Consider the following 57,671-nt stretch of genomic DNA (forward strand, 5'->3'; position numbering starts at 1 on the left):
GTTTTAAAGCGTTCAGTAAACTCTAAGAGGCTTTGTCCCTTAAATAATTCCATAATACATTAATTTTCAGAATACAAATATATGAAAATATTTTGACACCTCAATAAAATATTTTTGGAAATAGATGTTATTTACTTCAATTATTTTGAAAGGGCAGGTTCAACTACCAACTTATAAATTGAATAATAAAATTAGTAGTTCTGGTGTATAAATTAATAATACTACAAAAGCTAAACATATAAGAATACTTTTCAACAAATATTTTTTCTCTTTTGTAATGCTTGATAAATATATTGATAAAGATAGAAATGTTATCAATGTAATTATGCAAGGAACTATTACAGCAAAAATAAGCAAAAAGGGGATTGTAGTTTCATTCTCAGTATTACATTCTATATAATACGTTTCAGCTATTGATATTACACAAACTATTAATGTAAATATATTCATAAACATAAATGTCTTCTTAGGGATTTTTGTGTCGAATGTTATCGCATACCCTGCAAGGCAACTTATCAGTACAGTATATTGTAAAACAATCATATTCTATTCAATTTTATATGAATACTCATCTATTTCAAAATTCCCCTCTTCACAAGATTTCATAATTTGATCCCATAATTTTTTATTAGCAGGTACGAATTTCTTTGTATATGCCCATTGAGAAGATTTAAAGCTATCATACCAAGCATAAGGATTTATAAGATCTCCCAAATAGGCACCCTTAAGGAGTATAGAACAACTTGCTTTTTGAGGTATTTTATTAGGTATTACTTTGTTTAAAACTTGCTTGGCAATTGATGTACAAGTTGTATTGATAAAAAGATTGTAATTTGTATCCTTTATTGCCCAAGCAGCTATAATACTTTCTCGCATTTTCTCTGTCTCCCCCTGCTGGCGCGAGCTTGTAGCTCGTGCCTACTACAATAAGAGCGTGTCGCTCATTCCTTATCAATTACTTCCCCCCTTACTTGCGTAAATAATGTTTTTGAGGTGTCTATTTAGCTACATACTAATTGACTTTGGGAAACGGGAGAACGTTCTACAATATCTCCACAGATATTACAAGTACGTGAAAGATCTTTGCAAACTTGGTATTTTTTATGTCCACATTTGCGACAGCAATATCCATCTTCCCACTTTTAAAGAAGCTAGATATTCTTCGCAATCTAAGTCTGTTTTAAAGCGTTCAGTAAACTCTAAGAGGCTTTGTCCTTTGAATAATTCCATAATACATTAATTTTCAGAGTGCAAATATATGAAATTATTTTTACATCTCAAAAAGAAAGTAAGGTAATACAAAATACGGTAGGAAATATCTTTAGCGGACAAGTAGTAGGAGAAACAGCAAAAACACTCTCTGAGCGATTTGGAAAAGTACTGCAAAAGGGGCAGTCAATGACCATCAACCGCAATGACACTTCTACTTCTATATCCACTCAGTTGGATAGTCTTATCCCTGCCAGTAAGATTGCTAACCTCACCCAAGGGATATTCGTTGGGGCAGTCTCTGACAACTTTGATTAGCGCATAGACCAGAAGATATTCCACGCGCAGATAGTCGTAGACAACGCCAAAGTAGCCGCAGAAACCAAAGCCTACCAGAAAATACCTGAAGTCCTCTCCTTTACCGATGCCAATGGCAATGACACCACCAAAGAACAGGTAGAAGACAATTACCGCCAGATAAAGTTAGATATCATTGAAATTATTGAACGCGAAAAAGAACGCATCACCAACGACCCTGAGCTAAGGCATTTGGTGGAGAAGGAGGAGGAAAAATAACCTATATAAATTCTATTATTTTTCTGCTCTTTGAAACTCACCAATCATAATACGTGGACCTTTACCTGAGAAAATACCTTCTGCAACAATATATTTGTCCTTATAAAAACCTATACGTTTATTGAGAATACGAAACCCTGGGGTGCTATGGGTCTGCCAAGTTTTTCCTCTATCAAAAGAGAACTTAATCCCTCCTAAACTGCGATAATTACAAATAAAATCACCATAGTGATACATTCGTCTGTACTCATCTTCTGTATTATGTGCCACTTCAAATAGTTTATTTTCTTCCAAATCATAATACTCTGCAATATATTCTTTTTTTGCCTTATTAGTATAACGAAAACTAACAATAAAAGAACTTTCATTGAAAAACTGATAATTAGGCTCTATCCAAGAGTATGAATCATTAAATTTTTTATAAACACTCTTTTTTTGAGTTTTAAGATCTAAAAGCATCAAGGTATTTCCTTTCCCTATTTCCTTATCACGATCTAAATAAATTACATTTCCATTCCCTCTAAAGGGATAATACGCTTGATCTTCTGGAGTTTTATACACTTCTTTTTCATCAAACAAGTTTATTACTAGACGTCCCATAGCTTTATCTTTCAACTTAGCATAATGTATGTATTTTCCATCAAAACAATCCATAAAAATATCACCTATTTTATCTATAAAGTCTCTTTGGTAATCTATTTTTAGACTCCTATTATTTAATAAGTACAGATGTGCAATCCTGACTTCTTCTATGTAACCTTTAGTATAAATTAATGTATAATCATTTTTAGGAAAAATTGCCTTTATAGCATAGGCATCATCTAATAATATTTCTTTATAACTTTTTCCTAAGTCCTTAGAGATAAAAACAACAGCCCTTTCAGCAGAAGGGTCTTGAGGGTCAAAGCCTTTCATTTTCTTTAGCCCTGCTAAGATTACAGTATTATCATTTGCAAATCCAGCTCTTTCTAACTCAATGGAGGAGCCAGGATTAAAACCATCTATTTTCTTTTTGTAGATATCTGTAAAATCAAATTCAGCAATCCACTTGATGTTATCATTTCCCATATTACAGCTTGTTAATATTAATAAAATTAAAAAATATTTCATTTGAGTGTGTTTTTTGTAATAAATTCCTTACTTTCCTTTGACTTAATACCATTAAAATACTCTCTAGCAAATTTTATTCCTGCCCGAATTACTATTTTAGCAAGTATCATCTTAGTTCTAATAATGTTAAATTTTGTGAAAGTCATTAAATCAACATTGGCTACAATTACTTTGTCAGGAGCCATATTTCCAACAACAATTGCTGCTTGCCATAATGTTGCTTTATAATTCTCTCCTACATATTCCTCATAATCAGGAGTTAAAAGAATATCAAATAGCTCAGAAATAGGTAGTTCTGACATTTTTTTGGGATTATAAGCATCTGGATGCGTAGCAAAAGCAAATTCCTGAAACTTTTTGTTATTTAGTTCAATATTGGTGTAAAAAGAACTCATGTTTTCTTCCTTAATTTCTTCATATGTTTTCTTCCCTTCATTTTCTTCAAGTTGTGTTTTCGTAGGTTCAAAATGGTTATTATAAGCATATTCAAATCCATTAATTAATTTACTACTGTGTTTACTTAGTTTTGACAATTTTTCTCCTATACTATCTATTCCTCCATTTATACTCTCTCCTATTTGATTAAATTCTTCCTCAAAATAGTTAAAAACTTTCTTAGATTTTTTGATAATTTCATTGAAATCTTCTTTTAAAGAGGTAAAATTTTCAAATAACTCATCATATTTAGCTTCATAGTTACAATCAACGACACCTTTATCCATAAGGCATTGTAGAGAATCTAATGCTGTATCTAACCATTTTTTCCCATTTTTACTTAATTTAGGTAACAGTTCCTATACCTTCTGCATAAACTGCATAGCCTTTTTTTGAATTATTATTACTACACATATACAATTGGTATAATCATTTTTATAACTAGTATCTTCATCTTTTTCATCTTTCTTCCCGTATGTAATATATGGCTCTATTTCTTGTTCTTCTTGGTATGTAGGAGTACGTTTTTCTTTTTCTATCTCTTCTGATTTTTTTTCGTATTTTAGTGTTTTTTAGATTGTTATTTGTTCCATCAAAAAACACTCCAAGTTCTAATTTTAGTGTTGTAGGAACTTTAGACTGCTCCCCTGAGTTATATACTAAATTTCCCATAACTAATTCACTTTATTAATTACTATTTTATTATTGGTGAGCCATACTTCTTTCTTTCCATTTGTTAGCTTTACCGAAGCCATACTTCTTCCTTTATTTATATAAATGGAAAGTTTTAAATCTTCCTCTTGAGAAAACTCACCAAAAGCATTGAATATTTCTTCTTCATTAAAATCTATTCCTCCCCAATACTCATTGTTGCCATCATAAAACTTAAAATTAACCCTCCAGCAAATCCCTCTATCAGTTAAGTAGTCCCAATGTAGTTTTTTATCCGCCTTATAATTCTTGGTAATATACTCACCGAACAATTCTTCTTCTTCTCCATTATAACAATTAATTAAGATTTCTTTTTTTTCAGGAATAGTATTACTCAATTTAGAAAATTCAAAATCTAACTGCCAGCGATACCGCTTGCGGTAGCTATCCCATAGCCCATAAGGAATAGGTTTATTTAGGTTCTCTTTTACAAAATCCTTTTGTGTATCCCATCCAGCCATCTTACTTCTGTAATCAGGATTTAATAAAACCCTTTGTTCGTGCATTAAGTTGGGGGTGTCTTCAGGCTGAGATATCCTTTTTCCTTGATAGCGTCCCACCTCTATTTGCCTACCTAAACCACTTACCCAAACTACAACCACACCACCAGGCGCAAACCCTACATTGATTAAGTCAAAATTCTCTTTTCTTGGCTCTGGATCTTCATTTGTAGAAGGAATATAATAGCCCTCTTCAAATAAACTGAGCATTTTATCATAATCAAGTGGGGTGTCTAATTCATAAAAAGCATCTTCCACTATAGAAAGCCATATCACATTTAATCGATTAGGAATTTCCTGAACGCCTCCCGACATTCCACCAGACCCACTATCTCCCCATCGTTCAGAAGATGCCGTTCCTGTACATAAGCTCACAAAATTATGTTCACTTTCTAATCCTCCTGTAAAAACCTCTATCGGATATCCTAAAGGAGACCCAGAACTTTCTGTCCAATTAAATTCTTTTTTCATATTTTGACAACTTATAAATTGTAATGTTAGTATAAAAAACAAAAATATTCTTGTTATCATAGTTATAAAATATTTTAATAAGACAAAGGTGCTATAAACAAGTGTGTTCTATATTCATAGGGATTGTTTGTCTCTTTTATAAAACCCTTGATATAGACCATTACTTTCTTCTTTGTACGGGTCTTTGCTAAAGTACTAAAGTCTTGATTGGTTACCTCTACTTCAACCTCTTGCCCCTGCTGGCGCGAGCTTGTAGCTCGTGCCTACTACAATAAGAGCGTGTCGCTCATTCCTTATCAATTACTTCCCCCCTTACTTGCGTAAATAATGTTTTTGAGGTGTCTATTTAGCTACATACTAATTGACTTTGGGAAACGGAAGAACGTTCTACAATTCTTTTCATTAATTTGTTAAAGATAGTCTCTTTGCTTTGTGAGCGATTAATTCTAAAACTGTATTCTGCTAAATATCGGTCTATATTAAATTCTGATACCCAAGAATATATACCTCGTATCCAAGACTTTACCTGATGTATTACCTTATGTAATGTAGGAAAATTCTTCCCATCATTACTAGGAATTTGAGTTATATTAAAGTCTTTTATTTGTCCCTTAAATAATTCCATAATGCATTAATTTTCAGAGTGTAAATATATGAAATTATTTTGACGCCTCAATTGTATTTTTTATAGTTAATCTTTTCCCCAAATTGATTTTAAACTGCACTTCTTTAAAGGGAAGTCTTCGCCTTTGCAGCGTACAAAAACGTCATACGTTCTATACATAAACTTAGGTTTAAATACTATTTCAAACGGCTCCTCAGGATACTTCTTGCTTATTTTTTCAAACAATGCCATCATTTCTGTATCATCAAATTCAAATTCAGCTCCATATTGTAAGGTCATAATATCCAATAGGTAAGGAATAGCCATTTCTCGATATTCTTTACAGAGTTCAGGATTATAGTCTATCCAAAATGCTTCTCCATTATAGTGACGTGATACCATTCCTTTTAGATAATCACCTTCTTCTTTATAGGAATCCAATACATAACGATATTTGTATCTTTTACGATATTTATCCCATAATCCATAAGGAGGGGGTAGCTTTGGTTTGCCATTGAATATCATATAATCGTAATTGTAATCAAAAAAGGCTTCTTGCGTTTCCTTTGGGTCATAATTATATCCCAACCTTTCTGAAAACTTATTCTTATCCACAAACACTTCTTCAGCTTGTAACCTGCAAATCTCTACTCTGTTAAATTTTCCAGATAACCACACTACAATAACTCCACCAGGTGCTGCCCCTACGGTAATCTTGTTATAAGTACTATGTGCATAGTTACCTTGCTCATCTCGTTCTCGTTCCTCCCATAATGTATAACCCTCTTGGAAATATTTCAACATCTTATCTCTCGGTAGGTCAGCGTCTACTTTATAAAACTTCTTTTCTATCAATGAAAGATAAACATATTCGATATGTGAGGGAACAATATGCCCTCCTTGTGCTCCTTCGCTGCCATCATATTGCCAAGAGTTATACTCAACCCCAGAGCGTGGTATTGCTGCAATTATTTCACCATTTTCATCCATAAAAAGTCCATAGTAAACCTCTATACCATAACCTTTTGGGGCACTTGCCGTTGTGGCATACGAAAACTCTTTTTTATTTGTTATATTGTTATCATAATATTGACAAGAACTCAATGTTACTGTGCTAAAAACAGTTATTGTGATTATTTTTTTAAGAAACTTCATAACATTCAAATTTTATAATGTATCTCCACAGATATTACAAGTACGTGAAAAATCTTTTCTGACTTGGTATTTTGTATGTCCACATTTGCGACAGCAATATCCATCTTCCCATTTTATGGAAGCTAAGTATTCTTCGCAATCTAAGTCTGTTTTAAAGCGTTCAGTAAACTCTAAGAGACTTTGTCCCTTAAATAATTCCATAATACATTTTCCATTTCCTCTCTATTAAATCTTTCCATCGTTGTCTTACGGCTTCCGAGGCAAAACTTCGTGTGCAGCGATTTGCTCATCAGCATTAGAAGCTAACAACTCAAAAAATTATATCAAGGTTCTGTAAAGATATAATCAAGTTTTTCATCCTCTTCACCAAACGCTGCTCTATATCTTTTTGCGTACTCTTGTTTTGAAATCTGTTTTCCAGAAATTGCATCTATAAAATAATGTAGATCACAATTTCTATATGAACAAACTATCAGATGATCCTCTTCTCTTTTTTGTTTTTCTTTTTTTGCTAATTCTATATATTTCTCTTTTTTTGCTAATTCTATATATTTCTCTAAACATTTATCTTCTGGGTAACCATCTTTTATGATAGCCTCCCACATATTCATTTCTTCTACATAATTTAATTGAAATCCAAAATAATTTGTTCCTCTAATATCAACAATTCTACCTTTTCCCGTTTTAAGGTTGATATGTCCTTTCTTTTCCAAGAATTGTAAAATATAAGGATATTTAATTTTCTTGAATTTCTTATCTTCATCTACAATTCTTTTAACGCCTTTTTTATTGTAATAAACAGATTTTCCGATAAGTACATTTTCTCCTATAAAATGCTTGATGCTTTTAATTTTTCCATTCGGATAATAATCTTTACGGCGTGTTATAAAAGAAGGGGAGGGCAAACTTTCCTCTATATATCCCCCTTCTTCTTTGTCAAAATCTATATCATAAACTCTGCACCCTTCTTTCATATATATATCTTTCAATAATACCCCTCTTTTATGTTCAAGCTCTTTAGCGAGCTTAAAATCAAACGTTTCATTTTTAGGTTGTGCTATTACATAGGAAGCATACAAATATAGTAATACTAAAAATACTCTCATAATTGCTCATTAATTATTCTATTTAATATTTCTTTTATTGCGGAGTTTATTAATTTCCATTGCCATTGATAGAGAGCAACTCCTTTGTCCTTCTTGTGCGGCACTGATTTGTATGCGTATTCCATTAGGAGTAACGGCGTGGCACTCTTCAAGGGTTAGTTGCAGGCAGTTGTAGTGATCCATCAGCACGTGCATCTTTACCGAATCACCAGCCATAGGCTGTAAGCCATAGTTAAGGTCTGTGGTTTGCAAGGCTATGGCATCTCTAACGCTATCGGTAACAAAGTCCTGCACAGCGATAAAATGGCTGCTGCTTAGCTTCATTCCGTCTATCCAATTCACAGGATAATGGGTGAGTAGGTTGTTCATTGTTCTATCTTGTTTTATTTGTTTGCAAAGGTAAGAAAATGTATTATTCTTTCCTATGATAAATTAATTTCATTGTTTCACTATCTTTCCTGTTTCAGTGATTTTAAATATGTCAGTACTATGATAAGAAAAATCTTCTCCTTCATCTAATTCTCCTGAACAAAAAAAATCTGTTTGAATTTTTATTTTAAATTTTTTATCTATACAAAAATATCTATTCGCTGAACATTCACTGACGAGATGATAATAAAGAATTATACTATCTATATAATTTCCTTGTTTATCAAATGTTTGCAACTCTATACGCGGTAGTGAATATTCATTTACTTGTATATATCCATATAGAACGGCAGTTATAGAATCATTTATTTGTATTTTCTTTACAGCAAAAGGAGGAGAGTCCTCACTTTCTTGATAATAGGGGTAAGCTATCAAAACTTCTTCATTAGTTATAAAATCAATCGTACCTTTATGAAAAAGGGCATTTACTTCCTTGTTTAACGATTTTTTTAACTTATAATATGATAAAAAGAAGTCTATATCATCATAATAATGATAACTTACATCTTTTTCTACTTTTTTTAAGCAAAAAGGCAACGAAACTTCTTCTAAATCATCAAAAGATATTTCTTTTTTAGAATTAGTTACGGTAAATTCTTCTTTTTCAGAATTAGTTACAATAAATTCTTCTTTTTCTGTTTTTTTATCTATGGAATTTGTATTTTGCTTACAAGCTATAAAATTAGCAGCAAGTAATAAAAATAAAATTATTTCCTTCATTCTTCTATAATTTTAATTAACGTATGATCGAAACCTGTTAAATGTAAATGGTGATAATGCTCATATTCCCCCCCGCTGGCGCGAGCTTGTAGCTCGTGCCCAATTCATAATTCACAATTTCCCCCGTCTTACCTGTCCCATTTGTCCCACTTTTCCCCCGCTGAGCCTGTCCGAAAAGTTTTAAAAGGCTGATTATCAGTAATGAATAAAAAAGAGGCTATCTTTTATCGGATAGCCTCTTATTATTTGGTGTTTTACCACAAATTTTGTATCTTTGTGGCTCCTAAAAAAACACTATGACAAAAATATCATTTAAATCTGAACCTGACAAATTTTTAACACTTTTTCCCGAAAATATTTTTGATAAAATAGATAAGAACCATCCTGCTAAACTAGTTGAAATGGTTGTTAATCAATTAGATATAAAAGATATACTTCAAAAATATAAGGGGGGAGGATGTTCTGCGTATCATCCTCGTACGATGATAAAAATAATCTTTTATAGCTACCTTTCTAATATTTATTCTTGCCGTAAAATGGCTCTCGCAGTTAAAGAGAATCTTCCTCTTATGTATTTGGCAGGTGGTACAACTCCTGATTTTAGAACTATTAATGATTTTAGAGGCAAAACTCTGAAAGATTCTCTGCAAAAACTTTTTGCTGAAATTGTAAAACTCTTAGTAAAAGAAGGTTATCTTAGCCTTGATATTCAGTATATTGATGGTACAAAAATAGAGTCAGCTGCCAATAAATATACTTTTGTGTGGAGAGGTTCTGTAGAGAAGTACAAGGAAAGGTTAGAAGCAAAAATTAATAAAGTACTTTCTGATATAGAAGATAGTATACAATCTGATAATCAAGAAATTAACAAAAAGGAACTTCCTAAAGAAATTAATGCAGAAGCACTTAAAGAGCAATTATCCCAAATCAATAAAAGGCTAAAAGAACCTACTAAAAAACAAGAAAGAGAGTTACAAAAGCTTCAAAATGAATATCTTCCAAAGTTAGAACAATACGAAAAAAGTTTAGAGATAATGGGAGATAGGAACTCTTATAGTAAAACAGATACTGATGCTACTTTTATGCGAATGAAAGATGATCATATGAAAAATGGTCAGTTAAAGCCAGCTTATAATGCTCAAATATCTACTGAAAATCAGTTCATTACTCACGTTAGCATCCATCAAACGCCAAGTGATACTACTACATTAGAAAGTCATCTAAATGGGTTTGAAAAGAATTATCAGAAACAAAGCAAAGAAGTTTGTGCTGATGCAGGGTATGGCAGTGAAGAAAACTACGAAATACTTGAAAGAAAAGGTGTTAAGGGATATATAAAGTTCAGTTTTTTTCATATAGAACAGAAAAAGAAGCAAAAAGAAGACCCATTTTTAGTTCAAAATATGTACTATAACCTAAAAGAGGATTATTATGTATGTCCAATGGGGCAAAAACTACGAAATGTAGGGAAGGGGAAGCGAATATCGAGTAATGGATATAAATCAGAAATTGCTTATTACCAGGCACAAAGATGTGAGGGGTGTCCGCTTAGAGGTTTATGTCATAAATCAAAAGGCAACCGAAGAATAGAGGTTAATTATCGATTAAATCAGTTAAAATCACGAGCGAGAGCATTATTAACCAGTGAAAGAGGTCAGTATCATCGTAGAAAGCGTCCGATAGAAGTTGAAGCAGTATTTGGACAGCTAAAAAGTGATAATAAGTTTAATCGGTTCACACATAGAGGTAAGGAAAAAGTAGAAATGGAATTTTTACTAATGTCAATTGGTCATAATTTTAGAAAATTATTGTCTAATAGGAAGAAGACCGCCCAATTGGAAGCAAAAACTAATAAAAACACACTAAAATCTTCTCAAAATACAACTTTTTTATTTTCTTACCTTTTACAAGCTGCTTAAGAATCCAAAATCTTGAATATTTTAGAAAATATAAAATAAAATCTTAAAAAAGAAGGCTGTCTTTAAAAGTTTAAACAAAACTTTTCGGACAGCCTCCAATTCATAATTCACAATTCCCCCCCGTCTTACCTGTCCCATTTGTCCCACTTTTCGCCTCACCATTATAATGTGCCCCCAGCACAAAAGGACGTTCCGCATTACCTCCTTCAAAATCCACCAATACCTCTTCACCTATTTCAGGGATAAGGAAGAATCTTATTTAAAGTGTCTTTTATTCTATCATTTAAATAAAGTAATTCCAATTTATAAGTGGTATCCTTATCTCTTTCTATCCATATACCCTCTTTTTTGTTATTTATATAGATACCTTCTGTGTAAATATTGAAAAAGGGAATATCTTCTTTCCATAATTTTTCTTTTTGGTTATTTACATACATTCCTTTTTTTAAAATATAGCCTTCAATATCCCATTCTTCCCAATATCCTTCTTTTTTACCACTTATATATGACCCTCTTCCTAATGGTTCTATCCAATAGCCTTCCTTTTTTTCTTCTGAACTTACATAGCCTTTACCATAGAATTTAATAAATTTATTATACTTTGTAGTGAAAATAAAGTCATAAGGATACATTATTTTTTTTCTATAATCTATAAATTGATAATATCCATTAATTTTATCATTTACAAAATTAATGTACAAAATGGTATCATTATTTTGTGTGATAATTTTAAAAGGACCATTAAATTTTCCTTTCTTTAAAGAAAAAGAGAAGCCAAATTTTGGATAAGAAAAAATACCTGTTTCCTTCTTTTTAATTTTATTGTCTACATTTTCTTGTATTTTTAATACATTTAAATGTTTATCATAAATTATTTTTTCTCCACAAGACAATAATGTTACACATACAAAAAAAATAAATAAAAATTTACATCTATATATGTTTGAATTCATTATATAATTTTTTATTGAGGTATCTATTTAGCTACATACTAATTGACTTTGGGAAACGGGAGAACGTTCTACAATTCTTTTCATTAATTTGTTAAAGATAGTATCTTTGCTCTGTGAGCGATTAATTCTAAAATTGTATTCCGCTAAATAGCGGTCTATATTAAACTCTGATACCCAAGAATATATACCTCGTATCCAATACTTTACCTGATGTATTACCTTATGTAATATAGGAAAATTCTTCCCATCATTACTCGGTTTTTGAGTTATATCAAAGTCTTTTATTTGTCCCTTAAATAATTCCATAATACATTAATTTTCAGAGTGTAAATGTATGAAATTATTTTGACACCTTAATTATTGTTTAACGGTGCAAAGATATAGCGTTTCCTTAAAATATTGTTACACAAAAGTCGGTAGTTTCCACAATTTTTCTCTTTAATCTGTTATAAAACAATCTCTTTGACAACTCTATTATTGGGTCTATCAAGCACTGTAACTATTATCTTACTACCTAAAAGGGTAGGGTTCAGGGCGGTAGTAGCGTATTGCCAAATGTCAGCGATAAGTATAGCATTGCCTTCTTCAACGGTTCTCTCACCGTGCAATATCGTTACTTTCACCTGAACAACCTTAAAATTATCACTTACTTCAATGGTTATAAGCTCTCCTTTTTGGGTACCTGTATAGGCTTCAGCGTTGATGTGGCTGATTTCAGGAGCTTTGAGATAGTCGGACACTGCCATATTATAAGCATTGATAACCCCGCGTCGTTTAGCTTCCGCACTGTAGAGAGCCTTTAGTTCAGGATTTTGCATAACACTTTTAGCATAAGCAGTCGCTAATTTAAATCCTTGAGCGCACATCTGCTGCTTGGCACTGCGGGCAGCAGGTTTTTTCGGCATTTTCGATAATACCGTCTTTCCGTGCACCCGCTTTAGCACCACTTGTTTTCCTATATTCCCAGAGACTTTTTGTAGTATAATATTATCATTCGTCCGCGCCATAATCCATCGTTTTATCAAAGCACAAAAATACAAAATAATCCCTAAACTACCAAACTTTTTTATAGGAAAATCAGCGAACTGTCGCAGCTTAGTATATGATGTAGGTTCAGTGTAAGATCAGTGTAAGATCAGTGTAAGATCAGTGTAAGATCAGTGTAAGATCAGTGTAAGATCAGTGTAGGATTAGTGTAGGATTAGTGTAGGATCAAAGTATCAGCAAGCAGCTAAAATTATTTATTTGCTAAATTTCAATCTTGCTCATTTTAAAAATTAGCACTACTTTTGCATCATTAAAGTTTAATAACAAACACAATGAAAAAGAAAATATTTACATCTGCCAAACTATTGCTAATAGGAGTTGTCCTATCGAGTTACCTTGTCCTTACTGCCTGCTCAGCACTCTCCCTTGAGTTTGAAGAGAGAGACTTGAGCATCACAAATCTTGACGGCAAGACCATTCCTATAAAAGTTGAGCTTGCTCGCTCCATACGAGAGATGTCAAAAGGCTATATGGGGCGTGAAAATATTCCCGAAGGAACCGGTATGTTTTTTATTTTTAAAAGAGACGAAAAGTTAAGCTTTTGGATGAAAAATACGCCTACCCCTCTTTCAATTGCGTTCATTAACTCGAGTGGTGAAATCCGCGAAACACGCAATATGACACCGTTCAGCCATCAGAGTGTGGACTCATCGGAACCCGTGCGTTATGCTCTTGAAGTGCCTCAAGGATGGTTCGAAAAGAACAATATAGGAAAGGGCTGTACAATCAAACTGCCATAGCCAATAAAGTTAAATTAAATAATAAGCACAATGAAAAAAATAGTATTTATCATTTTAGATAAGTTTGCTAATTAGGAACTGGCTTATCTTTCTGCCAATGAAGCCGTGAGCGACCATAAAGTAGTAACTGCTTTTCTATACTCTACACACCGAAGGCTTTCTTAAAGCAATACAAATGAGCTAATTGATAAATCTACTTTTAGAATAGAATTAGCCTTTAGTAATAAAAACTCCCCGTGAGGTACGCATACCACACGGGGAGTTTTATTGTTTGTCGTACTACGACTTAATTATTACTAACTTCAAAGGTTACTTCTATATTTCCACGAGTAGAGTTAGAATACGGGCATACTTGGTCGGCTTTTGCTGCAAGTTCCTTAGCTTCTTCAAGCGATACGTTGGGTATATTTACTTGTAAGGTTACTGCAAAAATAAACCCGCCATTATCCAGCTTTCCTATAGATACGTGTGCTGTTACAGAGGTCTCACCAGTAGTTACTTTAGTTTGTTTAATAACCAAATTCAGGGCAGTATCAAAACAAGCTGCATAGCCCGCAGCAAAAATCTGCTCAGGATTGGTATAATCATCGTTAGCTCCCCCTAAGGCTTTAGGAGAGCGCAGTTCAAGGCTCAACACGCCATTATCGGAAGTTACTTTTCTATTGCGACCACCTGTTGCGGTGGCCACTGCTGTGTACATTGCTGTCATCTGTTTTTTTATTTATGATTTAATAATTTGCTAACATTCTAATTGACATATCATCTCTACAAAATCCTTGATACGAACCTGTACCTTCCGTTACTAATAGAATTTGCTCAGTGGTGTGCTTATGCCAATGGTTGATACAACTAGGCTCAAAAGTAACATTGGATACATTAATCTGTTATAAAACAATCTCTTTGACAACTCTATTATTGGGTCTATCAAGCACTGTAACTACTATCTTACTACCTAAAAGGGCAGGGTTCATGGCGGTAGTAGCGTATTGCCAAATGTGAGCGATAAGTATGGCATTGCCTTCTTCAACGGTTCTCTCACCGTGCAATATCGTTACTTTCACCTGAACAACTTTAAAATTATCACTTACTTCAATGGTTATAAGCTCTCCTTTTTGGGTACCTGTATGGGCTTCAGCGTTGATAACACCTCGTCGTTTAGCTTCTGCACTGTAGAGAGCCTTTAGTTCAGGATTTAGCATAACGCTTTTAGCATAAGCAGTCGCTAATTTAAATCCTTGAGCGCACATCTGCTGCTTGGCACTGCGGGCAGCAGGTTTTTTCGGCATTTTCGATAAGACCGTCTTTCCGTGCACCCGCTTTAGCACCACCTGTTTTCCTATATTTCCAGAGACTTTTTGTAGTATAATATTATCATTTGTCCGCGCCATAATCCATCGTTTTATCAAAGCACAAAAATACAAAATAATCTCTAAACTACCAAACTCTTCAATGTAGGCTCAATACAAGATTACCTTATAATGCAAAGAATATAAAACTTAAAAATAATTTGTATATACCTTTTTTTTATTATCTTTGCGCTTATTTTAGCCTATAAAAGAATGAAAGAACGTATTAACAAATTGTTGTGTCAACTCAATCAAAATTTGTTTGAAAGAGAAGAAGCTATCAAATTAGCTTTATTAGCTGCTCTATCAGGAGAAAGTATATTCTTTTTAGGGCCTCCTGGGGTTGCTAAAAGCCTTATTTCTCGTAGAATAAAAGATATATTTAAAGATGGTAAATCATTTGAATACCTAATGAATAGGTTTAGTACTCCTGATGAAATATTCGGACCTATTGCCATATCAAAACTTAAAAACGAAGATAAATATGAGCGTAAGGTAGAAAACTATCTCCCCTCTGCCGATATAGTTTTCTTAGATGAAATATGGAAAGCAGGCCCTTCTATCCAGAATGCATTACTAACAGTCATTAATGAAAAAAGATACCGTAATGGCGCACAAGAAATAGATATTCCTCTCAAAGGACTTATCTCTGCCTCTAATGAACTACCTGCAAAAGGAGAAGGGTTAGAAGCATTGTGGGATAGGTTTATCATCAGATGTATTGTTGAGAATATTACTGATGAAAATAATTTCAATGCTTTCCTTAAAAAAACTACTATTGATATTGCTACTACTATAGATGAAAATTTGAAGTTTAGTACAGAAGAATATAAGCAATGCCAACTTAAGATAAATACTATAGATATTCCCGATGAGGTTTTAAGAGTGATTAGTTTTATCAGATATAATATAACCGAGTATAATGAAAAAGAAGAAAATAAGGCTAAAATATATATTTCTGACCGCCGTTGGAAAAAAATAGTACAATTTCTAAAAACAGCAGCTTTTCTAAATGATAGAAAAGAAATCAATTTAGGAGATTGCTTCCTAATAGCTTATACCCTTTGGGATGAAGTAGAACAAATAGATTTTGTAAAAGAAGCTGTTACCGTTGCTATTAAGAATCACGGTTATTCCTATAAGTTTGATATAACAGCTTTTGAAGAGCAAATAGAAAAGCTCAAGTTAGATATCAAAAATAACTCTCAAATTACTAAAAAAGTAGAATATTTTGTACCTAAGGTTTATGATATAAATAGAGATAAGTATTATCAAATTAAAGGATTCAATTATCCTTTGATAGAAAAATCTGATTTTGATAATATAAACTCCGATGATCAGGTAATTACTTTATGTAAAAATTATTTTGGGTTTAAACAACAGTTTCGTGTTAAAAAGTCCGAAAATAAAATCTTTATAAAAGATCTATATGCTCATAATTATGAAAAATATACTGAGTATGATTTAGAAGTAGATACTAAGACAAAAGAGGTTGTAGAAACTTCTCGTCCTGATAAGAGAATTATAGCAGATTGGGATAAGACAGTACAAAACCTACTTACAGAGATAGATGAGGTGATAGATGAAATAGAAATCTATAAAAATAAGGATGAAAAAGGCTTAAAAGATAATCTTTTTGTACCCAAAGAACTTACTGCCTTAGCAGAAGAAAGTGTCAATAAAGCTCTTATAGAGTGTAAAAAAACAAAAGCTATAATCATTCAAATAAAAGAAGATTATGATAAACTCTAAATCAGAAGTATTAGATAAGTTTGTTCGTTTTGGAAAAATAGCAGATAAGAATGAACGCTCCCAAATAGCCGAATGTTTGAAAAATTGGCAAGTAGTTCCTATAGAAAAATCATTTATGGAAAGAAAATTCCAAGATTCTTTAAATAAAATTATAGCCGATGAAACTGTTAATACACTTTTAGAAAAACACCCTCACCTCAGAGATGAAATCTTTGAAAAAGCTATTGCCCTTCTCGAAAAAATAGCTACAGAAACAGAGAAAATAGAACTTCCTTCCCACAAGGAGCTGATAGAGAAAGTTAAGAAAAATGATTTTAGTGAATTGCCTAAAAATTTGATTGAAAAACAAAGAAACCTACTTGAGACTACATCAAAGGCTAGAGAAAATGCTAAAATTGAGCAATATAAATTCTTAAAAGAGGAGTTTCAAAACAAATGGGATTCTTCTATAAATTCTAATAAATTTAGAATTAGGGATAGAAAAAAAAATATTGAAAGTGCTAAAGAAGAAGACGAACTATTTGAAAGAGTTAAAAAGCTTTCTATAAAAGACTTTCTAAAAGAAAGGAAAGTAAATACCTTTACAAACTTTTTAAAAAATACTTATAGTAAAAAAGATTTTGATTTAACCTATTATAATAAAAAAATAAAAGAAATTGAAAATCAAGAAGTTGAAATAGATCAAACAACACAAAATATACTAAAAGAACAGCTTATTAAAGAAATAGAACAAGAAGCGGAAATAGAAAAAGCATTAGAAGAGATAAAAGTTATAGATAAACTGAGAAAAGATTTTCTGCAGACGCTTTATGAAGAAATTGAAAAACTTAAAGAACTTTTAGAATTATTAGCTCCTTTTGTCGAGGATACTACTGCTTTAGGGCGATTGTGGGATTTATCCAAAGGAAACTGGAAGCAAATAAACTTTAATCTTCTTCGAAAGTATGGAGAATTACTTACTCAAAAAAAAGAATTATTAGCTTTAGCAGAAGCTTTGGGCAGGTATCAGAAAGCAGAAATTGAATATAAAGAAGAAGCCTATACTAATTGGAAAATTATCCAACAATTTAAGTATAATCATTCAGGTAAATCTGAGCTCATAGGTATTACAGAAAGTGATGATCTGAATCATTTACTACCCACAGAGCTGTCATTGTTTAGCGATATAGAAACTGAAAATATCTTCTATAAAAAGTTTTCAGAAAAAAAACTACAAAGCTATCAGTTTACCAGCAGAGAGAGTTATAAACAAACAGAAGCATTTGAAGGCAAACATCAGAAAGAGGTAGAGAAAGATAAAGGGCCTTTTATATTAGCTATTGATACAAGTGGTTCTATGCATGGGAAACCTGAAGAGATTGCAAAATTAATAGCCTTTGCCATTGTCAAAATAGCTTATAGAGAAAAAAGAAAAGCCTTGTTAATTTCTTTTTCTACCTCCTATCAGTTATTCGAACTTACTGATTTTCAAAATTCACTACCCAAATTAGTGAATTTTTTACAGATGTCATTCTCTGGAGGAACTGATGTTTCTGAGGCTATAAAGGAAACTGTTCGTAGAATGGAGGAACAAGACTATAAGAATGCTGACCTTTTAGTAATTACTGATGGCATCTTTGGTAATATGAGCGCTCAATTAATTTCTCAAATACAGATGTTAAAACAGAAAGGAAATAAATTTAATACACTAATCATAGGAGCTTCTCAGAATACAAATGCATTAAGTTTTTTTGATAATATATGGCTCTGCGATTACTATTTAGAAAACATCAATAACTTAGTAAAACAAATTAACTCCTTGTTGAAATAATCCTATCAATATCAAACATTTGAGATGGTGTTTTGTTCCTTCCCTATTAAAAAAGATAGATGTTGTCTTTACTTTTGGATTTGCACATTTTAAAAAATAGTACTATTTTTGTGATATTAAAATAATAAGCACAATGAAAAAAATAGTATTTATCATTTTAGATAAGTTTGCTAATTAGGAACTGGCTTATCTTACTGCCAATGAAGCAGTGAGCGATCATAAAGTAGTAACTGCTTTTCTATACCCTACACACCGAAGGCTTTCTCAAAGCAATACAAATGAGCTAATTGATAAATCTACTTTTAGAATAGAATTAGCCTTTAGCAATAAAAACTCCCCGTGAGGTACGCATACCTCACGGGGAGTTTTATTGTTTGTTTTACTACGACTTAATTGTTACTAATTTCAAAGGTTACTTCTATATTCCCACGAGTAGAATTAGAATACGGACAAACTTGGTCGGCTTTAGCTACAAGTTCTCTGGCTTGTTCAAGGGACACGTCAGGGATATTTACTTGCAAGGTTACTGCAAAAATAAACCCGCCATTATCCAGCTTTCCTATAGATACGTGTGCCGTTACAGAAGTCTCGCCAGTAGTTATTTTAGTTTGCTTAATAACCAAATTCAGGGCAGTATCAAAACAAGCCGCATAGCCCGCAGCAAAAATCTGCTCAGGATTAGTATAATCGTCATTAGCCCCACCTAAGGCTTTAGGAGAGCGCAGTTCAAGGCTCAACACACCATTATCGGAAGTTACTTTTCTGTTGCGACCTCCAGTAGCTGTAGCCACAGCTGTGTACAATGCTTTCATAATAATTCTTTTTTACTTTGTTATTTATTGTTACTTAACATTCTAATTGACATATCATCTCCACAAAATTAGGGTCTCGGTGAGAAGAAAAGAGCGTTTGCTTGGTGTCAAGAGCCGCTATTTGGCTCATATCCTCCGCTGAGAGTTGAAAATCGAATACATTAAGGTTTTGTTCCATACGCTCTTTGCGTACCGACTTAGGAATGCAGATAATATCGCGTTGCAACAGATAGCGCAAAGCTACTTGAGCAGCACTTTTCTCATACTTTTTGCCAATAGCATTAAGAGTAGGATTGGCAAAGAAATCGTTTCTACCTTCAGCAAAAGGCCCCCACGACATCAGTTTAGTATCGTATTTTGTCATTAACTCTTGGAGGGCTTGTTGTTGGTGGAATACGTGTGTTTCCATTTGGTTTACAGCAGGTTTTATCTCGCAGTGGTATGCCAAATCAAGGTATCTATCAGCATAGAAGTTACTCACCCCAATAGCGCATACTTTGCCCTCTTTATAGGCTTCTTCCATAGCGCGATAAGAGCCGTAATAGTCGCCAAAAGGCTGGTGAACGAGTAGCAAATCGATATAATCAGTTTGTAGTTTGCTCAAAGAGGTTTCGATAGAGGCTTTTGCCTTTTCGTAGCCCGCATTGCTTACCCACACTTTGGTAACGATAAAGAACTCTTTGCGATTGATACCACTTTTCTTAATAGCGTTGCCTACGCCCTCTTCATTTTTGTAAATTTGGGCAGTGTCAATCATTCGGTAGCCTACCGAAATAGCATCGCTTACGCAACGCTCACATTCTTCGGGGTCTACTTGGAATACACCATAACCCAATAGAGGCATTTGTACTCCGTTGTTTAATTGAATATTTTTCATTTATAATTCTTATTTTTAGTTTATACCCTGCAAAGATAGAGAATTTTTATCAAATAATTATTACAGAGAAGAGTAGTTTTTCAAATTTTCTCCTATCTTTGTGCTTTCAAAACTTTTCTATTATGACGAAGAATAAAAAGATAAATGTACAAGGAGTAGCTATTACCTTTTATGAAAGAGAGAATAATGATTATATATCACTCACTGATATAGCACGTTATAAAGAAGTAGAGCATACAGATGCTATTATACAAAATTGGTTAAGAAACCGAAATACAGTTGAATTATTAGGTTTTTGGGAGATTCTTTACAATCCTAATTTTAAACCCCTCGAATTCGAGGGGGTTAGAAAACAAGCAGGACTTAATAGTTTCGTATTGACACCTAAACGCTGGATAGAAGCTACTAATGCTATAGGTATTGTCTCTAAGGCAGGGCGTTATGGAGGAACTTTTGCTCATAAAGATATAGCTATAGAGTTTGCCTCTTGGATTTCCATAGAATGGCGAGATACACACCCCAATAAAGAAGGAAATATCCGCGATGAGGCAAGATCTTTCACAAGCCGACCGTTTGCTCGAACTCAACAAAACCGCTATTACCCAAATGAAAACTTTAATAGCACACCAAGTAAAGCTTATTCGTTAGAGAATAAAACTCCCCGTGTTACTGCCTGTTCGGCTGGCAACACGGGGAGTTTTATCGTCTTATTAGCTAATCAGTTAATTAATAGGAATATAAATCCCTGTTTTTAGCTTTTCTTTAGGGGTACGGCGCGCATCGTTGAGGTATTTTTCAAAGAAAGGCTCTTCGCGTAGTGTGTACTGGTGGTCTATCACCCAGCGTACGGCTGTATCATACACCTGAGAAAGGTTTTCGTAACTGCCTTGATAGAAGAAAACAGCATATTTACCTCCTGCTAAGGTTTTGCAACTAACTTCTTCTTGTGGGGTGGCGGACTTGTGGATAGCCAAACATACATCAGAGCGTTGCAAAGAGCCTTCAATGATTTTCGGGTCGTCATACGATATGCATATAGATTCTATCCCTTTGGTGAAGAGTTTTTGAGCCTTAATAACAGCCCATAGTTGCTCATAAGCCTTTCCGTAGTCTAAACTTCCGTAAGCACCAGTAAGGGCTATATAAATAAGGTTTTTAGGCTCTAATATTACTGTTTTTGGGGCTTTTAGAGCCAAATCAGGATTGATGATTTCTTTTTTCATTATGTAGGTGTCTTTGTTTGTTCTATACTCAGTAGGGCTGATGCCGTATTGTTTCTTAAAGGCTTTAGAGAGCGAAGCAGGGGTTTCATAGCCTATATTAAAGGCTATTTCTTCTATTGTCAGAGCGGTGTACCGCAGCAAGCGGGCAGTAGCTTCTAACCTAAGACGAGTGATATACCCTCCAATAGCTTCACCTTTTAGGGCTTTGAAGATACGGTGAAAATGAAAGTCTGTAAAGCCGCCTCATTAGCGAGTTTTTTTAGGTCTAAAGTCTTATCTAAATGATTGTTGATGTAAGCAACTACCTTATTGATGCGTTGAACGTAATCGTTGTAAGTAATGTTTTTCATATTGAGTTACTGATTTACAAGGGCAAAGGTAAGGCAGTTTTGCTGAAAAGACTTTTCCTATCTTGCTTATTTTCAAAAATTAGCCAATAAAAAAAGCTCCCCGCGTGTATGTATCACATAGGGAGTTTATTTTTGTAGCTACAGGAGCTTACTATGGTAATTCTGGACCTTTCCAGCCTCTGGTTACTAAAACATATTGAAAATAATCAGTTGTATATTTACTCTCCTCAGGCGTTATCTTTCCCATAAGGAAACTAATAGGTGATTTGAAACCAATAACATCTTGACAGTGTGCATAAGGAGAATCTTTACTGTTGAGCTTGTAAAGCACTATTGAAGGATTTTCAGAGGCTTCTTTGAAATTTCCTGCATTTGGGAAATAGAAGATAGGCCCATCACAGTTTGCCCAAGAAATCATCTCGTTAGGGCTTGTTGGCATACCCAAACCTTTTGGGAGATACATTTCTGAATCCAAAGGACGATGCATTACAGAAATCACTGTATAATTTTTCTGTTTTAGAAGAGCAGCAAAACATTTTTTTCCATTGTATTTTTCCTGATAGATATGTCCACTACCCAAAGAGCAATAATAGTTTCTTTTTGTATGACTTATACTATCTAACTGCTTGATAGTTAAATCAAAATTACTCGTCATAACACTATCACGATTATGCTTAAAGGCTTCTTGTTTACCTAAAAGTCCATAAACTCGTATTTTTTGATCCTTTGGGAGTGTTTGGTTATAGTTGTAAAGTATCTTCCATTTCTCAAGGTACTCCTGCGTTTGGCGCTGCGGAATATTCTCTTTAAGATTGTTGAAGTGTTGTTTCAATAACGTTTCATCGGGAGTGTCAGCATTTAGGTATTGATTTAGAAGTTCAGCATCTTCGGTAAAAAATTCATTAAAATAATCAGTAACTCCAAACTTTTTGTTCAAGTACATCAAGAGTTGAGCGTCAAAAAGCTGTGTCTTGGTAAATCCGTGAATCTCACCAAACATAAATACGGTAGGCGTATTAACCTCTGCAAATAATGTTGTATCGGAGATAGTGCATTCTGGCGGTAATATTATGCTATTAGCTTTAAGGTAATTTACTTTTTCTTCACTAATATTACCACGTAGGAAGAACCCATAAATAAAGAAATACGCAATGGGCAATACGGTTAAGAGTAAGAAAATAACAAGGATAGTAAGTAGTACTTTTTTTATTACTTTTTTCATAACAAAACCATTTAGTTAATAAATATAGACACACAAGAATCTAAGTAAAGAGAATCTCATTTCCTTAAATTCACAACAAAAGTACAAAATTAATTTTAATCAATAGATAAAATGAGTGTTTTTTTTGTACAGCAAAATTTAGAGGTAAGTCCGAGTGAATTTTATTTATAGCTTGCCGTGCTACGACCTTATTGCTTCAATAATATTATCTACTTGTAGTTTTTCAAGGATATTCTGCCGATGGCGGTTTACGGTATGTATGCTGATGTTCAATTTCTCCGATATTTCTTTGCTGAACATTCCCTCTTTAGCAAGGGCGAGTATCTCTCTTTCGCGCGGAGTGAGCAGGGCATCGGTAGCACTTTCGATAGCAAAAGGTACAATCTCATCGGTAAGGCAGTTTTTTATCTGAAAGCGGACAGAAGTGCTTGCCGATTGTTCGGGGGCGAGGTCTATCATACCCATTCCAAGAAAATTATCGTCTTTGAATGCCAATATGCGCATTTGGTAAATCATTCGTACATACTTCCCTCTATCTAGCACTCTCATTTCATAGATGTATTTGTAAGCTAACTTTTCTTCTTCGGGCAGGGTATCCAAAAACTCCCATACTTTTTTATCAATTCGTCTTACCACCTCTAAATCATCGGGGTGTACTAACTTCTCAATATTGAGCTCTTGAGGTGCTTCAATATCTTCAGTTACATATTCGGTTACGTAATAGTAATGCCCAAATCTATCTGATAGAAACACCGCAAAACTCCCTGCTTTTTCTAAAAATTTTATCTGCGGAATGTATTCCTGTGCTACTTCCTCTATGCTTTTATCAGCTGTCATTTTCAAAATGGTTATAATTCAGTATTGTATAGTGATGCGCGCCGCCGTAATTTTGCGCCAAATTTAATCAAATATTTTTAAAAGATGAAGAATCAAGCACGAACCATTAGAAATTTATGTATTTTTATTCTTATAGCTCTCAGTTGTGGCTGGATAGGCGTATGGGTAGATGCTCTTACGGGCGAAACTACAGGTGATTTTAGCGATACTAGCAATGGTACTAGCGGAATGGGTATTTTTATCGTTGCTCCAATGCTTACTTGGCTCTTGTTGCGCGCCTTTATGGGTGATGGTTGGAGCGATGCAGGGTTGCGTCCGCTTATCAAAAAAAATCTACGTTGGTATGGGCTGGCAACCCTTATTTACCCTGCGGTGATTTCCGTTACCCTGCTTATAGGGGAGCTTTTGGGCTGGCTAAAAGTACAAATTCGTTGGACGGACTATCTTGCGGGCTTTGGTATTTTTGTGTTAGCCGAAATTATAAAGAATTTCTTTGAAGAATCGGCGTGGCGGGGCTATCTTACGGCTCGTTTGCTCAGTTTGAAGATTAAGGATGTGTGGCTCTATCTCATCGTAGGGGTAGTATGGTGCTCGTGGCATTGGCCTTACTTCTTTTATTTTCTAAAGCCAGAACAGCTATTTGCCGTATTCCCTTATGATAAGGTTACTTTTTGCGTAATGGCATTAGTGTGCTGCACCTCGTGGACGGTGATGTATACGGAACTTTTTCGCCTTACCAAGTCGATATGGGCTGGGGTGTGGATGCACGCTATTGAGGATACTGTCATTAACAGTTTGATATACGATAAGCATATTCTCATTGAAACAGGTAGAGAGATACTCATTTCGCCCGTTTCAGGTATTATTCCTTGTCTGCTGTATCTCGGTGTAGGTTTATGGTTGCGCAAAATCAGAATAGCCTGAGAGACTCAATAATAGTAAAAAAACTCCCCGTGATGCGAGCCGCATAGGCAGTTTGCACCACGGGGAGTTTTATTCTCTAATTTGCTAATTCTCTAATTTTCTCATTTGCTAATTGACGATTTTATCAGTTGTAGCATTGCTGCATCTATTTTCTCTGCTGTGCTGAAGTTTTGCTTTATATGGTATTTTTCGGCGATGGCAGCAATTTTCTCATAGCGTATATTTACTGTTTTTTCCTCCTCATAGATGAGGATTTTCAAAGGGAGTTCAATAGCCAACCGAGGGTTTTCCTGCATTAGGGCAGTTCCTACTTTGGGGTTGCCTACTATAAGCACGGTGGCGGGCTGCATACTTTCGCCTACTGCCTCAGCCGCTTTGTGGTGTTCAATAGTAGCAAAAATGGTAATGCCCCTACTATTTAGCTCTTTTTGAAGGGCTACCACAGTCTCTTCAAAAGCTAATGGACTCTCAAAGTCAGCATAAGGTTTTATTACATCTGTACAACTAATAATAGGTTGTGCCGCTGCTAAGAACGGGAATAATAACAAGATAATTAAGTGTTTCATATAGTTTATTATAAATGTTTTTCAAAGAAAGTAAGGGTAAGTTCATTCTGTTTGTAGTGAGTTTCCTTCTGCCATACTGAACGCTCTCTTGCTAATTATACTGAGGTAGTAGCAAAGATACGCAATGAGCCATCAGTTTCTTTGCGTTGTATATACCCTTTGAGGGTCATTTGCTGCAATTGTTTCTTTACTGCTGCGGTAGTTATACCTGCCTTTTGTGCTAATTGCTCAATAGTAATCATCGGGTTTTCTTCAATAGCTGTAAGCAGTATAGCAGTTGATGGACTGCGAAAGACAATGCGCTGTCCGTCATACCACCATACCTTAGCAGAGGTCTCTGTAGCAAAGTCTATAATATACTGCAATTCTGTAGCAACTAACTTTCTAAAAAAGACTGAGAAAGGAGCTATTTGCGCCAAAGTAGCTTGCGCACCTTCTGACGGACTTAGCCCTACTCTTACATCGGCTTGATGGAGTGCATCTAAATATTGCTGTTTGTAGCGATGCCTCACTACAAGCATTGGCAAACCGTGGCGAGCTAAAATATAATTGACCATCAGTCGTGCTATGCGTCCGTTACCATCTTCAAACGGATGTATGCGAATATAGCGATAATGAAATAAAGTAGCTAATTCTACTGCAGAGAGCTTTCCTGCTGTCTCAGCCTCGTTATACCAATCTACAAGGTCGGTCATCAGGGCAGGAGTTTCTTGAGGAGAAGCATACTCAAAGCGGTCGCCATAACGGGTAATCACACTATTAGGACGTGTTTTATAACTCCCAGCGTGGATTATATAGCTGCTAATAGTACCATCAGGCAAAGTTTGGTATACAGTATAGTCTTCTCTTAATAAGGTTTGGTGTAGCAAACGGATAAAATGTTGAGTAAGAGGTTTGCGTTCAGAAAGCTCTTCTTTAAGCATTTGTATACTTGCCTCACTGGCTTTCATATCCATAAAGTCCTTCATATTTCCTTCACCACTTACTTTTCCAAAGAGCAACAGCAATTCCGTTTGCCCATAAGTGAGTGTATTTCCCTCTATATGGTTACTGTTGTAGTTGTAATCTACAGTAAAACGCTGAGAGAGTAAATATTCCTTACGCTTACTAAGGGGCTGTAAAGCTTTCCACTGCTGATACAGATGAGTTATTTTATTCATAATGTATTCTTTTTTGCACTCAAAGGTAGCCTGTGGCTACCTTTAAACGGTATAATGTGCAAAAGTACATATTATTTTTTACTTAGCCTACTAAATTTGTAGCTTTTGAAAAAACTCCCCGTGAGGTACCATACCACATGGGGAGTATTATCAAGAGATTAGATTAGTCAATTTTGTAGACTACTTTTGCAAGTCCTAATTCTTTCCATTTGCCATTTTTAGCTTCAGGGCGTGAATAAACATTGCCTAACAAAGAAGATTTTTGTTTAAACCGTGATGCTTTCCAAGTTTTGTGTTCTACTTTTCCGTTGTTATAGTGCCACTCTACTTTTGCTACTTTTTTCTGTAAAAGTAATTTTTTAAAAGCTTCTAAATCATTAGGAACAAACTCAATAGGCAGTTTCTCAACAGAAGTATTGTCAAGGTTGTTTAAAGATACTTCTTCAACAGCAATGGGTGAGATAGCAATATCCAAATGCTCAAACACTTTTTTTACAAGTTTAGAATCATATTCCTCTTGTAGTTCTTTGTATAGTTTATCTTGCAAATGAGAAAGCTGTTCCTCCACATACTCTCGGATTTCATCCATAACTTCACTTTCTTGTATTTTCTCCAATTGTTTTTGGGCAAAGACAAGAAGTTTATCCTTTCCAAACTGCTCTTTAGTAAGTAGAGATAGTAGTTCTTCAGCTTCTGGATTATTCTCTGTGAATGCAGCCTCAAATACTTTTTGAGCTTCTGTGCCGTCTTCTGTAGTGTCGTCATAGTACAATTGGAATTTATCCCCCAAAAGCACCCCAAAGCGAAGTTTTAGCTGTCGCATATAAGAGATAAGTTGTTTCTTATGTTTTTCAACAGATTCATTAGGGTGTTTTAGCTCTACTACAAAAAGAACTTTGTTATTGCTCTCTATAGTAATATCAGGGATTAGTGTTTGATTACTCCCTACACTGATATGCTTTTGAGTAACGATTTCTCCTTGTCTTCTTGACCAGCCCAACTTCTCCAAGAAACTTTCAATCTCTATTTGAAGAATATTTTCTTTAGTATTCTTTTTTTGATGTGTGCTTACTATAAAGCACAAGTCATTCCATTTATTCATAGTTTTTTATTTAATTAAGGCAATGTTTTTAGTATAGTTCCTATTACTACTTCTTGATGAGTATTATGATCATATTTTGTTATATCAGTAAGTTTCTTCCATTGAACATTATTCTTATAAACGTTTAAACTACTTGCAGGAACATACACATTCTGTAAATTTATCTTTCCCAAATAAGGATTAGTGCTATATTTTCCATTGTAAAGTATAGGAGGAGTAGTAGCTTCTATGTAAATATTTTTAATATTTGTATCTTCAAAAACACTACGACCAATTGAAATAACATTTTTAGGGAAACGAATTTCTTCTATACTACTATTTTCAAATGCTGAATGCCCTATAGTAGTTATTTTTTCAGTAAGTTTAATTGAAGATAAATCTTCACAACCATAAAAAGCTCTGTTTCCTATTTTAGTAACATTAGCCAATTCAGGGATAGCTGTCATATCAATACTTGTAGAATTTTTATTTCTCCATTGCAAGAGTATTGTACTATCGTCACTTAGTAAAAAATCAGTTTTTTGTGTAGCACCACTTATCAAGCTAATTCCATTACCCCAACCACTTTCTGCTTTAGGTCCGTATAGACGTTTGTTTTGGGTGTCAATGTACCAATCACCTACTTTTCCTAGTGAAGTAGTAGGAGCTGTAGTACCTGATAAAATAGTTGCCCCATCTTTTCCGTTAGAACCGTTTGCTCCATTAGAACCATTACTTCCGTTGCTACCATTAGTACCATCTTTTCCTTTTTCACCCTGAGTTCCTTTTAATCCTATGGCATTTCCCCAGCCTTCACTTGTTTTAGGCCCGTAGAGTTCTATTGTAGTTTTGTTGAGATAATAGTCGCCTATACTTCCTAACGAAGTTGCTGGAATACCATTCCCTGAAAGAATTTGACTACCCTTCTGAACTTCTACACGTTCAATTACTTTTTCAGTTCCTTTCCCGCAATTGCTAACAGTCAGTGCAACCAGCACTGTTACTGCTATTAAAATTACTTTTTTCATTTGTTTGTTAAAAAAATTAGTTTGTCATTCCTACTCTTTTACAGGCTTTTCGGTTTCCGCCTTATCGTTCACATAAGTACATAAAAAAACGCGGGCACATTCCTTACTACTTTCCTTATAGAGCCCGACCAAAGGCTTTGTACTAAAGTAAAAAGGAATGCCCACGCTTATAACGTAGGCATTTCCACTTCACTTTTCCTAGTACTAAAAAATGGTCGTTTTCTATAAGGAGGAAAATTGTAAAGCGAAACGCTAATTTATGTCTTTATGTAGTTGTTTTTTCTGTTTCTTTTAAATAGTGTTTAAATGAGTTTTTAAATTCACTGCAAAGGTAATGATTTTTTTATAATATGCAAGGGGTGAGAAATAAAATTATTAAAAAAATACTACTCAACCTTTATGATTTGTCTGCAATCATTAATCCACATAACTATACCAAGATAATCATTCGTAAGACGTATTTTGCCGTCAGCAGCTTCTAATTTCAAACTGTTACAACTTGTAACGGTTCCGTTTTTCAAACTACGAAGATAGTAATAATTAGCAAAAAAACTCCCCGTGGTTACTGCCTGTGCGGCTCGCACCACGAGGAGTTTTGTTATTGCTTGTCGTGCTACGACCTAATTTGCTAATCGGCAAATCACTTTCTTCTCGCCAAATTTCTCAGCAAGCCATTGTTGCAATCGCGCGGCATCTATTTCTTTAGCTACTTCTTTGCCCTTTATAGTATCTTTTTTCAGGGTGTAGAGCAGTACAGTAGCCGTTTGTAGAGAATCTTTATTAGACAAGTGGTTCAGCTTGCCAAAATAAAAATCGTCTATGCTTGGGAATAATACCTGCATTTCTTTAGCAAAAGTAGCATCAGTAGGCTTGTATTTTTCCAGTTCGTCAGTTAGGTTCTTTATCATCACATCTTTACTAGAGAGCGACGACTTGTTTTTGTTGATTTCCGATAGTATTTCTTTGTCTATTTCCGATTCTTTTTGTCGTACAATAAGCTTTGTATTGAGTAGATTGAAGTTTTTAAGGTTGCTTTGCAGTGTTTTCAGCTCTTCATCGCTAAATTTCTTATCCAAAAACGCTAATTCAATGCTTTTAGGGTTCGTATTGTAGCGTATTTTCTTATAAATGATAGTATAACCGCTATTTTCAAACTCAGCAGTGATATAGTGTGCCACATTCTCGTGGAATTTCTTCTCTTCTAAAAGACTATAAGCTAAATAGAGGCTGGGAGTGACGATGAGGATTACTAGTGTAGTGATAACCACGCGCAAACGCTTGTTAAGTGCCTCATTACCTGTATTCTTAGGGGTGTATTTCAGGTATTTAATAATGAGAAAAGTAGCAATACCAATAAAGAAACAGTTAATACTATAGAGGTAAAAAGCACCTAAAAAATAACTAAAATTACCCGTTGCCAAGCCAAAGCCTGCTGTACAGAGCGGAGGCATCAAAGCAGTAGCGATGGCCACCCCTGGTATAGGGTTCCCTTTGTCTTCTCGGGTTAGGGAGATAGCACCTACCAACCCACCCACAAAAGCGATGAGCACATCGTAAATAGTAGGCGAGGTACGAGCCAAAAGCTCTGACTGCACATCCTTAAACGGACTGATATAAAAGTAGATAAACGATACTATAAGGCTCACTACCGTAGCGATAAGCAAACTGCGTCCTGTTTTTTTCAATAAGTCAAAATCGTAGGTAGCTAATGCAAAGCCTGCCCCCACAATAGGCCCCATAAGCGGAGAGATAAGCATCGCCCCGATGATAACAGCTGTAGAATTGACGTTTAGTCCGATAGATGCAATAAGAATAGCACAAGCCAAAACCCATAGATTGGAACCGCGAAAAGAGATATTGCTAAGAATATCTTCTATTACTTTTTCTTTTTTCTCTTCGCCTTGGTGCAGATTAAGTAGATTTTTTAAGAAACTCATAATGTTAAATATTAGTGTTTAGATGTTAGCTCTTATAAATAATATTTTTATCTGAATGCAAAGATAATAATAAATTATTAATCAGCCAATATATCAGTAAAATTACATCTCATTACTATTAATAGTAGTTTCCAATTCCAAAGCGTTATAACAAATAATTAGCCAATGTGTGTATCAGCTTTAGCTAATCAACACATTGGCTAATTTATAGTATCTTAACGACTATTCTATAATAACCAACCACTATCGTGAGTAATTAGGAGCTTCTTTAGTAATCGTTATATTATGCGGATGACTCTCTGCTATACCACTAGTTGTAATGCGTACAAACCTGCTTACTTCCTTAAGAGTAGCAATATCTTTAGCACCACAATATCCCATACCAGCTCGCAGTCCACCTATAAATTGGTGCATACTTTCTTGTAATTCACCCTTATAAGCCACACGCCCCACAATACCTTCAGGCACTAATTTCTTGATATCATCTTCCACATCTTGAAAATAGCGGTCTTTACTACCTTGGTTCATAGCCTCTACCGAGCCCATACCTCGGTATGATTTGTATTTTCTTCCTTCAAAAATAATTGTTTCACCTGGTGATTCTTTAGTGCCTGCCAACAACGAACCAAGCATCACACTATCAGCACCTGCTGCAATTGCTTTCACTATATCACCTGTATAGCGAATACCTCCATCAGCTATCACAGGCACGCCTTTACCTTTCAGTGCGGCAGCTACATTCAGTACTGCCGAAAACTGCGGAAAACCTACCCCTGCTACTACTCTAGTTGTGCATATAGAGCCAGGTCCTATACCCACTTTCACCGCATCAGCACCACTCTCTGCAAGATAAAGAGCCGCTTCGGCTGTAGCTATATTACCTACTACTACATCCAAATCAGGGTGCTGACTCTTCACGGCTTTAAGTGCTTGTACCACTCCTTTGGTATGTCCGTGTGCTGTATCAATCACTACAGCATCCACTCCTGCTTGCACTAAAGCTGACGAACGCTCTACTACATCTGCTGTAACCCCCAAAGCCGCAGCCACGCGCAAACGACCATAGCTATCTTTGTTAGACATCGATTTCTCTTGCAAATTAGCAATATCGCGGAAGGTAATAAGCCCTATCAGTTTGTAGTTTTTATCTACAACAGGAAGTTTCTCTACTTTGCTGCGTTGTAATATTTTTTCAGCCTCTTTCATTGAAGTACCCTCATTGGCTATCACCAAGTTCTTAGAGGTCATCACTTCCACTATCGGGCGAGCTCCATCTTGTTCAAATCGCAAATCTCGGTTTGTTACAATTCCTTTAAGCGTGCCATCAGCATCTACTATCGGGATACCTCCTATGCTATTTTCTTTCATACAACGTTTAGCATCAGCTACTTTGGCATCAAGCGAGAGCGTTACAGGGTCTATAATCATACCACTTTCAGCACGCTTTACTTTCCTTATTTGCTTTGCCTGCTCCTCAATTGTCATATTTTTATGAAGCACACCTATACCCCCTTCGCGTGCCATTGCTATAGCCATAGCTGCTTCGGTAACCGTATCCATAGCTGCCGATATAATAGGCACATTTAGTGTAATATTACGAGTAAAACGAGTAGTTATTGCTACCTCACGAGGCAATACCTCTGAATAATTGGGTATCAGAAGCACATCATCATAGGTGAGTCCTTCTGTAATTATCTTATTTTGGAAGTCCATTTTTTTAAAAAGAGAATTTAGTTGCCGCAAAATTACTTACTTTTTATTTATAAAACAAATCTTTTTTGCAATATAACGTTTTTTTAATTTTCATAATACTTTATTTTCTCTTTTTAAGAAGCTGTTTCACAGGTATTTTCTGAAAATAAAGCTCCCCATCAGCTCCTTCATAAAGTATCGCTATCGTCTTCTTATCTACTACCGTAAGGCAAGAATAGCCCAAGCCCGCAGCTTCGTAAAGCACTGTTTGTGGCAGTTTATCCCAGCTCTTGCCTTCGTCATCGCTCACCTTAATACTCAAGTCGGTGCGCTGAGTGGCATTTGCCGGATTAGAAAATAACAAATAAGGTTTACCCCCTTTGCCTCTGTAACGAATAATGCTTGCCATACAATTAGGCTCTACCAAGCCTAAGCGCGAAGTAGGGTGTTCTTTCCAAGTAGCGCCCATATCTGTAGTAATAGCTACCGACCTGCCGTGATAATCGTCCGATAGCTCATAGTTAGTTCTATTTCTATCATCGCGCATATTTAGCATTAGGCTACCATCTTCAAGCTCTACTACTTGTGCTTCGGTAGTATGTGTTTTAGCCCCTGTACCTACCTGCCAAGTAGCTCCGTGGTCTTTGCTGTAAATAATAGTAGAATGAGGCACTTGGTTTTCATCTTTAAACTGACCCGCAAATACCAAAGTACCATCTTTCATCATAATACCACTTCCCGGACCTTGAAAAAACAAGCGCCATTCTGGTCTTTTTACTTGGCTAGTAATGTTTACCGGCTTGCTCCACGTTAGTCCGTCATCTTCGCTTTTCACTACCAATAACTGCCCTGTTTCTTCAGGTGATAATCCTTGTTTAGACCCCCACCAGCTATAGGTTTTAGTATCCAAGCCGTGTTGCCATAGGCATATTACCCATATAGTATTTTTTTGTTCATCTACCAGCACCGCAGCATCGCCCACACCATTCAGCTCTTCGGGCAAGTTACCCCAGCGTCCCATATCCACAATCTCTTTCATTGGTTCCCACGTGTGTCCACCATCAGTGCTACGGCTCATTCCTATATTGATATCCTCTTGCAAATCTTTACAATTGTTATACCGGTTGTCGTAAATAGCGATAAGCGTACCTTTAGGTGTCGTAACCAAACCCGGTATGCGATAACACGCTACCCCGTCTTGCTTCGGTTTTCGCAAAGTAATAGCAAAACGTTGCCCTTCTTTGCTCGTATTGCGAAGCCTAAAATTAGTAGCCGAAGTTTTAGCTTCTACGCCAGTGAGCAGCACCTTGTTTAGCAATTCGGGCTTTGCTATAGTATGCGCTGTAATCCAAACGTGTAAGCTATCTTTTGCTAAAAGTTTGTAATCCCCTTTCAGCACTACTTTGTGTGATAGCTTTTGTGTTTTGGCAAATAAAGTAGCATTTTCCTTTTTATCGCGGGTTCCTACATACACCGCTACTTGTGCCAAATCTAGCAATCGCTTTTTCGATTTAAACGAAAGGGTAAGCTGTTGCAGTGTTGTCCCCTTTTCAATAGGCAAAACAAAGGTAGTTAGCACATTCTCTTTGTCTGTAGCCAGCGGCATTTGCGGCTGACTAAATTTCATCTTCTGCTGCCCATAGCCCATAGCTACCAAGCCAATACTCAATAAAATTAATAGTCTCTTCATTGTATTTGTTGTTATAAAATTAGTCCTTAGTTGTTAGTGTTTAGTCGTTAAGATTGTACTTGTGCAGCTCGCAACATTGTTTTTGTTTTTTCCAAGTAAGGATACATTACCTTATCGTCTTTCAAGAAAGGTACTTGCTGGCGCAATAGGTCATACCAAGCTCGTGTAGTTGCCGAAAGCTCATCGTAACATCCTAGTATATCAATAGCTTGTGCAATAGTAATAGCTTCAATAGCTAATACCTCAAAAGCATTGTTTATTACCTTATGAGTAAGCGTAGCAGCATTGGTTCCCATACTTACAATATCCTGATTATCATTATTGTTAGGAATACTATGCACATACATTGGATTAGATAGAGTTTGGTTTTCAGCAGTAGTAGAAGTCGCCGTAAATTGCACCCCTTGCATACCAAAGTTAAAACCTAATTTACCTGCATTCACAAAAGGAGGTAATAGTTCATTAATTTTAGGGTTCAAAAGATAGTTCAGTTGGCGTTCAGCAAGCATTGTAATACGTGTAATCACTATTTTCAGCTTGTCCATTTCAAGCGATATATAGTCGCCGTGAAAGTTTCCTCCATGATATACTTGTTGCGAGGGAACATCTATTATAGGGTTATCGTTTGCCGAATTTAGCTCCTCTTCTACTATGCGTTGGGTATGGGCAATAGTGTCGTATACTGCTCCCAATATCTGTGGCACACAGCGCAATGAGTAATATTCTTGTACTTTTTCTTTAAAAACTGTTTCTTGGTGTTCTCCCGTATAAAGGTGATCGGCGCGCTTACGAGTACGCTTACTATCAGTCAAAAAGGTACGCATCAAGTTAGCAATTTCTTTCTGTCCGTTATGTTGTTTAGCATTGTTTAGCTCTGCAGAAAAATGATCGTCATAACTTTGTACCAACTCATTGATAGCAGTGCTAAACTTCACTGCCCATAGCAATAGCTTGTGAGCGTAATGTAAATTCACACCTGCCAAGCCCGTCATCACCGAAGTACCGTTCATCAAAGAAAGCCCCTCACGCAAATGTATCTGTAGAGGTTTAAGCCCCACTTGGGCAAAAACATCAGCTGTAGGGCGCCGTTTGCCTTGGTAAAAAACCTCACCTTCGCCTATGAGTACTAAGGCAAGATGCGCCAATTGCACCAAATCACCACTTGCCCCTACCCCACCGTGTTTAAAAATTAAAGGCGTAATTTGATGATTAAGCAGGTCGCACATCAGCTGTATTGCTTCTATATGCACCCCCGATTTACCTAAAGACAGACTATTGAGCCTACATAATATAGCGGCACGTACCGTTTCTTCATCAAAATAATCACCACTACCAGCAGAATGACTACGAATGAGGTTATATTGCAATTGTAGCTGGTCTTCTTCAGCAATACGATATTGTGCCATAGGCCCAAATCCCGTATTTACACCATAAATAATTTTATTTTGGGCAAAACTTTTCAGAAAATCGTAGCTTTCAGTTATGTTTTTCTTATCTTCAGAAGGTATATGCACCTGCTTTTTATCAAAAACAATCGATATAAAATCTTTATAATTTCTCATAATACTATTTTAAAAAATAATTTGAGGGCAAAGATAGTAAAATAATGTTTAATGATTAACGTTTAATGATTATTTTTTAGCTATAGGTTGAGCGAAGGTTAAGCGAAGGAAAGTCGGCGAGCTGGCGCAGCCGAGTATGTTACGAAGGATAAACATTGTTTTTTTGAATTATGATTAAACAATATAAAACTTTTTGGTAAAAACAGCTATAATTCAAAAAAATATTGTATCTTTGCCCGCTATTAAAATTAAAAAACACATATCTTACTTAATATAAAATATGATGACTGAAGGAGAAAAACTCATTCCTGTTGATATCAGTGAAGAGATGAAATCCGCTTACATTGATTATTCAATGTCGGTAATCGTTTCACGTGCCTTACCCGATGTGCGCGATGGACTAAAACCTGTGCACCGCCGCGTGTTATTTGGTATGTACGAATTAGGCGTGCTTAGCAACCGCTCTTATAAAAAATCTGCCAGAATCGTAGGGGAAGTACTCGGTAAATACCACCCTCACGGCGATACAGCTGTATACGATACTATGGTGCGTATGGCTCAAGATTGGAGCTTGCGCTATATGCTCGTTGATGGGCAAGGTAACTTTGGCTCTATGGGAGGCGATTCGCCTGCTGCAATGCGTTATACCGAAGCTCGTATGCGCAAAATCTCCGAAGAAATGCTCTCCGACATAGAAAAAGAAACTGTCGACCATCAGCTTAATTTTGACGATACCCTACAAGAACCTACTGTACTACCCACTCGCATCCCCAACCTTTTGGTAAATGGCTCTGCAGGTATCGCCGTAGGTATGGCTACTAATATGGCACCTCATAACCTTAGCGAAGTGATAGATGGTACTATCGCTTATATTGATAATAATGACATTGAAATTGACGAACTTATCAAATATATCAAAGCCCCTGACTTCCCTACAGGTGGTATTATCTACGGCTATGAAGGTGTAAAAGAGGCTTTCAAAACAGGACGCGGGCGTATTATCGTCCGTGCCAAAGCTGAGTTCCAAGAGGTAAGAGGCAAAGAATGTATCGTAGTTTCTGAAGTGCCTTATCAGGTAAATACTGCCGAACTTATAAAGAAAACCGCCGACCTTGTCAAGGAAGGTAAACTCGAAGGCATCTCCGATGTACGCGATGAGTCTGCTCGTGGTAAAATGCGTATTGTTTATATTTTAAAACGCGATGCTGTGCCTAATATTGTACTCAACAACTTGTTTAAACACACTGAGTTGCAAACCTCCTTCAGTGTGAATAACATCGCCTTAGTAAAAGGTCGCCCAGAGTTGCTAAACCTCAAAGACCTTATCCATCACTTTGTAGAACACCGCCACGAAGTGGTATATCGCCGCACCGACTTTGAACTGCGAAAAGCCAAAGAGCGTATCCACATCTTGGAAGGATTTATGAAGGTAATGGCTACTGAAGACACTATGGATAAAGCTATTGAAATTATCCGTTTTCACGACAAGCCTAAAGAGGATTTAATCGCAGAATTCGACCTTACTGACATACAAGCTGAAGCTATTTTGGCATTAGCACTACGCCGCATTAATAAAGCGCTGATTTTGCAAACCAAAGAAGAGTACGAACAAAAATTACTCGAAATACAAGACCTTGAGGATATATTAGCTCGCAAAGAACGCCGCGTAGAGATTATCAAACAAGAACTTCTTGAAATAAAAGAAAAATATGGCGATGAACGCCGCTCTGTAATTGAATATGCAGGAGGCGAATTTAGCGTAGAAGATATGATACCCGATGATAAAGTGGTGATTACTATCTCGCACGCTGGCTATATCAAACGCACTCTATTGAGCGAATACAAAACCCAAAGCCGTGGAGGAGTAGGACAAAAAGCTTCTACTACCCGCGACCAAGATTTCTTAGAACACCTATTCGTAAGCTCCAACCACCAGTATATGTTGTTCTTTACTCAAAAAGGAAAATGTTTCTGGCTGCGAGTATACGAAATACCCGAAGGTAGCAAAACAGCCAAAGGACGCGCTATTCAAAACCTTATCAACATTGAACAAGATGATAAAATTAAAGCTTTTGTAAGCGTTCAAAATCTTAAAGACGAAGAATACATCAATAACAACTACCTGATTATGGCTACTAAACAGGGAATTGTTAAAAAGACTTTGTTGGTAGAATACTCACGCCCTCGCCAAAATGGTATCAATGCAATTACTATAAAAGAAGGTGATGAGCTCATAGAAGCAAAACTTACTTCGGGCAACAGCCAGCTGATGTTGGCAGTAAAATCAGGACGCGCTATCCGTTTTGCTGAAGACAAAGTGCGTGCTGTAGGACGTAATTCACAAGGCGTACGCGGTATTGATTTAGACCCTGAAAACGATGAGGTAGTAGGTATGATTGCTATCGAAAACCCACTTGAAGAGACCGTATTGGTAGTATCTGAAAATGGTTATGGAAAGCGTTCGTATATAGATGACCCTGAAACACACGAAGCCGTATATCGCATCACGAATCGTGGTGGTAAAGGGGTAAAAACGATTTCTATCACCGATAAAACAGGTAATTTAGTAGCTATCAAGAGTGTTTTAGCAGGCGAAGACCTGATGATTATTAACAAATCGGGTATTGCAATACGCTTGCCTATAGACGACCTTCGTATATTAGGGCGTGCAACACAAGGAGTAAAACTTATCAATATCAAAGGTAAAGACTCTATTGCTGCCGTTACTAAAGTAATGAAAGAAGACGATGAAGAAGCCGAAACCGCTGAAGTGGTAGAAGCTCCTACTGAAGAATAAAGAAAGATTGTGTTCATATTGATAAAGAAAGGTCAAACGGAAGTTACTTCATTTCTCTGTTAGGTAAGAATTACTTCCGTGATTACCTTTCTTTTTTATTTTATACTATGGAAAAAACAACCGCTTTACTAAAAGTTGCTCTTAGGCAAAATGCACTTTATATTCCTGATAGTATGGTCTCACAAAGAACTATACAACCAGGAACCTTGGAATTGGTAGCTGCCTTGCGCAAGCACGGCTTTGGCGTTACCGAAAGCCTCTTGCACGCTATCAATGGTACCAATAGCGAGTATCGCCAATTGGTGGTGCACACTGTCAAGCAAATACTCAATGTAAAACTCAATTGGGCACCCCTTATCAAAAATTGGGAAGTACCTACAGGCGAGAGTGCCGTAGATCATATCATTACTGCTTTCTACAACCAATTTCCTGATTTAATAAAGAATGATGATTATATTTGTTATTGGTATGATCACGATGATTATAATGAAGCAAATAGTATTGACAACTACAATAGAGAATATTTTACGCCTAAACACGAGCGTTTTTTAGCTTGCGGGCATTATATCCCTTATGGTACTTTCCCTTTGTGGCGTTATAATGGATGCCCTTTCTGTGGTACACCTTTTGAGTTAGGAAAGATAGAACATACTGAACAAGGTAGCAAACTCAAAATTCTTGACCTTTGGCGTGATGCAGAGGCTAATACTTATTACCAAAATCTATTAGCTTCCAAAACTGCTTTAGATGCTACCCAAATAGATTCACTCAAACGCTTGTTGCCTTATTTTTCAGTAGCAAAAGAAACTACTATTGAAATGAAAGAAACACTCATTTTAGTAGTTGATAATTATCTTTTTTCCGAAGGGAATGAAGCAGAAGCAGGGGCTTGTTTTCGTACCCCTACTGATATTCTGCGCTATTTGTGGTATAAAAAGACAGGATTTTTGCAGCTAATACCTCCAAAAACAATTGTTGCTAAAAATGCTAAAAACTACAGCCATATTGTTTATCCTTTAAATAAAAGTGAAGAAGCTAAAGAAGAACTTCGCTTGAAATACTCGCGTATTGAATGTATGAGGGTGGCACGCTGGCTCAATGCCTTGCCTCTTTCTACCGAAAAATCTTGTGAGCTAATGCACCCCAAGCGTGAGATGTGGGTGCGCTTTATCCGTGCCTTACGTTTGGCTGAATACAGCAAGAAAAAAGGATTTGAAAAGCTTGCTACACTATTAGATATTTTCTATCATCAGAAATACGAAGTGTGGCAAGGCAAGGTTCAGCAGGCTTATTTAAATGTAGATACTGATACTGTTTTAGAATATCTAAAAGAACGCCCTTCTCAGTTTGCACGTTCACTATTCGCTACTATGTTATGGGTGGGTGCAGATGATACGATTATCGCCTTTAAAGAGGTGATAGACCAAGTACCTATACGTTTGCTCTTTACCCTTAATAATTATGCCGACTTTTACTTTACACCACAGGGTACACGCCCTGTAAAAATCATTACGGGCGATTATATAAATGCCCCTAAAAATCAATGGATAATAGGCTATAACGAAGAGCAATTAGCCCAGATGAAAACAGCTATAGAAGAGCTTTGCTTGTGGGCAATACGCAGAAAGTTCGCTGCACAACCGAATCCTCATAAAACAATATTTATAGATGAACAGCTATACCATATCCCTTTACCTATAGGCGATAGAAGTACTACTATACACGATTTTAATGCAACCCTAATGGGTACGAAATTCCCTTTAGAGGGCAACGAGATACGCCTTTTTATGCAATGGGGTAAAGACCTTCCTGCTCAGCATCTCGATATGGATTTATCTTGTCATATCATCTTTGATGAAGAGCGTGATATGTGCTTTTTTGGCAAGCTTACCGCTACGGGTTGCCAACACAGTGGTGATATTCGTAGTATTCCTAATAAAGTAGGTACTGCCGAGTATATCAATATTGATGCGAACACCTTACGCCAAAAGAAAGCTAAATACGTAACTTTTGTGTGCAATGCTTATTCTAACGGGGCATTATCACCTAATTTAGTAGTAGGTTGGATGGATAGTAAATACAAGATGAAAGTATCCGAGCGCACAGGAGTGGCTTACGATCCTTCTACCGTCATTCATCAGGTACGTATTACCCAGCCGCTACAAAAGGGACTCCTCTTTGGTATCTTAGATGTAGAAGCTAAAGAGATTATTTGGCTAGAACTGCCTTTCCAAGGACAAGTAGCCAATGACCTTTCTCTCGATACAGTAAAAGCACTACTTGATAAACTAAATGCTAAAACTACTATTGGCAACCTGCTAACCCTCAAAGCCGAAACTCAAGGGTTGCAGATAGTTAATGATAAAACAATCGCCGATGAAGTATATGATATGCGATGGGCTGCAAAAGAAGCTTCTGTTCTAAATGCCTTATTTTGAGCAATGTTGGCTATAAAGAGATTTATAACTTACCACTAATAATCAAATAGTTATATTTTTTTTATGAAAATAATTAGCATTTTCAGTTGGTTAATTCAAAAAAAACTGTACTTTTGCAGCATCAGAATAAACAGTTTCAAATAATTATGGCAACAATTATTAATTATACAATTATCATTATCTATTGTACTGCTCTGATATTGATATTTTTGTACAGTATTTCGATGTTCAGTTTGTTACTCAACTACTTGAAACATCGCAAACAAAATGATGAGTCTCCTAAGTTCAATTTACTTGACCCTAAAGAGATTCCCTACGTAACTATTCAGCTGCCACTTTACAATGAAAAGTACGTAGTACCTCGCCTACTTGAAAATATTGCAAAATTGGAGTATCCTCGTACTAAACTTGAAATTCAGGTACTTGATGACTCTACTGATGAATCTGTTGCTGAAACAGCTCAGATAGTTAAAGATTTACAAGCTACAGGCTTAGACATTAAGCATATACGCCGCGAAAATCGTCAGGGTTTCAAAGCTGGTGCCTTAAAAGAAGGATTGGCTGTTGCTAAAGGTGATTTTATAGCTATCTTTGATGCTGATTTCCTTCCACAACCCGACTGGCTAAAACGCACCGTTATCTATTTTAAAGACCCTGAAATTGGAGTGGTACAAACACGTTGGGGGCATATCAATCGTAATTATTCTATTCTTACTAAAATACAAGCCCTTGCTCTTGATGTACACTTCACCTTGGAGCAAGTAGGTCGTAATTCTAAAGGATATTTCATCAACTTCAATGGTACTGCGGGCATTTGGCGCAAAGCGTGTATTTACGATGCTGGTAACTGGGAAGGTGATACACTTACAGAAGACCTTGACCTTAGCTATCGTGCACAGCTTAAAAACTGGAAGTTCAAATATTTAGAAAATGTAGAAACACCTGCTGAACTACCTGTAGTTATCTCAGCAGCACGCTCACAACAGTTCCGTTGGAACAAAGGGGGAGCTGAAAACTTCCGCAAAACAGTAAGCCGAGTACTCGCTGCTAAAAATATTAGCTGGAAAACGAAGTTCCACGGAGTAATGCACCTTTTGAATAGCTCGATGTTCTTATGGGTGTTTATTACCGCTATCTTCAGTGTTCCTATGCTGTACCTTAAGAACATTTACGGACACTTAGGGTGGATATTCCACCTTACAAGCTTCTTTATCACTAGTACAATTATATTGTTTATTTGCTATTGGTTTACTTATCGAAACTTACAAGGAAGAACTTTTGATGACTTTTTAAAGTATGTAAAGCTGTTCTTTACATTCTTTTCAGTGGCTTTAGGATTTTCATTCCACAATACTATCGCTGTACTTGAAGGACATACTGGCAAACGTAGCGAATTTGTACGTACACCTAAGTTTAATATCAATTCACTAAGTGATAGCTGGAAGAATAACAAATATATCAATACAAAGCTATCGCCTAATATGATTATTGAGTTTTTACTAATGTTATACTTTATATTTGGTTTGTATAGTGCAATTCATTTAAACGACTTTGGTATGTTTCCTTTCCATTGTATGCTTACTTTAGGATTTGGGTTTGTATTCTTCAAATCACTTACTTCAAAAGCCTAAATGGATTAACAAATTTTGAAAATTAGTAAATTAAAATATAAGTTAAATAAAGGGTTGTCTGTAAAAAAGACGACCCTTTTTAGCAATAAATAGAAAAAAAAGATGACTTTTTGAGGCTCTTATTAACGACCTTTTTCAAAAGTTGAACTATAAAGCTGGTTTTATATGAGACAGAAATTAACCTTAATTACTTTAGGAGTTCGCAACTTTCAGAAAGCTCTTAGCTTTTATGAGGGGCTAGGTTGGCAAAAGTCCAATAAAAGTATGGACGATTATGCTCTTTTCCCCTTAGGAGGCATTGTGTTGGGGCTCTATCCGTTAAAGGAACTTTCAGCAGATACTGGGTTGCCCTATGAGCCTAGTGCTTTCGCAGGTATGACTATTAGCTATAATGCTACATCTGAAGCTGAAGTAGATAGTGTATTAGCTAAGGTTGAAGAATCAGGAGCAACAATTATAAAACCTGCTCAGAAAGTATTTTGGGGAGGGTATAGCGGTTACTTTAAAGACTTTGATGGCTATATATTCGAAGTTGCTTATAATCCTTTTTGGGAGTTTGATGAGAATGGTAATCTTAAATTGTAAATAATGAAAACAAGAATAACAGAACTTTTTGGCATTCAATACCCTATTATTCAAGGGGGTATGATATGGGCAAGCGGCTGGCGATTAGCAGCAGCTGTAAGTAATGCCGGCGGATTGGGCTTGCTGGGGGCTGGCTCTATGCACCCCGAAACCCTTACAGAACACATACGCAAATGCAAAGCGGCTACTGATAAACCTTTTGGGGTAAATATCCCTATTATGTATCCCGAAATGAACAAAGCTATAGAAGTAATTTTACGCGAAGGGGTAAAGATTGTTTTTACTTCGGCTGGTAATCCTGCTACCTACACCTCTCTACTGCAAAAAGAAGGTATAAAAGTAGCACACGTGGTAAGCAGTAGTAAGTTTGCTCTGAAAGCACAAGCTGCAGGCGTTGATGCTGTGGTTGCTGAAGGCTTTGAGGCAGGCGGACATAATGGTCGTGAGGAAACGACTACAATGGTACTTATCCCTGCGGTACGGCGAGTGCTAAACATTCCGCTAATTGCTGCTGGGGGAATAGCCACTGGTAGTGCAATGTTGGCAGCTATGGCTTTAGGGGCTGAGGGCGTGCAAGTAGGGAGTCGGTTTGTAGCCACTGCCGAAGCCTCTGTACACCCTGCTTTCAAAAAAAAGGTGATTGCTGCAGGCGAAGGAGATACTGAACTCACACTGAAAGAATTAGCCCCTGTACGTTTGCTGAAGAATGGGTTTTATCAGCAAGTAAAAGACCTATATAACACCCAACAAGCTACCGTTGCTAACCTACAAGCCTTAGTGGGCAATAGGCGTACCAAACGAGGAATGTTTGAGGGCGATATGGCTGAAGGAGAATTGGAGATAGGACAGGTAGCGGCACTAATAGATAAGGTTCAGACTGCTAAAGAAGTAATTGATGAGATGATGAATGATTGTAATACAAGAATACAACAGTTAAAAAGTTTGTTTGTATTGCATTAATTTTGTAATTTTGCCGCCTGAAATAAATAATTAACCTTATTCACCCTAAATTAGAAATATATGACTTCACAAGAAATAAGACAGCAATTCCTAAAATTCTTTGAGAGCAAAGGGCATACTATCGTCCCTTCTGCTCCTATGGTTATTAAAAACGACCCTACCCTGATGTTTACTAACGCAGGTATGAACCAGTTTAAAGAGTTTTTCCTCGGCAATGCTAAACCTAAACACACACGTGTGGTAGATACTCAAAAATGTTTGCGCGTATCGGGTAAGCACAATGACCTCGAAGAGGTAGGGCGAGACACCTATCACCATACTATGTTCGAGATGCTGGGCAACTGGTCTTTTGGCGACTACTTCAAAAAAGAAGCCATTAGCTGGGCATGGGAACTGCTGACTGAAGTATATAAAATACCAAAAGAACACCTTTACGTAACGGTATTTGAAGGTAGTGAGGAAGAGGGCGTGCCTTTCGACCAAGAAGCTTACGATATATGGAAAGAACGTATCGCTGAAGACCATATTTTACTCGGAAATAAGAAAGATAACTTCTGGGAAATGGGCGATCAAGGTCCTTGTGGTCCTTGTACCGAAATACACGTAGATATTCGTTCTGATGAAGAAAAAGCCAAAATAGCGGGGCGAGACCTTGTCAATAACGATCATCCTCAAGTGATTGAGATTTGGAACAACGTATTTATGGAGTTCAACCGCAAAGCTGATGGCAGCCTCGAGAAACTTCCTTCTAAAAACGTGGATACAGGTATGGGCTTTGAACGCCTCTGTATGGTATTGCAGAAAAAGCAATCAAACTATGACACTGATGTATTTACTCCGCTAATTCAGAAAGTAGAAGAGATTACCAAAAGCAAATATTATACAGGCAGCAATGTAACTACCGAACAAGAGCAGATAAACATTGCTATTCGTGTGATTTCAGACCATATAAGGGCGGTAGCTTTTGCTATAGCAGACGGGCAGTTGCCTTCTAATAACGGAGCTGGTTATGTAATACGCCGTATTCTGCGCCGTGCTATCCGCTATGGTTTCACTTTCCTAAATCAAAAAGAACCTTTTATCTATAAATTGGTAGAAACACTTGTGAAACAAATGGGCGGTACTTTCCCCGAATTGGAGAAACAAGCGTTTATCATTATGAGTGTGATAAAAGAAGAGGAAAACTCTTTCTTGCGCACACTCGAACAAGGATTGCTGATGCTGGATGTGATGATACAAAATGCTACCAATAAACAGTTATCGGGTGCTAAGGCTTTTGAACTATACGACACTTACGGATTCCCTAAAGATTTAACTGCTCTTATACTTTCTGAAAAAGGATTGACTTTAGACGAGGCAGGCTTTGAAGAGAACCTACAAAAGCAAAAAGAGCGTTCGCGTGCGGCTGCTCAAGTAAAAGCAGGCGATTGGGTAGTTCTTCGCGATGACGAAGAAGAAGAATTTATAGGCTACGATACCTTAGAGGCTGTGGTACGCCTTGTGAAATACCGCAAAGTGGAGAGCCAAAAAGACGGTACACACTACCAATTGGTGTTCAACACCACACCTTTCTATGCTGAAGGGGGCGGACAAGTAGGCGACAAAGGTACGCTACAGTCGGCTAATGGCGAATTGGTGTACATCTTAGACACTAAAAAGGAAAACAACCTTATCATACATATAGCAGAGCACTTGCCTGAAAACCTAACTGACCCATTTAAAGCGGAAGTACATCCGTTATCACGTCAGTTGGCAGAAGCTAACCATAGTGCTACCCACCTATTGCACCAAGCCTTGCGCGAGGTATTGGGTACACACGTAGAGCAAAAAGGGTCACGTGTATCACCAGAAACCCTTCGTTTTGACTTCTCTCACTTTGCCAAACTAACTGATGAGGAATTAAGTGAAGTAGAACGCATAGTAAACAGACGTATTTGGGAAAAGATACCATTACAAGAGCATCGTAATATACCTATACAACAAGCGATAGAAGCGGGAGCTATGGCGCTATTTGGCGAAAAATATGGCGAGCACGTGCGAATGATACAATTTGGCGACAGCAGAGAGCTTTGTGGAGGTACACACGTAAAGAATACTGGTGATATATGGTTCTTCAAAATTCTTTCAGAAGGAGCTGTTGCTGCTGGTATCCGTAGGATAGAAGCTATCACTTGCGGAGGGGCTGTGAAGTACTTTGCAGAGCAAGAAAAGTTAGTAGACAACATCAAAACTACCCTCAAAAACGCACAAGATCCTATCAAAGCTATCGTACACCTACAAGAAGAGAATGCACAACTACACAAAGAGTTAGAGCTACTGAAGAAAGAGCAAGCTAAGAACCTAAAGGTATCTCTGAAAAATGAATTTGCTTCTATCAATGGGGTACAATGCCTTATCAAACAGCTCGATTTAGATACAACTACCCTCAAAGATCTCGCTTTTCAGTTAGGCAATGAGGTAGAAAATCCGTTTGTTTTATTTGGTTCGGCATACGAAGGCAAAGCTTTATTATTGTGCTATATCGGCAAAGAGCTTGCCCAAGCCAAAGGGTTAGATGCAGGCAAAATAGTAAGAGAATTAGGCAAATACATACACGGTGGTGGTGGTGGACAGCCTTTCTTTGCTACAGCGGGTGGTAAAAACCCCGAAGGCATAGCCGAAGCTCTCGAAAAAGCACAAGCACTCATTAAAGAGTAATCGTTAGAACAAATTCGCTAATAGGTAAATTTGCTAATTAATAATTATTTTGTACCTTTGCACAAAATCATTTAATAATGAAAGAGACAGACATCATCATCATAGGGGCAGGTCCTACAGGGCTTTTTGCGGTTTTCGAGGCAGGATTGCTACGATTGAAGTGTCACCTTATTGACACCCTACCCCAAGTGGGCGGACAGCTGACAGAGCTATACCCCAAGAAACCTATTTTTGATATCCCTGGTTACCCTAGTGTGGGGGCTCTTGAGTTGGTAGACAACCTAATGGAGCAAATTAAGCAGTATCAGCCTGAATTTACCTTAGGCGAAACTGCTATGACTCTCACTAAAAATGATGATGGTACTTTCATTGTTACCACTGATGCCGGTACGCAAATAAAAGGCAAAGCTGTGGCTATTGCTGGTGGATTAGGTACCTTTGAACCTCGCAAACCTGAGATTGAAAATATAGCTCAATACGAGGGTAAAGGAGTGGCTTATTTTGTAAAGAACCCTGAAAGTTATGCTGGCAAACACGTAGTAATAGCAGGGGGAGGTGATTCTGCTCTCGATTGGAGTATCTATTTAGCTGAGAAAGTAAATATTGCCTCAGTTACCTTAGTGCATAGGCGCAATGAATTTAGAGGTGCTTTAGATTCGGTAGAAAAGGTAAAAGCCCTAAAAGCTGCAGGAAAAATCAATCTCAAAACGCCTTATGAAGTGGTAGGTCTCATAGGAGAAAACCAATTAGAAAAGGTAGTATTGGAGCAAGAGGGGGGCGATAAAGAGGAACTTGTTGCTGATGCTTTTATACCTCTTTTCGGGCTTACTCCTAAATTAGGACCTATAGCTACTTGGGGGGTTGAGATAGAAAAGAACGCTGTAAAAGTAAATAATGCTTTAGATTATCAAACTTGCATAGAGGGTGTATATGCTATAGGTGATGTAAATACCTACCCAGGTAAATTAAAGCTCATACTCTGTGGTTTTCACGAAGCTACCCTAATGTGTCAAAGTGTCTATAACCGTATCTATCCAAACAAAAAGTATGTACTCAAATACACTACAGTAGTGGGTATTGATGGTTTTGACGGCACTCGCAAAGAAGCTGAAAAAGCAGTAATAAAATCAATTGACTAATTAAAGAGACTACTAATTTAATAACTAAATAAAAATGAAGAGCATAAATGTACTATTAGCAGGTATTTTTTTATTTTGTTGTGCTTTAGGACAGGCGCAAATAGACACTATTAGCAGTAAAACACTTCTACTAAAGGGTAAAATAAAAAAAGTAGAAGATTTTTCATTCTTATTAGAAGAAAACCCTCAAGGAACAAGGAAATTTAACGGGAAAACCTACAATGTATTTCCTTATTCAGAAGAATGGGGTATTGAAAGAGATGTAACCAAGACATCTAAAACTAATATCGCGTACATTTTTGATAATAATGGACGCAATATTGAGGTAATTACTTTTAATGCTGAAGACCAACCTTTTGGTGGAATGCAATTTTACTATGATAAAAATGGTAAAGTTGTTAAATCATTATCTACTTTTATTACAGGGGACGGCGAACTGAAAGTGAATCGTCAGTACTTCTACAATGAGAAGAACCAGCTTGTAAAAATAGATGAGAGTGATGCAGTTACTAATGAGTGGCTTATTACTATTACTTATAAATATGATGATTACGGAAATAATATTGAGAAGAATAAAGTAGCGAGTGTATCGGCTTTAGAAAAGGATATACAACGTTATGAGTCTAAAAACTTAATATTGGAACGTAAAATACGCCCTGAATATACTCGTGAAAAATCGTATAAATACAATAATTTAAACAAAGTAAGTGAAACTGAGGATAAATTAGTAGATAAAAATGTATTCTTAAAAACAGAAAATGAATACGACAAAGAGGGACGACTCTCAAAAGCTAAATTTTTAAACGAATCTAAGCAAGAGACTATTTGTACATATAAATACAACAAAGCTGGAAAACTTATCCAAAGTATCTGTACGGCTAATGATGACCCTAACTTTTATGTTGAAACAAACTATACTTTTACTAAATCGGGCGAAACAGAAGTTATTAAAGGTCGCAAACAAATAGCTTCTACAAAAGTATTTGAAAATAACTTACTTACTGCATACTCAACCCCCGAATTTAGCTACAAATACGAATATGTTTTTGACAAAATGGGCAACTGGGTACAAATATTAATGATAGAAGATGGTAAACCTATAGTGGCTCGCATACGTAAAATTGAATACTTCAAATAATTAAATGAGTGATATACATTTAAAAATAACCGATAGAGAGGGGCTTCTATATGAGATAGAAGCCCCTACTGATATGAATATGAACCTGATGGAGGTAATGCGTGCCTACGAAATAGCCCAAGATGGCGAAATAGGTATCTGCGGGGGTATGGCAATGTGTGCTTCGTGTCAGTGTTATGTACAAAATGAAAATGAGGTAAAACTTCCCGAAATGGGTGAAGAGGAGCAAGCTATGCTTTTTGAAGCCTCTCACGTAAAACCTAATAGCCGATTAGGCTGCCAAATACCTATAACTCCTGAATTGGAAGGGCTTGAAGTAATACTCGCCCCTCTTTCATAAGAGAAATAGACTTCAGAAAAAATATTTCTTAATTTTGCTATTTAGATAAGATAAAAATACTATCTTTGTACCCGTAAAGAAGAATACATTTATGAAATACTTTGTACGGGCGTTTATATTGCTGTCTTTCTTTCAGGCAGTTGCACAAAATCATTACAATCTAAGGGGAATAGTAACCGATGCTGATGGACTGCCATTAGCTGGTGCTACCGCACAAATAGTAGGTACTTTACAAGGAATAATCACCAATGATAAAGGTGAGTTCTTTTTATATACATCGCAACCAAAAGGTACTCTTATCTTCAGTTTTATGGGAATGAAAACTGTAAAACACCCTTTTCAGGGAGATACAACCTTCAAAATACAAATGGAAGATGATACTATGGTGTTAGAAGGTGTACAACTCGTTGCCAAGCAGAATATTAATGAAATTGATGCGCGTTCCAAAACTGGAAATGTAGAAACTATAGCAATAAAAGACCTCAAAAATACTCCTGTAGCAAGCTTAGCCTTAGCATTACAAGGTAAAACCCCTGGTATGCGTATTATCAATCGTGGTGAATTAGGTTCTAAACCCGAAATTCGAATACGAGGCAACTCATCGCTCCGCAAAGGTGATGATGCTAACCAGCCGCTCTTTATCTTAGATGGCAAAATGATTTCTGCTGAAACTTTCTATTATCTCAATCCTGAAGACATCAAAGAAATGAAAGTGCTAAAAGATGCCGTAGCTACAGCTCTTTATGGTATCAAGGCTTCTAATGGTGTTATAGAAATCACCTCAAAACGCGGGGGTGAAAAAACTTTTAGCTATCATATGCAAACAGGCTTTACGATGCCCTCGCCCCTAAAAGTACAATTGATGAATAGTACTGAAAAATTAGCTTTGGAACGCCTCCTAAAAAAAGAAGAAACCCCTGGTTATCTGTACAGCGAAGAGTATATAAACCGCAGATATTCAGGTAGTGAGCTTCCTTTACGTTTAGCCGAAGGGCAACGTAAGTTAGATTCATTGCGCCGTATCAATACCGATTGGCACAAAGAGCTGACCAACTTGCAAGTTTTCCAAAAACACGACCTCAGCTTCCAAAATGGAAATGATAATAACAATTACTATTTCTCATTAGGTTATCTACAGCAAGATGGACAAATAAAAGGCAACGGGCTACAACGCCTCTCTTCTCGCTTTGCTATCGACCAAAATATCACTAAAAATGCTGTAGCTACACTTTCTATGAATGGTGCTTATGCTAAACTCAATACACCCAATGGTGCTCACTTCTCTACCGAAGAACTCATCTATAACCTCAATCCTTACGAAACTACTAATTTTCAGCGGCTTTACTCCTACCCCGATAGAAGTTATGCAGACCTTTTCAATCAGTTCAGTGGTGAAAAAACTACTAAAAATATAGGTGCTTCTCTCAGCTTCAATTGGAAAATTACCCCTTCTTTAGATATTTCAGCTGTAGCTGGCTTAGACTATTCATTAGCTGATGACCTCCAAATAACTCCTGAAACAGCTTATTCTGAGCAACGATCTGGGCGTGCTCAAAATGCTTTGGGGACACTCTACCAATCGCGTAATACACTCACTAATATCACCGCAAACACACGCATAAACTATCAAAAGACAATAGGAAAACACGATTTTACCTTAGGCGCAAACGCCGATAACTACACTACTATTACCGACAATCTTTCAGTAATTGGGCACGGACTATATGGTAAAATACGCTCGGTAGCTGCTATTGACAATTCACTTACTGGGGCAGGAAAACCCACTATAGGTGGACGTAAACAAACCGACCGCAATCTCGGTTTCGGAGTGCTCACTGCCTATACCTATAATAATATTTACAACCTTTTCGGTACTTATAAATTAGATGCCTCTTCAATCTTGCCTAAAGAAAAACGTTGGAATAGTGCTTGGGCTATAGGTGCAAGTATCAACTTTAAGCAATATCCTTTCTTGCAAGACTCTCAGTGGATAAATGACCTCGATTTGCGTGCTTCTTATGGGCATACTGCCAATGCACAAGCCATTTCGCCTTCACTTATTACTGCTACTTTTAAATATTTAGCTGAAAACTATGCCGACACGCGCATTATGACCATCAATTCGCTGCCCAATAAAGATTTAAAAGCTGAACAAAACCAAATTACTGACCTTGGGCTCTCTGCTACTATTCTCAAAACCAACCTGCAATTCTCTATCTACAAACGCATTACCAAAGATGCCTTGTTAAGCATTCCCATTCCCTCGTCTGCAGGCTTTGACCTACAAATGCAAAATGTAGGGATATTAGAAAATAAAGGTTTTGAAGTAAGTATACGACAACCCATTTATTCTAATGAAGACTACTACATCAGCTGGGGTGGCAATATATCTTACAACCAAAATAAAGTTACTAACCTATACGGAAAAGACCGCATCTATACTTCTGCGGAACAAAAAATACCCGAATATCAGTTAGGCAAATCTACTGATGCACTCTACGGACTTAATTCTACGGGTATCAACCCTATTACGGGTTTGCCCGAATTTATCACTGCCGATGGGCGACAAGTAGATGCTAATACTGCGCTTTCTGCAGATGATTATATTTATTTAGGAATGGCATCACCTCCCTTTAGTGGAAGTTGTAACCTTTATTTTAGTTATAAAAAATGGGAACTTACTGCTGATTTTTATTACACTATTGGCGGTAAACGAAGCTATTCAAGCAAATACATACGTAATACTGACACCGCGCGCTATAATGCTGCTAAAGCACAACTTACTGATATGTGGTGGCAAGTAGGCGATGAAAATAAGCGCTACCCTACCCCATTCCATTCTGCCTCTGCTATTGAAAATTTAAGTCAGCCTAACAACAAAAACTTAATGAGTACTAGCTTCCTACGCTTTTCTAACCTCTCTTTGCGTTACCAGCTCAGCAAAGAAATGTTACAGAGTATAGGCAAGCTACGTTATGCTACTATTGGTCTCACTACAGCCAATATCGCTGTATGGTCGGGTTATAAGGATAGCGACCCCGAAACAAGTAACATCGTCAATCCTTTACCTCCTACTATTACTCTTAATTTAAATATTACCTTTTAAAAAAGCACCGATGAAAGCATATCAACTATTTATATTACTAATCATAGGGATCATATCCTCTTATTGTTCGCTCGATTTGCCTCCTGAAGACGAAGTGAGCGACCCCAATGCCATTACTTCGGTTACTTCGGCACAGCGACTATTAGCTTCTGCCTATAGCAGTTATAAGCCTTACAGTAATGCCCTTACTTGGGTATTGCGTTCTGATGACCTAATCCCTACTCAGTACCTCGCTCGCGAAGTAAACCTACAAAATACCTATAATTGGAACGACCGAGAACTCGTTAACCACAGCGAAGATATTTGGAAATCGCTGTACAACACTATTGCCCAATGCAATGCCCTCTTAGAGCGTTTGCCCAATGTAACCCCACAGAACAGCAGCCAACGCCGCGAATTGCAACTCGTTCAGCAGCGTGCTACATACCTAAAAGCACTTTGTTATTTTGATTTGTTGCGTATCTTCTCACCTGCATTTGGTCAGCACAACGTACAACCTTATGGTATTTTGTTTAAAAATTCCTTCACTTTTAAGCCCATTCAAGCACGACTAACTTTGAATGAATCGGTTACTGTTATAGAACAATTATTGAGTATTATAGCTATAAATGACGAAAACACCTACTATATCACCCCCGATGTAGCACAACTCACCCGTGCTGAGTTAGCCCTATGGGCAGGCAATCACAGCAAAGCGATTACCTTAGCACAACCGCTGCTGCATAAGTACCAAGCAACTCTTTTCAGCAGTACCTCTGTAAGCAATATATGGTCTGCCAACGCATCTCCGTTACGGCTTTTTGCCTTAGATACTAAAAATGTAACCACCTCCCCCTATTTATCGTTGGAATACAACACCAGTTTAGGTGATTATGCTATAGCCAACCACACGATTAGTTATACCAATACCAATGTGCGCAAAAATGTATATACCCTCCCCAATCCGCACACCCCCAATAGTTTTTTATTAGGCAAATACCGCAAGCAAGCACTACAGCGCGAGCAAATGCAGTACTACACTGTTGCCCGAAGTGCCCAAATCGTCTTTTTATTGGCAGAAGCCTATATAAAAGAGGGTAATAAAGACGATGCGCTCACACTTCTCAACCAATTAATGAGAGTGCGTAATGCTGCAACACTATCAACTACAGCCACCGATACCGAAACATTACTCAACCTTCTACTCAGCGAAAAACAAAAAGAGTTTATAGGTGAACCTCTTCGTTTTTTCGACCTCAAACGCAACCACCGCAGCCTTACCAAACGCACCTTTAGTGGTAGCAGTATCAATATAAGTGCCGATGATTATCGGTGGACACTCCCTATCCCTGCTTCCGAAAAACGCTATAACACCGCTATTTTGCAAAACAACGGCTGGAATATAGGCGAAGCAGGCAATTAATTTGTAACATTAAATATTCTTTATATGAAATTCATTAGTAATTTATGCGCAGTAGCACTCACTGCACTCAGTATTATTAGCTGTTCTAAAGATGACAACAGCAACCAATATTCAGGTAAAAACCAAGTGTATATCACGGCACAAGGCGATAAAACCCTGACAATTGGAGAAATCAACCAAAAAATTGATGCCAAAGTAACCCTTACCAACCCTGTAACCCAAAATACTAACCTTACCTTAAAAGCGGTAGATGCCAACGGACAGCCGTCCTCGCTCATAACTTTTTCTCAAAACCCCATTACCATAGCCAAAGATAGTAAAGAAGTTGCTTTTGAAGTGAAACTCAGCTCCAACGCTGCTCTCACCAAAGAACAACGATTAAAGATTACTTTTGAAAGTGCTGCAGAACTCGTAGCCAAAGAGGATTTAAATATAGTTGTAAAACCTACCCCTGCTATTGAGGCACTTACCGATGCGCAACGCACACTTTTAGATAGTTACAAAGCCAGAGGTATCGATTTGTACCCCTTTATAGGAAGTATAAAGGTTAAAACTACTGTTTTCAGCTCTGAAGGAGGCTCTACACAAGATTTTGCTACCGAATTTACTCGTGAATTTAATGGAAAAACCGTAATAGGGCTCAGCAGTAGCACTACCACTTCATCTGCTGTACTAAAAATGACCGATAACCCTATGGGGCTTACCGAATTTTTGTATTTCTTACTGAAGAAAAACACTATTGAAGATACTGAATATTTCACCCAGCAACCCAATCCTCAAAAGGTAATGGGGCTTATCAATTGGAATAAAAACAGTCAAGAAACCTTCAATGTCAGCTTAGATAATATTGAGATTAAAAACCCTGTCAATGGTGTTAGCGAAATCAACTTCATAGGCAACGTTACCAAAACAGATAATGAATCTGTCATAAAAGTTGTTCCTTTCAAAATGGAATACACCGCTTGGGACAGACTAAAAAATTTAGCTGCCAGCGGCAATACCGAAGCACAAAGTATCCTCGATAGCGATGGTACTTCCAACCCTCAGCATTATGTAAATAATGATAATATCCTTACAGACGAATACGAAGTAGGCAATTGGAAAGCCTCAAAAGGCTCTATCAACTTCCAAAATAAAACAATGTCCTTCGAGTTCTTAGTATATCATACCCTTAGCAACGGCTATGTACAAGTAAAAGTAGAATACACTGCCCAATAATAGACAAACCTTAGCATATTAAGCAAAAGATAAACCTTATTTTATTGGTTCTTCGGCAAAGATTTCATATCTTTGCCGAAGTTTTTATTTAATAGTAATGCGACAATTTTATCTATACCTCTTGTTCTTTATCACCATAAGCCACCTATACCCACAATCTACAACCCTCGCACTTCCCGAAAACACTATCAAAAAAACACTCCATACAGGCTTTACCTATGTGGTAATGCCCAATAATGCCCCAAAAAATAAAGTAGAAATACGTCTCTGCCTACGTGTAGGCTCAGCTCAAGAAAATAAAAATAATGAAGGGGTAGCTCATTTTATAGAGCACCTTGCCTTCAATGGCTCTAAGAACTACCCCAACAACCAAGCCATTGCCTTTTGGGAAAGCTTGGGAGCTAAATTTGGCGAAACTATCAACGCCTATACTACCGATGACCGCACTGTCTATAGCATCAGTCTTTCTAACATCAACGAAGAACAACTACAAAAAACTATTGATATCCTCGCCGATTGGCTCTATAATATGTCTATTACCCCCGAAAATATAGAAAAAGAACGCCGCATCATCACCGAAGAAATCGCTAGCTACCAACCTCGTAAAGACCTAAACCCCATAAAAGTAGGTTACGACCCACACTTATCACGCTTGCCCATAGGAACCAAAGAACAAGTCCAAAAAATTACTCAAAAAGACCTATTAGATTTTTATCAGCAATATTACACTCCACAATACGCAACCCTCATAGTTGTAGGCGATGTAGCTACCTCCAGCACTGTAAAATCCATTGAAAATACATTTAAAACTCTTTTAAACAAAAATGAACTGCCTGCAATATCTACAATAAATAGCATTCATTTTACTGAAAAACCATATTTTTTAGACACCGAAAAAGGAAAAAAAGGAAAAGATACCCTCACCCTACTCTATCCCAAAAAGTACAGCACTACCCATTGGAGAGGAATAGTAGAAGATTATATACAAAAAGTAGTTATTAACCTTCTCAAAAACCGAATGAAAGCTGCCAATAAAGAGGTAACTATCAGCAACTATTGGTATTTGCAACAATTAAGTTTCACCGAAATAGAAATTACTGCCGAAGACATCAAAAAAGAACTCAAAAACACCTTTTCTATCATAGAAGGTATAAAAAACAATATCACACAAGAAGAAATAGATAATGCTTTAAACAACGTAATAGAAAAAATACACCATATCCCTACAGAACGCACCTCCAACGAATGGGCAATGAGCTTCATTGATGCTTTCATCTTCAATGAAGAATTTATAGCTACCCAGCAAGACAAAGAAAAGCTAATAAACATATTACAAAATCTCAACCTCAATCAATGGCAAGAATCCTGCAATACCTTCTGTAAAATGTTAAACTATTATCCTTTAGCAACCTCCACACCTATAGCCATTTATACCACCAATGAAGGCAACATAGCTTACAGCGAAATACAAAATCTCATAGCCGAAGGCAAAAAAACACCCATAACCATAACTCCTTCCTTTGCTGAAAACACCTCTACTGCCCCTATAGCCTCCCCCGCAATACTCACCAACGATATAGCTTTCTCCCCTTCAATGATTACCGAAGAAACCTACTTCAGTAAACTAAAAATATATCGTATCAAGCTCAGCAATGGAGCTACTATCTACTTCAAACCCACACAAAATGACAATACGCTCAATATTAGCCTCCTTTTCAAAGGCGGTTATGCACTATTACCAAAAAAAGAATTTAAACTATATGAAGACCTGCTGTCGTATGTACATATGGGAGGTATACAAAGCTTCACAGGAGACCTCTATGAAGAATTTTTATATCAAAACAACCTATCATTCATCATCGGAACCGAAGCATACCATCATTTAGCAATGGCAACGGCTCCCGTTAGCGAAAGCAAATTATTATGCAACCTCATACAGCAAAAACTACAACACCCAGCCCTCGATTTTGAAAATTTCGAGCTGTTAAAACAAGAAGAACTACAATCTTCACTTCAAAAGCACCCCCCCCTCCCCTCCGACCCTATTAGGCTATTAGATTTCAAAATTGAAGCCCTAAAACAAGGTTTTCATATATTTACCAGTACCCCTAAAACCACCAATGATATTCTAAACACCGATTTAGAAACCCTACACCACTACTATCAAAAGCACTTTTTATCTGCTAACGGATTGCTATGTGTTGTAACAGGTAATTTCAATGTAGAAGAAGTAAAAAACAACTTAGTAGGAATGTTAAGCACCCTATCCAGCACCCTTACCACTACTATTGTAAAAGAAAAGAAAAAAATAATACCTTCATTTAAAACACTAAAAGCACCTCAAAACAACAATCGTACAGCTTTCACAATTCTCTATACCGATACCTATGAAAAAGGACTAAAAGGAACTCTATCAGCCAAATTATTCTGTGAAATAGTACGTAAGGCTGTCATTAGCGAAATACGCGAAAAAAACGGCTGGATATACTCCCCTTATGTAGGAATAGACCTACTACCTTACCCAAGTCCAAAATATTATCTCACTATCAGCGGCGAAACTGACAAAAACAACCTAAAGAAAATAGAAAAAGAAGTAAAGAAGATTATCAATACCATAAAAAAAAGGGAAGGCAATGATAGTACCTTCCTTAATGATATTAAAAAGA

Annotated in this window: 44 protein-coding genes and 6 pseudogenes (1 of these 50 running past the window's edge); 20 read left to right on the forward strand and 30 right to left on the reverse strand. The window is 36.6% G+C overall.

Annotated features, from left to right (window positions below):
• Positions 1–546 precede the first annotated feature (546 nt).
• Together J4N46_RS09930 and J4N46_RS09935 are read right to left on the reverse strand one after the other, a co-directional pair.
• Positions 547–876 (reverse strand): hypothetical protein, encoded by a 330-nt coding sequence (locus tag J4N46_RS09930; RefSeq protein ID WP_208059161.1) that lies wholly within the window; start codon positions 874–876, stop codon positions 547–549.
• Positions 877–1,049: 173 nt separating this feature from the next.
• Positions 1,050–1,230 (reverse strand): annotated as a pseudogene (locus tag J4N46_RS09935) (IS1595 family transposase); the annotation flags it as partial.
• Positions 1,231–1,281: 51 nt separating this feature from the next.
• On the opposite strand from J4N46_RS09935, the pseudogene J4N46_RS12720 reads away from it, so the two are divergent.
• Positions 1,282–1,785, forward strand: a pseudogene (locus tag J4N46_RS12720) (conjugal transfer protein TraG); the annotation flags it as partial.
• Positions 1,786–1,800: 15 nt separating this feature from the next.
• Here J4N46_RS12720 and J4N46_RS09945 read toward each other — a convergent pair.
• The 9 genes and pseudogenes from J4N46_RS09945 to J4N46_RS09985 form a co-directional block, all read right to left on the reverse strand.
• Entirely contained in the window at positions 1,801–2,895 is a 1,095-nt protein-coding gene (locus tag J4N46_RS09945) for a hypothetical protein (RefSeq protein WP_208059162.1), read from the reverse strand.
• Positions 2,892–3,617, reverse strand: a complete 726-nt coding sequence (locus J4N46_RS09950; protein ID WP_208059163.1) for a hypothetical protein — start codon at positions 3,615–3,617, stop codon at positions 2,892–2,894. Before J4N46_RS09950 ends, J4N46_RS09945 begins: the two co-directional genes overlap by 4 nt.
• 387 nt (positions 3,618–4,004) lie before the next feature.
• Positions 4,005–5,012, reverse strand: coding sequence for a DUF2931 family protein (locus J4N46_RS09955; RefSeq protein ID WP_236013936.1), 1,008 nt, complete (start codon positions 5,010–5,012; stop codon positions 4,005–4,007).
• A gap of 346 nt (positions 5,013–5,358) precedes the next feature.
• A pseudogene (locus J4N46_RS09960) lies at positions 5,359–5,616 on the reverse strand (IS1595 family transposase); the annotation flags it as partial.
• Between the two features lie 87 nt (positions 5,617–5,703).
• On the reverse strand, positions 5,704–6,771 hold the full coding sequence (locus J4N46_RS09965) for a DUF2931 family protein (RefSeq protein WP_208059165.1): 1,068 nt from the start codon (positions 6,769–6,771) through the stop codon (positions 5,704–5,706).
• 18 nt (positions 6,772–6,789) lie between these two features.
• Positions 6,790–6,972, reverse strand: a pseudogene (locus J4N46_RS09970) (transposase); the annotation flags it as partial.
• A 122-nt stretch (positions 6,973–7,094) separates the two neighbouring features.
• The gene (locus J4N46_RS09975; protein ID WP_208059166.1) at positions 7,095–7,877 is read right to left on the reverse strand and encodes a hypothetical protein; all 783 of its coding nucleotides are present in this window, start codon (positions 7,875–7,877) and stop codon (positions 7,095–7,097) included.
• An 18-nt stretch (positions 7,878–7,895) separates the two neighbouring features.
• Complete coding sequence (locus J4N46_RS09980) at positions 7,896–8,246, reverse strand: hypothetical protein (RefSeq protein WP_236013938.1); 351 nt, start codon at positions 8,244–8,246, stop codon at positions 7,896–7,898.
• Positions 8,247–8,315: 69 nt separating this feature from the next.
• A complete protein-coding gene (locus tag J4N46_RS09985; protein ID WP_208059167.1) occupies positions 8,316–9,026 on the reverse strand; it encodes a hypothetical protein in 711 nt (236 codons plus the stop codon).
• A 296-nt stretch (positions 9,027–9,322) separates the two neighbouring features.
• Here J4N46_RS09985 and J4N46_RS09990 point away from each other — a divergent pair, with 296 nt between their 5' ends.
• A complete protein-coding gene (locus J4N46_RS09990; protein WP_208058144.1) occupies positions 9,323–10,945 on the forward strand; it encodes an IS1182 family transposase in 1,623 nt (540 codons plus the stop codon).
• A 100-nt stretch (positions 10,946–11,045) separates the two neighbouring features.
• Here J4N46_RS09990 and J4N46_RS12725 read toward each other — a convergent pair whose 3' ends face one another.
• From J4N46_RS12725 to J4N46_RS10005, 4 genes and pseudogenes are all read right to left on the reverse strand, one after another.
• Positions 11,046–11,162, reverse strand: coding sequence for a hypothetical protein (locus tag J4N46_RS12725; protein ID WP_317194299.1), 117 nt, complete (start codon positions 11,160–11,162; stop codon positions 11,046–11,048).
• 19 nt (positions 11,163–11,181) lie between these two features.
• Positions 11,182–11,898, reverse strand: coding sequence for a toxin-antitoxin system YwqK family antitoxin (locus tag J4N46_RS09995; protein ID WP_208059168.1), 717 nt, complete (start codon positions 11,896–11,898; stop codon positions 11,182–11,184).
• Between the two features lie 27 nt (positions 11,899–11,925).
• Positions 11,926–12,183 (reverse strand): annotated as a pseudogene (locus J4N46_RS10000) (IS1595 family transposase); the annotation flags it as partial.
• A gap of 161 nt (positions 12,184–12,344) precedes the next feature.
• Positions 12,345–12,905: a hypothetical protein gene (locus tag J4N46_RS10005; protein ID WP_208059169.1), complete on the reverse strand. Its 561-nt coding sequence runs from the start codon at positions 12,903–12,905 to the stop codon at positions 12,345–12,347.
• Between the two features lie 312 nt (positions 12,906–13,217).
• On the opposite strand from J4N46_RS10005, the gene J4N46_RS10010 reads away from it, so the two are divergent.
• Positions 13,218–13,685, forward strand: coding sequence for a DUF192 domain-containing protein (locus J4N46_RS10010; RefSeq protein WP_208059170.1), 468 nt, complete (start codon positions 13,218–13,220; stop codon positions 13,683–13,685).
• Between the two features lie 286 nt (positions 13,686–13,971).
• On the opposite strand, the gene J4N46_RS10015 is transcribed toward J4N46_RS10010, so the two are convergent.
• Both J4N46_RS10015 and J4N46_RS10020 read right to left on the reverse strand, forming a co-directional pair.
• Complete coding sequence (locus tag J4N46_RS10015) at positions 13,972–14,394, reverse strand: organic hydroperoxide resistance protein (RefSeq protein WP_208059171.1); 423 nt, start codon at positions 14,392–14,394, stop codon at positions 13,972–13,974.
• A 175-nt stretch (positions 14,395–14,569) separates the two neighbouring features.
• Complete coding sequence (locus J4N46_RS10020) at positions 14,570–15,073, reverse strand: hypothetical protein (protein ID WP_208059172.1); 504 nt, start codon at positions 15,071–15,073, stop codon at positions 14,570–14,572.
• Positions 15,074–15,244: 171 nt separating this feature from the next.
• Here J4N46_RS10020 and J4N46_RS10025 point away from each other — a divergent pair, with 171 nt between their 5' ends.
• Both J4N46_RS10025 and J4N46_RS10030 read left to right on the forward strand, forming a co-directional pair.
• Positions 15,245–16,783 carry an AAA family ATPase gene (locus tag J4N46_RS10025; protein ID WP_208059173.1) on the forward strand — a complete coding sequence of 513 codons (1,539 nt, stop codon included), beginning with the start codon at positions 15,245–15,247 and terminating at the stop codon, positions 16,781–16,783.
• Entirely contained in the window at positions 16,770–18,593 is a 1,824-nt protein-coding gene (locus tag J4N46_RS10030; RefSeq protein WP_208059174.1) for a VWA domain-containing protein, read from the forward strand. The genes J4N46_RS10025 and J4N46_RS10030 overlap by 14 nt, the downstream gene beginning before the upstream one ends.
• A 389-nt stretch (positions 18,594–18,982) precedes the next feature.
• On the opposite strand, the gene J4N46_RS10035 is transcribed toward J4N46_RS10030, so the two are convergent.
• A complete protein-coding gene (locus tag J4N46_RS10035) occupies positions 18,983–19,405 on the reverse strand; it encodes an organic hydroperoxide resistance protein (RefSeq protein ID WP_208059175.1) in 423 nt (140 codons plus the stop codon).
• Between the two features lie 34 nt (positions 19,406–19,439).
• On the reverse strand, positions 19,440–20,282 hold the full coding sequence (locus J4N46_RS10040; RefSeq protein WP_208059176.1) for an aldo/keto reductase: 843 nt from the start codon (positions 20,280–20,282) through the stop codon (positions 19,440–19,442).
• A 122-nt stretch (positions 20,283–20,404) separates the two neighbouring features.
• Between J4N46_RS10040 and J4N46_RS10045 the strand changes: the two genes are divergently transcribed.
• A complete protein-coding gene (locus J4N46_RS10045; RefSeq protein ID WP_236013940.1) occupies positions 20,405–21,037 on the forward strand; it encodes a KilA-N domain-containing protein in 633 nt (210 codons plus the stop codon).
• Here the strand turns inward: J4N46_RS10045 and J4N46_RS10050 are convergent.
• The 3 genes and pseudogenes from J4N46_RS10050 to J4N46_RS10060 all read right to left on the reverse strand — a co-directional run bounded on the left by J4N46_RS10050 (position 21,005) and on the right by J4N46_RS10060 (position 23,914).
• A pseudogene (locus tag J4N46_RS10050) lies at positions 21,005–21,855 on the reverse strand (AraC family transcriptional regulator). The gene J4N46_RS10045 and the pseudogene J4N46_RS10050 sit on opposite strands and share 33 nt — an antisense overlap.
• 151 nt (positions 21,856–22,006) lie before the next feature.
• A complete protein-coding gene (locus tag J4N46_RS10055; protein ID WP_208059177.1) occupies positions 22,007–23,077 on the reverse strand; it encodes a hypothetical protein in 1,071 nt (356 codons plus the stop codon).
• 180 nt (positions 23,078–23,257) lie between these two features.
• Entirely contained in the window at positions 23,258–23,914 is a 657-nt protein-coding gene (locus tag J4N46_RS10060; RefSeq protein WP_208059178.1) for a helix-turn-helix transcriptional regulator, read from the reverse strand.
• An 84-nt stretch (positions 23,915–23,998) separates the two neighbouring features.
• On the opposite strand from J4N46_RS10060, the gene J4N46_RS10065 reads away from it, so the two are divergent.
• Positions 23,999–24,838, forward strand: a complete 840-nt coding sequence (locus J4N46_RS10065) for a CPBP family intramembrane glutamic endopeptidase (RefSeq protein WP_208059179.1) — start codon at positions 23,999–24,001, stop codon at positions 24,836–24,838.
• A 101-nt stretch (positions 24,839–24,939) separates the two neighbouring features.
• On the opposite strand, the gene J4N46_RS10070 is transcribed toward J4N46_RS10065, so the two are convergent.
• The 8 genes from J4N46_RS10070 to J4N46_RS10105 form a co-directional block, all read right to left on the reverse strand.
• Positions 24,940–25,404, reverse strand: a complete 465-nt coding sequence (locus J4N46_RS10070; protein ID WP_208059180.1) for a DUF302 domain-containing protein — start codon at positions 25,402–25,404, stop codon at positions 24,940–24,942.
• Positions 25,405–25,499: 95 nt separating this feature from the next.
• Positions 25,500–26,564, reverse strand: a complete 1,065-nt coding sequence (locus J4N46_RS10075) for a Fic family protein (RefSeq protein ID WP_208059181.1) — start codon at positions 26,562–26,564, stop codon at positions 25,500–25,502.
• Positions 26,565–26,727: 163 nt separating this feature from the next.
• On the reverse strand, positions 26,728–27,666 hold the full coding sequence (locus J4N46_RS10080; RefSeq protein WP_208059182.1) for a type I restriction endonuclease: 939 nt from the start codon (positions 27,664–27,666) through the stop codon (positions 26,728–26,730).
• A gap of 14 nt (positions 27,667–27,680) precedes the next feature.
• Positions 27,681–28,673: a leucine-rich repeat domain-containing protein gene (locus J4N46_RS10085; protein WP_208059183.1), complete on the reverse strand. Its 993-nt coding sequence runs from the start codon at positions 28,671–28,673 to the stop codon at positions 27,681–27,683.
• A 620-nt stretch (positions 28,674–29,293) separates the two neighbouring features.
• Positions 29,294–30,610, reverse strand: coding sequence for a DUF389 domain-containing protein (locus J4N46_RS10090; RefSeq protein WP_208059184.1), 1,317 nt, complete (start codon positions 30,608–30,610; stop codon positions 29,294–29,296).
• A 243-nt stretch (positions 30,611–30,853) separates the two neighbouring features.
• The gene (guaB, locus tag J4N46_RS10095) at positions 30,854–32,323 is read right to left on the reverse strand and encodes an IMP dehydrogenase (protein WP_009416735.1); all 1,470 of its coding nucleotides are present in this window, start codon (positions 32,321–32,323) and stop codon (positions 30,854–30,856) included.
• A 100-nt stretch (positions 32,324–32,423) separates the two neighbouring features.
• Complete coding sequence (locus tag J4N46_RS10100) at positions 32,424–33,992, reverse strand: sialidase family protein (protein WP_208059185.1); 1,569 nt, start codon at positions 33,990–33,992, stop codon at positions 32,424–32,426.
• Positions 33,993–34,039: 47 nt separating this feature from the next.
• Complete coding sequence (locus J4N46_RS10105; protein ID WP_208059186.1) at positions 34,040–35,554, reverse strand: HAL/PAL/TAL family ammonia-lyase; 1,515 nt, start codon at positions 35,552–35,554, stop codon at positions 34,040–34,042.
• Between the two features lie 283 nt (positions 35,555–35,837).
• On the opposite strand from J4N46_RS10105, the gene gyrA reads away from it, so the two are divergent.
• The 13 genes from gyrA to J4N46_RS10170 all read left to right on the forward strand — a co-directional run.
• Positions 35,838–38,351: a DNA gyrase subunit A gene (gene gyrA, locus J4N46_RS10110; protein WP_208059287.1), complete on the forward strand. Its 2,514-nt coding sequence runs from the start codon at positions 35,838–35,840 to the stop codon at positions 38,349–38,351.
• A 107-nt stretch (positions 38,352–38,458) separates the two neighbouring features.
• Complete coding sequence (locus tag J4N46_RS10115; protein ID WP_208059187.1) at positions 38,459–40,789, forward strand: TerD family protein; 2,331 nt, start codon at positions 38,459–38,461, stop codon at positions 40,787–40,789.
• Between the two features lie 146 nt (positions 40,790–40,935).
• On the forward strand, positions 40,936–42,420 hold the full coding sequence (locus J4N46_RS10120) for a cellulose synthase family protein (protein ID WP_208059188.1): 1,485 nt from the start codon (positions 40,936–40,938) through the stop codon (positions 42,418–42,420).
• A gap of 165 nt (positions 42,421–42,585) precedes the next feature.
• On the forward strand, positions 42,586–43,005 hold the full coding sequence (locus tag J4N46_RS10125; protein ID WP_208059189.1) for a VOC family protein: 420 nt from the start codon (positions 42,586–42,588) through the stop codon (positions 43,003–43,005).
• A 3-nt stretch (positions 43,006–43,008) separates the two neighbouring features.
• Positions 43,009–43,965: an NAD(P)H-dependent flavin oxidoreductase gene (locus J4N46_RS10130; RefSeq protein WP_208059190.1), complete on the forward strand. Its 957-nt coding sequence runs from the start codon at positions 43,009–43,011 to the stop codon at positions 43,963–43,965.
• Between the two features lie 60 nt (positions 43,966–44,025).
• The gene (gene alaS, locus J4N46_RS10135) at positions 44,026–46,662 is read left to right on the forward strand and encodes an alanine--tRNA ligase (RefSeq protein ID WP_208059191.1); all 2,637 of its coding nucleotides are present in this window, start codon (positions 44,026–44,028) and stop codon (positions 46,660–46,662) included.
• A gap of 77 nt (positions 46,663–46,739) precedes the next feature.
• Positions 46,740–47,801 (forward strand): NAD(P)/FAD-dependent oxidoreductase, encoded by a 1,062-nt coding sequence (locus J4N46_RS10140; protein ID WP_208059192.1) that lies wholly within the window; start codon positions 46,740–46,742, stop codon positions 47,799–47,801.
• Positions 47,802–47,835: 34 nt separating this feature from the next.
• On the forward strand, positions 47,836–48,939 hold the full coding sequence (locus J4N46_RS10145; RefSeq protein WP_009416724.1) for a hypothetical protein: 1,104 nt from the start codon (positions 47,836–47,838) through the stop codon (positions 48,937–48,939).
• A 4-nt stretch (positions 48,940–48,943) separates the two neighbouring features.
• The gene (locus tag J4N46_RS10150; RefSeq protein ID WP_009416723.1) at positions 48,944–49,279 is read left to right on the forward strand and encodes a 2Fe-2S iron-sulfur cluster-binding family protein; all 336 of its coding nucleotides are present in this window, start codon (positions 48,944–48,946) and stop codon (positions 49,277–49,279) included.
• 91 nt (positions 49,280–49,370) lie between these two features.
• On the forward strand, positions 49,371–52,385 hold the full coding sequence (locus J4N46_RS10155) for a SusC/RagA family TonB-linked outer membrane protein (RefSeq protein ID WP_208059193.1): 3,015 nt from the start codon (positions 49,371–49,373) through the stop codon (positions 52,383–52,385).
• Positions 52,386–52,395: 10 nt separating this feature from the next.
• Complete coding sequence (locus tag J4N46_RS10160; protein ID WP_208059194.1) at positions 52,396–53,787, forward strand: RagB/SusD family nutrient uptake outer membrane protein; 1,392 nt, start codon at positions 52,396–52,398, stop codon at positions 53,785–53,787.
• A gap of 24 nt (positions 53,788–53,811) precedes the next feature.
• Positions 53,812–55,005 carry a DUF4929 family protein gene (locus J4N46_RS10165; protein ID WP_208059195.1) on the forward strand — a complete coding sequence of 398 codons (1,194 nt, stop codon included), beginning with the start codon at positions 53,812–53,814 and terminating at the stop codon, positions 55,003–55,005.
• A gap of 97 nt (positions 55,006–55,102) precedes the next feature.
• On the forward strand, positions 55,103–57,671 hold the 5' portion of the coding sequence (locus J4N46_RS10170; protein ID WP_236013941.1) for a M16 family metallopeptidase. Its footprint extends 140 nt past the window's final position; only the first 2,569 of its 2,709 coding nucleotides appear in the window; its start codon is at positions 55,103–55,105; its stop codon lies beyond the right edge, outside the window.

It is taken from the genome of Capnocytophaga bilenii, from assembly GCF_017565765.1.
GTDB lineage: Bacteria > Bacteroidota > Bacteroidia > Flavobacteriales > Flavobacteriaceae > Capnocytophaga > Capnocytophaga bilenii.

Coding starts and splice junctions, on each gene's coding strand:
- J4N46_RS09930 (WP_208059161.1), bottom strand. CDS start 876: ATGCGAGAAAGTATTATAGCTGCTTGGGCAATAAAGGATACAAATTAC.
- J4N46_RS09945 (WP_208059162.1), bottom strand. CDS start 2,895: ATGAAATATTTTTTAATTTTATTAATATTAACAAGCTGTAATATGGGA.
- J4N46_RS09950 (WP_208059163.1), bottom strand. CDS start 3,617: ATGGATAAAGGTGTCGTTGATTGTAACTATGAAGCTAAATATGATGAG.
- J4N46_RS09955 (WP_236013936.1), bottom strand. CDS start 5,012: ATGAAAAAAGAATTTAATTGGACAGAAAGTTCTGGGTCTCCTTTAGGA.
- J4N46_RS09965 (WP_208059165.1), bottom strand. CDS start 6,771: ATGAAGTTTCTTAAAAAAATAATCACAATAACTGTTTTTAGCACAGTA.
- J4N46_RS09975 (WP_208059166.1), bottom strand. CDS start 7,877: ATGAGAGTATTTTTAGTATTACTATATTTGTATGCTTCCTATGTAATA.
- J4N46_RS09980 (WP_236013938.1), bottom strand. CDS start 8,246: ATGAACAACCTACTCACCCATTATCCTGTGAATTGGATAGACGGAATG.
- J4N46_RS09985 (WP_208059167.1), bottom strand. CDS start 9,026: ATGAAGGAAATAATTTTATTTTTATTACTTGCTGCTAATTTTATAGCT.
- J4N46_RS09990 (WP_208058144.1), top strand. CDS start 9,323: ATGACAAAAATATCATTTAAATCTGAACCTGACAAATTTTTAACACTT.
- J4N46_RS09995 (WP_208059168.1), bottom strand. CDS start 11,898: ATGAATTCAAACATATATAGATGTAAATTTTTATTTATTTTTTTTGTA.
- J4N46_RS10005 (WP_208059169.1), bottom strand. CDS start 12,905: ATGGCGCGGACGAATGATAATATTATACTACAAAAAGTCTCTGGGAAT.
- J4N46_RS10010 (WP_208059170.1), top strand. CDS start 13,218: ATGAAAAAGAAAATATTTACATCTGCCAAACTATTGCTAATAGGAGTT.
- J4N46_RS10015 (WP_208059171.1), bottom strand. CDS start 14,394: ATGACAGCAATGTACACAGCAGTGGCCACCGCAACAGGTGGTCGCAAT.
- J4N46_RS10020 (WP_208059172.1), bottom strand. CDS start 15,073: ATGGCGCGGACAAATGATAATATTATACTACAAAAAGTCTCTGGAAAT.
- J4N46_RS10025 (WP_208059173.1), top strand. CDS start 15,245: ATGAAAGAACGTATTAACAAATTGTTGTGTCAACTCAATCAAAATTTG.
- J4N46_RS10030 (WP_208059174.1), top strand. CDS start 16,770: ATGATAAACTCTAAATCAGAAGTATTAGATAAGTTTGTTCGTTTTGGA.
- J4N46_RS10035 (WP_208059175.1), bottom strand. CDS start 19,405: ATGAAAGCATTGTACACAGCTGTGGCTACAGCTACTGGAGGTCGCAAC.
- J4N46_RS10040 (WP_208059176.1), bottom strand. CDS start 20,282: ATGAAAAATATTCAATTAAACAACGGAGTACAAATGCCTCTATTGGGT.
- J4N46_RS10045 (WP_236013940.1), top strand. CDS start 20,405: ATGACGAAGAATAAAAAGATAAATGTACAAGGAGTAGCTATTACCTTT.
- J4N46_RS10055 (WP_208059177.1), bottom strand. CDS start 23,077: ATGAAAAAAGTAATAAAAAAAGTACTACTTACTATCCTTGTTATTTTC.
- J4N46_RS10060 (WP_208059178.1), bottom strand. CDS start 23,914: ATGACAGCTGATAAAAGCATAGAGGAAGTAGCACAGGAATACATTCCG.
- J4N46_RS10065 (WP_208059179.1), top strand. CDS start 23,999: ATGAAGAATCAAGCACGAACCATTAGAAATTTATGTATTTTTATTCTT.
- J4N46_RS10070 (WP_208059180.1), bottom strand. CDS start 25,404: ATGAAACACTTAATTATCTTGTTATTATTCCCGTTCTTAGCAGCGGCA.
- J4N46_RS10075 (WP_208059181.1), bottom strand. CDS start 26,564: ATGAATAAAATAACTCATCTGTATCAGCAGTGGAAAGCTTTACAGCCC.
- J4N46_RS10080 (WP_208059182.1), bottom strand. CDS start 27,666: ATGAATAAATGGAATGACTTGTGCTTTATAGTAAGCACACATCAAAAA.
- J4N46_RS10085 (WP_208059183.1), bottom strand. CDS start 28,673: ATGAAAAAAGTAATTTTAATAGCAGTAACAGTGCTGGTTGCACTGACT.
- J4N46_RS10090 (WP_208059184.1), bottom strand. CDS start 30,610: ATGAGTTTCTTAAAAAATCTACTTAATCTGCACCAAGGCGAAGAGAAA.
- guaB (WP_009416735.1), bottom strand. CDS start 32,323: ATGGACTTCCAAAATAAGATAATTACAGAAGGACTCACCTATGATGAT.
- J4N46_RS10100 (WP_208059185.1), bottom strand. CDS start 33,992: ATGAAGAGACTATTAATTTTATTGAGTATTGGCTTGGTAGCTATGGGC.
- J4N46_RS10105 (WP_208059186.1), bottom strand. CDS start 35,554: ATGAGAAATTATAAAGATTTTATATCGATTGTTTTTGATAAAAAGCAG.
- gyrA (WP_208059287.1), top strand. CDS start 35,838: ATGACTGAAGGAGAAAAACTCATTCCTGTTGATATCAGTGAAGAGATG.
- J4N46_RS10115 (WP_208059187.1), top strand. CDS start 38,459: ATGGAAAAAACAACCGCTTTACTAAAAGTTGCTCTTAGGCAAAATGCA.
- J4N46_RS10120 (WP_208059188.1), top strand. CDS start 40,936: ATGGCAACAATTATTAATTATACAATTATCATTATCTATTGTACTGCT.
- J4N46_RS10125 (WP_208059189.1), top strand. CDS start 42,586: ATGAGACAGAAATTAACCTTAATTACTTTAGGAGTTCGCAACTTTCAG.
- J4N46_RS10130 (WP_208059190.1), top strand. CDS start 43,009: ATGAAAACAAGAATAACAGAACTTTTTGGCATTCAATACCCTATTATT.
- alaS (WP_208059191.1), top strand. CDS start 44,026: ATGACTTCACAAGAAATAAGACAGCAATTCCTAAAATTCTTTGAGAGC.
- J4N46_RS10140 (WP_208059192.1), top strand. CDS start 46,740: ATGAAAGAGACAGACATCATCATCATAGGGGCAGGTCCTACAGGGCTT.
- J4N46_RS10145 (WP_009416724.1), top strand. CDS start 47,836: ATGAAGAGCATAAATGTACTATTAGCAGGTATTTTTTTATTTTGTTGT.
- J4N46_RS10150 (WP_009416723.1), top strand. CDS start 48,944: ATGAGTGATATACATTTAAAAATAACCGATAGAGAGGGGCTTCTATAT.
- J4N46_RS10155 (WP_208059193.1), top strand. CDS start 49,371: ATGAAATACTTTGTACGGGCGTTTATATTGCTGTCTTTCTTTCAGGCA.
- J4N46_RS10160 (WP_208059194.1), top strand. CDS start 52,396: ATGAAAGCATATCAACTATTTATATTACTAATCATAGGGATCATATCC.
- J4N46_RS10165 (WP_208059195.1), top strand. CDS start 53,812: ATGAAATTCATTAGTAATTTATGCGCAGTAGCACTCACTGCACTCAGT.